The sequence below is a fragment of the Microcoleus sp. w2-18bC1 genome, from assembly GCF_036700365.1.
Taxonomy (GTDB): Bacteria; Cyanobacteriota; Cyanobacteriia; order Cyanobacteriales; family Microcoleaceae; genus Microcoleus.
The window spans coordinates 1-47,095 of sequence record NZ_JAUBOS010000013.1 but is presented as its reverse complement, the minus strand read 5'-3'; the positions used below and the strand labels follow the sequence as shown (position 1 = coordinate 47,095).

At 45.9% G+C, this 47,095-nt stretch carries 38 protein-coding genes; 24 read left to right on the top strand and 14 right to left on the bottom strand.

The window, feature by feature from the left end:
• The first annotated feature begins 141 nt into the window (after positions 1 to 141).
• A complete protein-coding gene (locus tag QT979_RS10535) occupies positions 142 to 1,032 on the top strand; it encodes an alpha/beta fold hydrolase (RefSeq protein ID WP_333309700.1) in 891 nt (296 codons plus the stop codon).
• Positions 1,033 to 1,591: 559 nt separating this feature from the next.
• Here the strand turns inward: QT979_RS10535 and QT979_RS10530 are convergent.
• Complete coding sequence (locus QT979_RS10530; protein ID WP_333295337.1) at positions 1,592 to 2,473, bottom strand: Cof-type HAD-IIB family hydrolase; 882 nt, start codon at positions 2,471 to 2,473, stop codon at positions 1,592 to 1,594.
• A gap of 366 nt (positions 2,474 to 2,839) precedes the next feature.
• Between QT979_RS10530 and QT979_RS10525 the strand changes: the two genes are divergently transcribed.
• The 8 genes from QT979_RS10525 to clpP all read left to right on the top strand — a co-directional run bounded on the left by QT979_RS10525 (position 2,840) and on the right by clpP (position 12,929).
• The gene (locus QT979_RS10525) at positions 2,840 to 8,368 is read left to right on the top strand and encodes an ATP-binding sensor histidine kinase (RefSeq protein ID WP_333309697.1); all 5,529 of its coding nucleotides are present in this window, start codon (positions 2,840 to 2,842) and stop codon (positions 8,366 to 8,368) included.
• A 48-nt stretch (positions 8,369 to 8,416) separates the two neighbouring features.
• Positions 8,417 to 9,829 (top strand): adenylate/guanylate cyclase domain-containing protein, encoded by a 1,413-nt coding sequence (locus QT979_RS10520; protein WP_333209818.1) that lies wholly within the window; start codon positions 8,417 to 8,419, stop codon positions 9,827 to 9,829.
• 149 nt (positions 9,830 to 9,978) lie between these two features.
• Entirely contained in the window at positions 9,979 to 11,199 is a 1,221-nt protein-coding gene (locus tag QT979_RS10515; RefSeq protein WP_333209816.1) for a heparan-alpha-glucosaminide N-acetyltransferase domain-containing protein, read from the top strand.
• A 106-nt stretch (positions 11,200 to 11,305) separates the two neighbouring features.
• On the top strand, positions 11,306 to 11,527 hold the full coding sequence (locus QT979_RS10510; RefSeq protein ID WP_190741010.1) for a hypothetical protein: 222 nt from the start codon (positions 11,306 to 11,308) through the stop codon (positions 11,525 to 11,527).
• Positions 11,527 to 11,886: a type II toxin-antitoxin system PemK/MazF family toxin gene (locus tag QT979_RS10505; RefSeq protein WP_333209812.1), complete on the top strand. Its 360-nt coding sequence runs from the start codon at positions 11,527 to 11,529 to the stop codon at positions 11,884 to 11,886. The genes QT979_RS10510 and QT979_RS10505 overlap by 1 nt, the downstream gene beginning before the upstream one ends.
• A 17-nt stretch (positions 11,887 to 11,903) precedes the next feature.
• Positions 11,904 to 12,119 carry a DUF433 domain-containing protein gene (locus tag QT979_RS10500; protein WP_333209810.1) on the top strand — a complete coding sequence of 72 codons (216 nt, stop codon included), beginning with the start codon at positions 11,904 to 11,906 and terminating at the stop codon, positions 12,117 to 12,119.
• Positions 12,119 to 12,259 carry a hypothetical protein gene (locus QT979_RS10495; RefSeq protein WP_333309693.1) on the top strand — a complete coding sequence of 47 codons (141 nt, stop codon included), beginning with the start codon at positions 12,119 to 12,121 and terminating at the stop codon, positions 12,257 to 12,259. The genes QT979_RS10500 and QT979_RS10495 overlap by 1 nt, the downstream gene beginning before the upstream one ends.
• Before the next feature lie 61 nt (positions 12,260 to 12,320).
• Entirely contained in the window at positions 12,321 to 12,929 is a 609-nt protein-coding gene (gene clpP, locus QT979_RS10490; protein WP_006635758.1) for an ATP-dependent Clp endopeptidase proteolytic subunit ClpP, read from the top strand.
• 311 nt (positions 12,930 to 13,240) lie between these two features.
• Here the strand turns inward: clpP and QT979_RS10485 are convergent, their stop codons facing one another.
• Positions 13,241 to 14,227 carry a hypothetical protein gene (locus QT979_RS10485; protein WP_333309691.1) on the bottom strand — a complete coding sequence of 329 codons (987 nt, stop codon included), beginning with the start codon at positions 14,225 to 14,227 and terminating at the stop codon, positions 13,241 to 13,243.
• Between the two features lie 876 nt (positions 14,228 to 15,103).
• On the opposite strand from QT979_RS10485, the gene QT979_RS10480 reads away from it, so the two are divergent.
• From QT979_RS10480 to QT979_RS10460, 5 genes are all read left to right on the top strand, one after another.
• A complete protein-coding gene (locus QT979_RS10480) occupies positions 15,104 to 17,470 on the top strand; it encodes a ribonuclease R family protein (protein ID WP_333309688.1) in 2,367 nt (788 codons plus the stop codon).
• A gap of 403 nt (positions 17,471 to 17,873) precedes the next feature.
• The gene (locus QT979_RS10475) at positions 17,874 to 18,497 is read left to right on the top strand and encodes a flavin prenyltransferase UbiX (protein ID WP_333209804.1); all 624 of its coding nucleotides are present in this window, start codon (positions 17,874 to 17,876) and stop codon (positions 18,495 to 18,497) included.
• A gap of 115 nt (positions 18,498 to 18,612) precedes the next feature.
• On the top strand, positions 18,613 to 19,494 hold the full coding sequence (locus QT979_RS10470; RefSeq protein WP_333309685.1) for a LapA family protein: 882 nt from the start codon (positions 18,613 to 18,615) through the stop codon (positions 19,492 to 19,494).
• A 22-nt stretch (positions 19,495 to 19,516) separates the two neighbouring features.
• A complete protein-coding gene (locus QT979_RS10465; protein ID WP_333209801.1) occupies positions 19,517 to 20,068 on the top strand; it encodes a shikimate kinase in 552 nt (183 codons plus the stop codon).
• A gap of 718 nt (positions 20,069 to 20,786) precedes the next feature.
• The gene (locus QT979_RS10460) at positions 20,787 to 20,915 is read left to right on the top strand and encodes a hypothetical protein (RefSeq protein WP_333209799.1); all 129 of its coding nucleotides are present in this window, start codon (positions 20,787 to 20,789) and stop codon (positions 20,913 to 20,915) included.
• Between the two features lie 105 nt (positions 20,916 to 21,020).
• Here QT979_RS10460 and QT979_RS10455 read toward each other — a convergent pair whose 3' ends face one another.
• On the bottom strand, positions 21,021 to 21,464 hold the full coding sequence (locus QT979_RS10455) for a hypothetical protein (protein ID WP_333209797.1): 444 nt from the start codon (positions 21,462 to 21,464) through the stop codon (positions 21,021 to 21,023).
• Between the two features lie 63 nt (positions 21,465 to 21,527).
• Positions 21,528 to 21,932, bottom strand: coding sequence for an NIL domain-containing protein (locus tag QT979_RS10450; protein WP_006635751.1), 405 nt, complete (start codon positions 21,930 to 21,932; stop codon positions 21,528 to 21,530).
• A 178-nt stretch (positions 21,933 to 22,110) separates the two neighbouring features.
• Here QT979_RS10450 and QT979_RS10445 point away from each other — a divergent pair, with 178 nt between their 5' ends.
• The 4 genes from QT979_RS10445 (at position 22,111) to QT979_RS10430 (ending at position 27,926) form a co-directional block, all read left to right on the top strand.
• Entirely contained in the window at positions 22,111 to 22,713 is a 603-nt protein-coding gene (locus QT979_RS10445) for a thioredoxin family protein (RefSeq protein WP_333309681.1), read from the top strand.
• 63 nt (positions 22,714 to 22,776) lie between these two features.
• Positions 22,777 to 22,989 (top strand): hypothetical protein, encoded by a 213-nt coding sequence (locus tag QT979_RS10440; RefSeq protein WP_333309679.1) that lies wholly within the window; start codon positions 22,777 to 22,779, stop codon positions 22,987 to 22,989.
• Positions 22,990 to 23,193: 204 nt separating this feature from the next.
• On the top strand, positions 23,194 to 26,421 hold the full coding sequence (locus QT979_RS10435; protein WP_333309676.1) for an efflux RND transporter permease subunit: 3,228 nt from the start codon (positions 23,194 to 23,196) through the stop codon (positions 26,419 to 26,421).
• Positions 26,422 to 26,828: 407 nt separating this feature from the next.
• A complete protein-coding gene (locus QT979_RS10430) occupies positions 26,829 to 27,926 on the top strand; it encodes an RtcB family protein (RefSeq protein WP_445301811.1) in 1,098 nt (365 codons plus the stop codon).
• Between the two features lie 401 nt (positions 27,927 to 28,327).
• Here the strand turns inward: QT979_RS10430 and QT979_RS10425 are convergent, their stop codons facing one another.
• A complete protein-coding gene (locus QT979_RS10425) occupies positions 28,328 to 28,693 on the bottom strand; it encodes a DUF4278 domain-containing protein (protein ID WP_333291909.1) in 366 nt (121 codons plus the stop codon).
• Positions 28,694 to 28,935: 242 nt separating this feature from the next.
• The gene (locus QT979_RS10420; RefSeq protein WP_333209786.1) at positions 28,936 to 29,280 is read right to left on the bottom strand and encodes a BON domain-containing protein; all 345 of its coding nucleotides are present in this window, start codon (positions 29,278 to 29,280) and stop codon (positions 28,936 to 28,938) included.
• A gap of 181 nt (positions 29,281 to 29,461) precedes the next feature.
• Between QT979_RS10420 and QT979_RS10415 the strand changes: the two genes are divergently transcribed.
• Positions 29,462 to 29,662, top strand: a complete 201-nt coding sequence (locus tag QT979_RS10415; protein ID WP_333209784.1) for a chemotaxis protein CheW — start codon at positions 29,462 to 29,464, stop codon at positions 29,660 to 29,662.
• Here the strand turns inward: QT979_RS10415 and QT979_RS10410 are convergent.
• The 8 genes from QT979_RS10410 to purC all read right to left on the bottom strand — a co-directional run bounded on the left by QT979_RS10410 (position 29,659) and on the right by purC (position 38,786).
• Entirely contained in the window at positions 29,659 to 30,921 is a 1,263-nt protein-coding gene (locus tag QT979_RS10410; RefSeq protein WP_333209782.1) for a DNA cytosine methyltransferase, read from the bottom strand. The two genes, QT979_RS10415 and QT979_RS10410, sit on opposite strands and share 4 nt — an antisense overlap.
• A gap of 136 nt (positions 30,922 to 31,057) precedes the next feature.
• Entirely contained in the window at positions 31,058 to 32,230 is a 1,173-nt protein-coding gene (gene lpxB / locus QT979_RS10405) for a lipid-A-disaccharide synthase (RefSeq protein ID WP_333209781.1), read from the bottom strand.
• 9 nt (positions 32,231 to 32,239) lie between these two features.
• Positions 32,240 to 32,842 carry a Uma2 family endonuclease gene (locus tag QT979_RS10400; RefSeq protein WP_333209780.1) on the bottom strand — a complete coding sequence of 201 codons (603 nt, stop codon included), beginning with the start codon at positions 32,840 to 32,842 and terminating at the stop codon, positions 32,240 to 32,242.
• A gap of 41 nt (positions 32,843 to 32,883) precedes the next feature.
• On the bottom strand, positions 32,884 to 33,678 hold the full coding sequence (gene lpxA, locus QT979_RS10395; protein WP_333229195.1) for an acyl-ACP--UDP-N-acetylglucosamine O-acyltransferase: 795 nt from the start codon (positions 33,676 to 33,678) through the stop codon (positions 32,884 to 32,886).
• A 128-nt stretch (positions 33,679 to 33,806) separates the two neighbouring features.
• Entirely contained in the window at positions 33,807 to 34,328 is a 522-nt protein-coding gene (gene fabZ / locus QT979_RS10390) for a 3-hydroxyacyl-ACP dehydratase FabZ (RefSeq protein ID WP_333163518.1), read from the bottom strand.
• Positions 34,329 to 34,414: 86 nt separating this feature from the next.
• Positions 34,415 to 35,272 (bottom strand): UDP-3-O-acyl-N-acetylglucosamine deacetylase, encoded by an 858-nt coding sequence (lpxC, locus tag QT979_RS10385; protein ID WP_333309670.1) that lies wholly within the window; start codon positions 35,270 to 35,272, stop codon positions 34,415 to 34,417.
• Between the two features lie 218 nt (positions 35,273 to 35,490).
• Positions 35,491 to 37,872 (bottom strand): BamA/TamA family outer membrane protein, encoded by a 2,382-nt coding sequence (locus QT979_RS10380; protein WP_333209774.1) that lies wholly within the window; start codon positions 37,870 to 37,872, stop codon positions 35,491 to 35,493.
• 185 nt (positions 37,873 to 38,057) lie between these two features.
• Complete coding sequence (gene purC, locus QT979_RS10375; RefSeq protein ID WP_333209772.1) at positions 38,058 to 38,786, bottom strand: phosphoribosylaminoimidazolesuccinocarboxamide synthase; 729 nt, start codon at positions 38,784 to 38,786, stop codon at positions 38,058 to 38,060.
• 393 nt (positions 38,787 to 39,179) lie between these two features.
• Here purC and QT979_RS10370 point away from each other — a divergent pair, with 393 nt between their 5' ends.
• The 5 genes from QT979_RS10370 to QT979_RS10350 all read left to right on the top strand — a co-directional run bounded on the left by QT979_RS10370 (position 39,180) and on the right by QT979_RS10350 (position 46,960).
• Positions 39,180 to 39,611 (top strand): response regulator, encoded by a 432-nt coding sequence (locus tag QT979_RS10370; protein WP_015177949.1) that lies wholly within the window; start codon positions 39,180 to 39,182, stop codon positions 39,609 to 39,611.
• Between the two features lie 118 nt (positions 39,612 to 39,729).
• Positions 39,730 to 43,146, top strand: coding sequence for a response regulator (locus tag QT979_RS10365; protein WP_333309667.1), 3,417 nt, complete (start codon positions 39,730 to 39,732; stop codon positions 43,144 to 43,146).
• 202 nt (positions 43,147 to 43,348) lie between these two features.
• On the top strand, positions 43,349 to 45,649 hold the full coding sequence (locus tag QT979_RS10360) for a DNA phosphorothioation-associated putative methyltransferase (protein ID WP_333309665.1): 2,301 nt from the start codon (positions 43,349 to 43,351) through the stop codon (positions 45,647 to 45,649).
• Between the two features lie 98 nt (positions 45,650 to 45,747).
• Positions 45,748 to 46,254, top strand: coding sequence for a GNAT family N-acetyltransferase (locus QT979_RS10355; RefSeq protein ID WP_333309661.1), 507 nt, complete (start codon positions 45,748 to 45,750; stop codon positions 46,252 to 46,254).
• A 289-nt stretch (positions 46,255 to 46,543) separates the two neighbouring features.
• Entirely contained in the window at positions 46,544 to 46,960 is a 417-nt protein-coding gene (locus QT979_RS10350) for a hypothetical protein (RefSeq protein ID WP_333209762.1), read from the top strand.
• Positions 46,961 to 47,095 lie beyond the last annotated feature (135 nt).

Genomic DNA, 47,095 nt, shown 5'->3' with positions numbered 1-47,095 from the left:
AATAACCAATAACCAATAACCAATAACCAATAACCAATAACCAATAACCAATAACCAATAACCAATAACCAATAACCAATAATTCATGACTACTGACTTCTGCTATGATGAAAGTAGTTAACGAAACTTTACATAATAGCCGTGACTGCACAACAATTAGTATCTGCAACCAGCTTTGAAAAATTAATTTGGACTTGGAAAGGTCACAAAATCCAATATACCGTCCAAGGAACCGGCCGCCCTCTGATCTTGATTCACGGATTTGGGGCTTCGATCGGACATTGGCGGCAAAATATCCCCGTACTCGCAGCCGGCGGCTATCGCGTATTTGCTTTGGACTTGCTGGGATTCGGTGCTTCCGCCAAACCAGCCCTAGATTACACTCTGGAATTGTGGGAAGAATTGCTGACTGATTTCTGGGCGGATCTGGTACTAGAACCGGCGGTATTTGTCGGGAATTCGATCGGCGCTTTGCTGAGTTTGATGGTAGTCGCCAACCATCCAGAAATATCAGCAGGCGGTGTCTTAATCAACTGTGCTGGCGGGCTCAACCATCGGCCCGACGAACTAAATTTCCCGCTGCGAGTAGTGATGGGGACTTTTACTAAATTAGTTCGATCGCCCCTGATCGGCCCCTTTGTCTTCAACAACATCCGCCAAAAACACCGTATCCGCAACACCCTGCGCCAAGTCTACGGGAACCGCGAAGCCATCACTGACGAACTCGTAGAACTCCTCCACGCCCCCTCCTGCGAGCCCGGAGCTCAACAAGTGTTTGCCTCGATTCTCACAGCCCCTCCAGGCCCTCAACCGTCAGAATTGCTGCCCAAAGTCGATCGTCCGTTATTGGTACTTTGGGGCGCAGACGACCCCTGGACGCCCATCGCCGGCAGCCAGATTTATCAACAATTGGCCGCCAACGATAAACCAGTGAAATTTGTTTCAATTCCCAACACAGGCCACTGTCCCCACGACGAGCGGCCGAGTGAAGTCAACGCTCTGATTTTGGACTGGCTGCTGGAATTGAAGTAAAATTTTTCCGATCGAGCCAACCCTTGGGCGATCGAGTCAAACCCTTGCATTGCAATAGTTTGGCCTCGCTCCACCGCACCGACACCCCCGCAGCAGCCGACTCAAAAAACAATTTTTGGAAAAAGTATTGACACAATTTAGTGAGTCAGCTATATTGATGGACGTGTGAGGAGCGAACCAGAAGAAGCACCGAGACGAAACACGGCCAGTCGTCGGTGCTTTTTCTGTTGCAAGGCATTTTTAAGAGTTTTAAATTATCTCTAATTCACATCCAGAAGATCGGTAAGCCCGCCCCGCTTTCTTCCATTCTTCATTCGCGTTCTTAGCGTCTTCGCGGTTCGTTAAATAAATATTCTGATCTTGCAAAAAAAGTAATTGACTCCACTCGATCGGGAAAAATCCGAAAATGTGGATCTTTTTAGATCATCAAAATTTGATTGCATAGAAGTCAAAACTAGACAGTTATATAATAATAAATTGTCGCTGGGTCGGGGCGGGTCGCTCTAGATTTTATCCAGATGTTGGCAAACCCGCCCCTGTGGTATTGGTGCTACAAATATCAACGATCGCCCAAAACAAATTGTTCGATCGCAGCCGCCACCCCATCTTCCTCCACATCCGGCGCCACCCAATTAGCAGCAGCCTTCACGCCATCAGGAGCATTGCCCATCGCCACGCCCACACCCGCGTAGGCAATCATTTCTACATCATTAAAATTGTCGCCGATCGCCATCACATTCGCCGCCTGCAAACCCAAAAGTTCCTCCGCTAAATACTGCACCGCATCTCCCTTATTCGCCACAGGATGCGTAGCCTCAAAAAAAGTAGCAACGGATCGAGTCAAATAAAGCTCTGCAGGCGTGTAGCGCAGTCGCATACTGCTGAGCAAGCCGTCGAGTACCCCCGGATTCTCGCACAAGGCCAAAACTTTCGTCGGTTCCCCCGGAAGATCTCGCCGCAAATCTTTAATCACCATTGGTTCAATGCCCGATCTTTCGGCATAAATTCGGGTAGCTGCGGTAATTTCCGGCACGTAAAGTTGGTCGTCAATGTAGAAATGGATCGAAAGCAGCGGTCGCAAATGCGGTTCTTCAAAATAATCTAACAGTTGCAGAGCAGTTTGTTTCGACAGCGGCAAGTGCCGCAGCCGCTTTTGAGTCGCGTGATCTTGAATCCACGCGCCTTGGTAGCAAATCAGTGGCAATGTTGAGCCGATGTCGCGGTGAAAACGCAAAGCTGATCGGTACATCCTGCCCGTAGCGACGGCCACTTTCACTCCCCGCGACTCGGCAGCTAAAATTGCCTGCTTGACTGGTTCTCGGATGGTATTTGACAAACCTGCGATCGTGCCGTCTATATCCACTACCAGCAATTGAATGTCTGCGGTGCCAAAAGCGCGATCGGTCGCATTAGCTGGATTTGAGGCAGTTATATTCTGCATGATTTTTTTAGATTTTAGCTGTTGATTTGCACGCACCCGTTTATTTTGCCACTGGCGGGATAGCAAAGTGCGACTTCTGATTTTTTGAAGACTAAAATATAGATAACTAAATAAAGGAGAAAAAAAGTATCTAGGACGACTCTTTAGGGAGGGATTTAGCTAAGCTATATCATAGTAGCCAGTTTACTGCCGTAAAAACCGCACTCGACCGACGCTGTGTATTTTCACTTACTTAATAATACTTGTGACCAAAAAGAATGCAACTATAATCCCGCGCTCCAAACCATTATATTATTAATCATTCCCAATCTAAAATCTAAAATCTAAAATTGTCTAACCGCATCTTTGAAATTACCCCCAACCATCATGATTTCTATTCCGGGATACCGCATTGACGGAGAACTTTATACAAACCCTCACACAGTTATTTATCGAGGGATGCAGCTTGAGGAACAAAAACCCGTTATCCTCAAAACTCTCACGCCGCCATATCCTAGCCCAGCGCAAATATCTCAACTGCTGCACGAATCAGAAATTCTTAAAAATTTGAATTTACCGGGAATAGTCAAGCTTTACAAAATAGAAACCTACAATCACTTTCCGGTTTTAGTTTTAGAAGATTTTGGTGGGATTTCCCTAAAAGACTTTCTCAGCAACAACCAGCTAGAGTTACAACAATTTCTGCATATTGCCATCAAACTAGCAGAAACTATTGGGCAACTTCACGAACACCACATCATCCATAAGGATATTAAACCCAGCAATATTATTGTCAATATCGAGACAGGAGATGTCAAGATAGCTGATTTTGCGATCGCCTCCCTGCTACCGGGCGAAAACACCGCCCCCAGCCATCCCCATTTACTCGAAGGTACTCTCGCCTATATGTCTCCTGAACAAACGGGACGCATGAATCGGGCGATCGACTACCGTACCGATTTTTATTCTTTAGGCGTCACCTTTTATGAAATGCTTTGTGGCGAATTGCCTTTTCAGGCGATCGATCCTATGGAATTAGTACACTCCCATATTGCCAAAACGCCCGTTTCTCCTTGTGAAAACAGAAAGCAAAAAGTACAAAGCAGAAGCATCGAAGGCAGAATCAATCAAGTAAAAACCAAGGAGATTCCTCAAGTCGTTTCCGATATCGTCATAAAACTCTTAGCAAAAACCGCCGAAGACAGATATCAAAGTGCTTTTGGACTTTTGTACGACTTGGAAAATTGTCTCGATCAACTGCAAACTACAGGCGAAATTTCCCACATAACCCTCGGCGAGCAAGATCAGTCAAGTCACCTGCAAATTTCCCAAAAATTTTACGGGCGAGAAGCAGAAGTTAATATGCTTCTCAGTATCTTCCAGCGGATGAGGCGAGGCAATACAGAAATTGTGCTGATTGCTGGTTCTGCAGGTGTGGGCAAATCGTCGTTAGTATATGAAGTTTACAAGCCGATTCGGCCGGAAAACGGGTATTTTATTGACAGCAAATTTGAGCAATTTAAGCGCGATATTCCCTACGCTTTTTTGCTCCAAGCTTTTCAAGATTTGTTGCGACAAATTTTCACCGAAAATACCGCAGAAATCCATGTTTGGAAAGAAAAAATTTTAAAAGCACTCGGCGGTAACTGCCAAGTAATTATTGAAGCTATTCCCGAATTAGAACTAATTGTTGGGCCGCAGCCCCCCGTCCCAGATTTAGGAGCAAATGAATCTCAAAATCGCTTTAATTTAGTATTTCAAAACTTCATCCGCGTCTTTGCTCAAAAAGAACACCCCCTAGTAATTTTTCTGGACGACTTGCAGTGGGTCGATTCAGCATCTCTCAAGTTAATAGAACTGCTAGCAACTGACCTGGGAACTCAATATTTATTAATAATTGGAGCTTATAGAGAGCAAGAAGTAGATGCAAATCATCCCCTAACGCTGACCGCCGAAGCAATTAAAAAAGCAGGCGGGACTGTGAGGGCGATCGCCCTTTCGCCTTTAGATATAAGTAGCGTCAACCAATTTGTTGCCGATACTTTGAACTGCGGCCCAGAAAAATCCCTAAGTTTAGCAGAATTGCTTTGGCAAAAAACCGCTGGAAATCCCTTCTTTTTAACTCAATTAATAAAATTTATTTACTCAAAAGGTTTAATTCAATTTAAACTTTCATCCTCTGAGAATTTGGTCGAGTTAGCTGAACCTAAACTGTCGGGATTAGCGCAACCAATCTCAGAGCGAATTGTGAAAAAATGCCAAATTATCGGCGAGTGGCAGTGGGATATCGAACAAATACAAGAAATGGGAATAACTGACAATGTTGTAGAATTAATGATAGATAACATTCAGAAGCTTTCAGAGAATACCCAAGAACTGCTTAAATTAGCCGCTTGTATCGGGAACAAATTTGATTTAAAAATTCTCTCGACAATCGCCGATAAACCTCTGGCGTCCGCAGCAACAGACCTCGGGGAGGCACTTCAGTCCGGTCTGATTTTGCTCGTGAATAACGCCTACAAAATTTCGATAGCACTAGCAGCAAGCACAGAAGTAACAGACACAATATCTAGAGACTTTACAGATAAATTTTCCCTACCAGTGGCTGATATTCCTAGCGCCACTTACAATTTTTTGCATGAGCGAGTGCAGCAAGCAGCTTATGCTTTAATATCCGATTATGAAAAACAAAAAATCCATCTCAAAATAGGCAACTTTTTCCTGCATAATTCACCGCCAGAGCAATTAGAAGAGCATATTTTTGATACCGTAAACCAACTAAATTTAGCGAAAGAAATTATCAGCAGCCAATTAGAACAATTTCAATTATGCCAATTAAATTTAATTGCTGGCCGCAAAGCAAAAGCAAGTGCAGCTTACGAACTTGCCCTCAAATATTTAACTGCAGGTATTGAACTGCTTCCTCCCCAAAGTTGGCAAACTGACTACGACTTAACTCTGGCACTCTACGAGTCAGCAGCAGAAGCTGCTTACCTGAATACCGACTTTGAACCAATGGAAAAATGGGCGATAATTGTCCTGCAACACGCAACAAATGAACTAGACAAAATCAAAGTGTTTGAAATCAGAATCATAGCTTGTGCGATGCAAACCAAACTCCAAGAATCGGTAAAAATTGGTCGGGAAGCACTAAAAATGTTAGGAATCCAATTTCCCGAATCGCCGATTCCCCTCCACATTCAGCAAGCAATGGCTAAAACTGCAGCTTATTTAACAGAAAAAAAAATAGAAGATTTAATTGACTTGCCAATTATGACAAATCCGCACAAATTAGCAACTATGCGCGTGCTTTCCAGTATGTTGTCAGCTACATTTATAGTTGAACCTGTGCTTCTGCCACTGATTGTGTGCGAGCAAGTTAATTTATCTATTAATTACGGAAACTCTACTTTTTCTGCCTTCGGTTATGCTAATTACGGAGCAATTTTAAAAGGAATAGTTAGAGATATTGAATCGGGCGATCGCTTTGGTCAATTAGCTTTAAATTTGAGCGATAGATTAAATGCGTTAGAATTCAAAAGCAAAACGCTTAATTTAGTAGCATTTATTTTGATGAACGGCAAGCATCACGTTAAAGACTCATTGCCACTATTAGAGGAGGCTTATCAAAGCGCGCTAGAAAATGGGGATTTAGAATCTGTCGGATATTCAGCCGTAAATATTTGTCAGTCTTTGTATTTCATCGGTCAAGAATTGCCACAACTGGAACGGAGAATGGTAACTTACAACCATTTGCTGTTTCAACTCAAGCAAGACACTGTATTGACTTGGAATCAAATATATCGGCAAACTATTTTGCAATTGATGGGAAAATTGGAAAGCCCACACCTGGTATTAGGTGAAGTATACAGCGAAGAAAAATTGCTGTCGCTGCTGTTGGAAGCTAACGATCGGGTGGGACTACAGCACTTTTATTTGCAAAAATTAATACTAGCCTATTTATTTGGAGATACCGCTACAGCGCTAGAAAATTCAGCGCAAGCCGAAGTATATTTAGACGGAGTTGCAGGCTTTATTAATGTTTCTGAATACCAGTTTTACGATTCTCTAGCCCGCCTAGCTGCCTATCCATCGGCAACAGAAGAGGAACAAGAAGAGCATATTTTTTACGCTGTGAGTAACCGAAAAAAACTGCAACAAAAAGCGCTTTCTGCGCCGATGAATCTTCAGCCCAAATGCGACTTACTTACGGCAGAAAAAGCGCGTGTTTTGGGCAATGTTGAGAGAGCAATGGAATATTACGATCGCGCAATTGACGGAGCCGAAGAAAACGGATACATACAAGTACAAGCACTAGCAGCAGAATTGGCAGGAGCATTTTATCTATCCATAGGACGAGAAAAAAATGCTAAAACTTACTTGACAGAAGCGCGTTATTGCTATCAGCGCTGGGGAGCAACAGCCAAAGCAGCGCATTTAGAATCGAAATACTCGCACTTGCTAACTTCCGGCTCGATTTCAACTAATATTGAAACTCACCAATCTACCAGCAGCACTTCCACTACGAACGATAGTGCAGGCGTGCTAGACTTGACCACAGCAGTTAAAGCCTCGCAAACCTTAGCCGGCGAAATAGTTCTAGACAAACTGCTGGCAAAAATGATGAAAATTGTTATTGAAAATGCCGGGGGGCAACGAGGGTTTTTAATACTAGAAAAAGAGGGTCAATGGGTGATTGAAGCATCAAGATCTGTAGATGTCGATCGCGTTGCTGTCATGCAATCAATTCCGATAGATTTTGTAGCCGACGATCAACAAGTAACTTTGCTGGCAGTTGCCGTTGTGAATTACGTCGCCCGCACCCAGGAAAGTATAGTTTTAAACGATGCCACCCGCGAAGGACAATTTACTCGCACACCCTATATAAGGGCGGTTCAACCTAAATCAATTCTTTGCACTCCGTTAATTAATCAAGGTCAACTCACTGGGATTCTATATTTAGAAAACAATCTGACCACAGGCGCTTTTACCCAAGACAGGTTAGAAATATTAAAACTGCTGTCTTCTCAAATTTCTATCTCCATCGAAAATGCCCAACTTTACGCCAACTTGCACCAATTCAATCTGAATCTCGAAAATTTAGTACAGCAGCGTACCTCCGAACTTTCCCAAACTTTAGAAGACTTAAAATCCGCTCAAAATAAACTGGTAGAATCGGAAAAAATGGCTGCCCTCGGAGGGTTGGTTGCAGGTGTTGCCCACGAAATCAATACTCCCATCGGCATCGGCATCACCGCCGCCTCCCTGCTTGCTGAAAAAGCCACAAAGTTTTTTGAGGTTTACAGTAACGGCCAAATAAAACGTTCCGAGTTAGAAAAGTTTCTGGATACCGCCGTGCAAAGCAGTAATATGATTTTATCTAACCTCACGCGGGCAGCCGACTTGATTCACAGTTTTAAAGAAGTAGCTGTGGATCAGTCAAGCGAGTTAAAACGCACGTTTAATGTTAAAAACTATCTAGAGGAAATTTTGACATCCTTAAGTGCCAAACTCAAAAGAACTAAGCACAAAATAGAGATTAAGTGTGATGAAAATATTGTAGTGGACAGTTATCCCGGCGTAGTGTGTCAAATTGTGACAAATCTGGTGTTGAATTCGCTAATTCACGCCTACGATGTAGAAGACGAAGGAGTTCTGGCTTTTGATTTCAAACTAGAGGGCGATCGGCTAATATTTGAATATGCCGATAACGGCAAAGGAATTGACCCAGAAAATCTCAGTAAAATTTTTGAACCGTTTTTTACCACCAAAAGAGGTCAGGGAGGCACGGGATTGGGACTGCACATTATTTATAACCTTGTTACTCAAAAACTAAAAGGCACAATTAGCTGCACAAGTCAAGTAAATAAAGGCACAAGATTTATGATTGAATTTCCCGCTAAAATGAGCAGTTAGTTATTAGACCGCCAACATGGATATAAGTTTTATATAGGAGAACGATATATGTCAGAAGCTAGTAAAAACCTGTTGGCTGCAGGCGATGACGAATTAATCGCGGCGGGCGACGATGAATTAATATTTGCCGAGGAAGACGAGGCGGAACAACAACCGCTAGAAGAAAGTTGGAAAATATTAATTGTAGATGATGAAATAGAAATTCATAATATTACTAAACTAGCGTTAAACGATTTTAAGTTTGAAGGTAAAAGTATAACATTTATCAGCGCGTACTCAGGAAAAGAAGCCAAAGAAATAATCCAAAATAACTACGACATAGCATTAATTTTACTCGATGTAGTTATGGAAACAGAAGAAGCAGGCTTGGAAGTAGTTAAATACATTCGCGATATTTTAAATAATCAAATTGTGCGAATTATTTTACGCACTGGACAGCCCGGACAAGTACCAGAAGATGTAGTAATTGTCAGCTACGATATCAATGATTACAAAACAAAAACAGAACTTACTAATAAAAAATTATTTACCACAGTAGTCACCGCACTGAGAGCATTTAGATCACTCAATCAAATCGAGTCCAGCAAAAGCGAACTAGAAAAAATAGCTGCTGCTTCAGCCCGTTTTGTACCCCGTGAATTTTTGAAATTTCTCAAAAGAGAAAGCATCGTTGATGCCAGACTAGGAGACTCTGTACAAGCAGAAATGACGATTATGTTTGCCGACATTCGCTCATTTACAAGTCTGTCAGAAAGTATGTCTCCCCGAGAAAATTTTGAATTTCTTAACTCTTACTTAAGTCGAGTTGGCCCAGTTATCCGCGAGTATAACGGTTTTATAGATAAATACATTGGTGACGGGATTATGGCTTTGTTTCCTAACAGGGCTGAAGATGCTGTGCAAGCAGCAATTGAGATGCAGCATCAAGTGAAAATTTATAATAGACACAGGCAAAACAGTGGCTATCAACCTATTTCGATAGGGATTGGTTTGCATACGGGGACTTTAATGTTAGGTACGATTGGCGAAGCGGAACGAATGGAAAGTACGGTGATTTCTGATGCCGTTAATTTAGCTTCCCGCGTGGAAGGATTGACAAAGCTTTATGGAGTTGCTATTGTAGCTAGTGTCCAAACCCTTTGCCGAATAGACGATCCTCAACATTACAAGTGCCGGTTTCTCGATCGCGTTCAAGTCAAAGGAAAACAAACACCTGTTGCTGTATTTGAAATTTACGATGGCGACTCGCCGACAATGATCGAACTAAAAGCACAAACTCAAACTTATTTTGAACAGGGAATTTTTTTTCACTACCAGCAGCAATTCGCGCAAGCAAGGCAAATGTTTTTGCGCGTTTTGCAAATCAACAAATATGATAAGGCAGCATCTTTTTATGCAGAACGCTGCGATATGTTGATGAAGAATGCAGTCATTATGACTCTGGAAGGGATAGAGATATAGGGAATAGGGCATGGGGCATGGGGCATGGGGCATGGGGCATGGGGCCAAAAAGAATTAGGGAATGGGCATCAGCTAAGATACTGAACAGTGAACAGTGAACAGTGAACAGTGAACAGTGAACAGTGAACAGTGAACAAATAACTTAATTTATGCGCTTCACATCCCTTGATGTTTTTCGCGGAATTGCGATCGCCTCGATGATTCTAGTCAACAACCCCGGCAGTTGGAAACAGGTGTATCCACCGCTAGAGCACGCAGAATGGCACGGCTGCACCCCGACAGATTTAGTATTTCCGTTTTTCTTGTTCATCGTTGGCTGCGCGATGTCTTTCTCGCTGCCTAAATATCTTCAAAATTATCCAAAAACCGGAATAGAAACCTCAAAAATTACACAAACAAAGGAAAAATCAGAATCCGCCAAAAACCCTCTTCCTTCTTCCTTCTTCCTTCTTCCTTCTTCAAATATTTACTGGCGAATTGCGCGCAGGGCCGCGATTCTATTTCTATTAGGATTGCTGCTAAATACATCTTCGATCGCCCTTGACGTACTTCTCAACAGCGCCCCAGTGGAAAACTTCGGTAAAATCCGCATCATGGGAGTATTGCAGCGCATCGGCTTAGCTTATTTCATCAGTGCGATCGCTATTCTCAACCTTCCGCCCCGCAATCAAAAACTGCTCGCTGTGGCCGTGCTTTTGGGCTATTGGGGCGCACTAACCGTATTTGCTGTAGGGGGGTACACTGCAGGCGAACTCACGCCAGAAGGGAATCTAGGAGGATATGTCGATCGGCTAATTCTCGGTAGCCAACACCTGTACAAAGGCGGCCCCTTCGATCCAGAAGGATTGTTGAGCACTTTACCCGCAGTTGTCACAGTCCTCACAGGCTACTTTACCGGAGAATGGCTGCGAGTACAGCAAATCAAAACCCGCACCAGTATCAACTTAGCAATCTGCGGTCTCAGTTGCGTGGTAATCGGCCACTTGTGGGGATTTTTATTTCCGATAAACAAACAACTTTGGACAAGTTCTTATGTAGTTTTTACTGCTGGTTGGGCTTTACTATTGCTAGCATTTTGCTACGAAACAATTGAAGTGCAGGATTGGAAATGGGGGAAACCGTTTGAAATCATGGGATTGAATGCAATTTTTCTGTTTGTTGCTTCCGGTATTGTCGCCAGAATCCTGTTGAAAACTCATATCGGTACTGGTGAAAATGCTCCAACAACTTACAGTTGGATTTATGAAAACTGGTTTGTGCCGTGGGCGGGGCCGCTGAATGGTTCTCTAGCATTTGCGGTGACTGCGGTATTATTTTGGTGGTTAATTTTGTATGGAATGTACCGCCGTCGTTGGGCGATTAAAATTTGAGTAGTTTCGTCTGTAGTGGATATACCTCTTCTAATGATATGAGAAAAGGGATATCTTCCGATCGGGACGCCTGTTTAGGTTACAATTTAAGGCAGGAGGATTTTTTATGCCGACTACAGCTCAAGAAATCTATATTCAAGTTGTCCACACTTTGTCACCAACGGAACGGTTACGCTTGGCAACTCTGATCCTCAACGAGTTATCACAGCATAATGTCGCTGTCGTCGAACAAAGTGATACCTGGAGTGAGGAAGATTGTTTCGATGTAACAACCTTTTCTTTGCAATACGCAGCTACACTTTTCCCGGAGAGTGAGGAGATGGATTAGTGAAATTCAATCCTGGTGATGTAGTAACAGCAGATTTTCCTGGTGTCACAGGTGTTAAACGTCGCCCTGTTGTGGTTTTGTCCTCGACTACTTATCATAGAAACCGCCCTGATTTCATAGTTGGGTTAATCACTACCCAGACAACAAATCTTGGCTCTACTGACTATACTCTGCAAGATTGGGCATCCGTAGGTTTGAGAATTGTATCTGTTTTCCGCAGTTTCATTCTTACTTTACCGCCTTCTGCCAACCTGATTTTGATAGGGCATTTATCCGAACGTGATTGGAGTGCTGTTCGCGCCTGTGTAAAACTAACTTTAGTAGAATTGGACGATCGCCCACCGTCATCAGATTCATGACTCCCAAAAATTTTTATATGACATCCACACTACCTATCATTCATAGCGACCCCGATATTTTAGGGGGAAATCCAGTCTTAATCGCCACTCGCGTCCCGATCGAGACTCTACTTGATTATCTCGAAGCTGGTGATTCGGTCGATGAATTTTTAGACCATTTTCCTAGTGTCAGCGGCGATCGAGCGATTTCAGTTCTGGCAATGATACGATCGCCACATAACAACGTTTATTGATGTCCGCTTCCTCAACATCGATCGCCTGCAGGATCGGATTTCCGATCGCACCCCCGCCACAACTTCCACAAATTAACGCCCCAACCCCGCCCAGTTCAAGGATTTCGCCGATTTCTCGATCGCCCGCCACCGATCGCTAACTATAACTGAGCCCTAATCGCTAAAATTAAAAAAAGATACGTAATAGGCAGGCAGGCGTCAATGATCCCAACAGTTATAGAACAATCCGGTCGCGGCGAACGCGCCTTTGACATTTACTCGCGACTCCTGCGCGATCGCATCGTCTTCTTGGGCCAACAGGTTGACTCAGATTTGGCTAACCTGATTGTTGCCCAATTGCTATTTTTAGACGCCGAAGACCCGGAGAAAGATATTTACCTCTATATCAACTCCCCAGGGGGTTCGGTAACAGCAGGTATGGGCATTTTTGACACGATGAACCACATCCGCCCCGACATTTGCACTATTTGTCTCGGTTTGGCAGCCAGCATGGGCGCTTTTCTGTTGAGTGCCGGCGCTAAAGGCAAGCGGATGAGTTTGCCTCACTCCCGGATTATGATCCATCAACCTCTAGGCGGAGCTCAAGGACAAGCAACCGATATTGAAATTCAGGCCAAAGAGATTTTGTACCACAAACGTCGCCTGAACGAACATCTTGCCAACCATACCGGTCAGCCGCTTTCCCGCATTGAAGAAGATACCGAACGGGATTTCTTCATGTCCGCTGAAGAAGCAAAGGACTACGGATTAGTCGATCAAGTGATCGATCGCCGTCCTTCCGCCAGCCGCCCGATCGCCGCTGTCGTCTAAATAAAAAGTTAAAAATCAAAAATGAGGAAATATTCTTCATTTTTGATTTTTAATTTTTAACGGTCATATCAAATCCGTTAGCATCGGAATAGTAAATTCAAGTCCACTGTTGACAGTCAAGAGTCAACAGTCAACATCATTCCGGTGTAACCGGAAATGATATCATATAGCAGTTTTCAGTGGAGTGAATTACAGATGCTGGGGCCCATGATACGGCATCATAGTTAAATCCTTACTGTTTTTCATACAATTGAAAACTGCTATATGTAGCTATTTTTTTAAAAAATCACACCTAGAAACCTACAGAATTACTAAGGCAAAGATTCGAGATATTGCAGGAAGTCGAGCAATTCTACTTGATTTAAGAAATGGCGCGCTTCTTTGCCATAACCTTGTTTGAGATAATCTTTTCCTTGGTTGGGAGTCCAGTTCAACCGCTTGATTTCCTCAGTAGTTCTGCTGTAGATTTCCAGATATTCTAGGAAATCTACCAACTGTTCGGTAGAAAGCTCTCTCTGAGACGACTTGCCGTAATTGTGTTCGAGACAGTCGCTTTCCTGTTTTTTCTTCCATTGCAGGCGTTTGAGGATGGCATCTATTTGGGCGATCGTATCAGAATTATCCTCGATCGCATCGCTGGGGATTCCCACCGCGATCGGTTGCAATTCCCTGACTTCGGCCGCACCCTGTAGCAGTTCACTTTCGCTAGAAGTCGGTACATCCAGTTCCTGAAGGGGTTCGCCGTAGCTAGAAGAAAGCCAAGCGTCCGAGTCTAACTGCTTTGGTACAAATCCAGTAGCCTCGACGCGATCAACCGTTGGCGGCAGCGGTTCCGGTACAGGTGCGATCGGCTCTTCATTTAATTTCGCTTCAGTCTTGACAAAATTGCTTTGATGTGTATCAGGCACTTTGTCGGCAACAGGCATTTCTAGAACCGGAAGAGGAACACTTGTCGGCCCAACAGGAACCGGAACAGCAGGAGGAGGGGGAGGGGGAGGAGCAACTGGAGCAACTGGAGCAACGGAAGCAACCGGAGCAATCGGAGCAACTGGTGCAACCGGAGCCGGATCAACACTCGCGATCGCACGATCGGGCGCAGCAAATCCAAGGACAGCGATCGCTCGCAACCGGGCGCGGTCTTCAGCATCCTCAACAGACTCAGCAGCCGACATAGCCGTAGCCAGAGTTTTGCCGTCAACCTGAACCAGACAGCGAACAACAAACTTACCGTGATGAACAGTCAGCAACTCACAAATTAACTGTCCAGCGGGATAAAGGGCGCGAAATTCAGCAAACATAATTTTTTGACCCCGAAACCAGAGGGGGCTTATGACTTAAGTGTAGTACAGCCCTGAGAAAACAATTTTCTGAAAGCACCTATTCAACATACAATAAATTAAAGGTGAGTCATCCGCGCAACCTTAAACGCCACTAAACCCCATGCCACATCCAGCGGTTTAAGCTAACAAGCATCGGGCGTCATTTCTACCTATAGGAGATGACACAGCAACTAAGCAAAAGTAGTAAAAGTCTCCGGTTTGCGTACCTGCACTTTCTACAGCACAGATTGCTCCCGGCCCGCTCGTTGCACCTCCGTCCGCAAGGACAGATCGCGTGCAAAAAACAGGGGCATCGCAGCGGCGAGCTACTAGCAATTTTGCCTTGATCCGGTAAGTTCTTTGCTAAAGCAAGAGGCAAGAGGCACTTCAAAAGGAAGAAGGAACAACGCAGAAGGAAACAAGGCAGAAGCGAGAAATGCACATTTTCTCCCTCTCCATCCCTCCATCGGCTCATCCTCGACTCAAGCCGTTGCTTTCAGTATCGAGCCATCTTTTAAGAACCGACAGAGGCTTTCTAATTCGCGAAGTGCTCGGCGCTGCTGACCTAAAAGCAAACAAACCAACGCTAAAAAATTGTATTGGGGAATAGCGTGCGGGACAGTTTTCTGCACCGTCAGCAGTCAGTTCAATACAGACAGCAGACAATTAGCACGAAGCCGGTGTCGGGAGAGAATCTCAAAAAAAACTCGCGATGAAACAAGGTGGCTGTGCTCGCGTCTCCACCTATCAACCCGCGCATTTGTTGGGAAGCAGGCACTGCGAGGGCCCGAGGGGGTGCGGCTGATTTCGCCAAAATTTAGACTAATTGCTGGAAACAAGAGGATCGATCGCTACATGGAATTTTCTATCGCTGCACTGCTGGCAAATTTTACAGAAGACAAATTAGTGGCTCCAAAAGCATTGGAGAAAAAACTCGACTGCAACGACGCCACCAGTCAACTCAAACTTCAAATCGCATTAGAAGCTCTAGAGAAAATTGGCATATTAGTCAAAGACAAAGGCCGCTATCGCCGAGTAGCTGAAGACGACGTAGTAGAAGCAAAACTGCGCTGTTCGAGCAAAGGATTTTGCTTTGCAATTCAAGACGCCGAAGGCTCAGAAGACGTTTATGTGCGGGAAAGTCACCTCTCGACAGCTTGGAATGGCGATCGAGTCTTAGTCAAAATCATCAAAGAAGGTAGCCGCCGCCGATCGCCCGAAGGCGAAGTCATGCTCATCCTCGAACGCGCCAACCCCTCGGTACTGGCGCGAGTCAAGCAAACCGCCACCCCCACCGGCCGCGTCAGCTACAGAGCAATCCCCCTGGACGATCGCCTGTTGTTTGAACTAGACTTGCTCGCAAACGGCACAAATCTCCAAGAGGCGATCGACCATCTAGTACACGTCGAAGTCAAACGCTACCCCCTCGGCACCCATCGGCCAGTCGGCAAAGTAGTACAGGTACTCGGTTCCGACGCCGAAGCCGCTGACGACCTCGACATCGTATGCTGCAAACACGACTTGCCGCGATCGTTCCCCGCCGCCGTCATCAAAGCAGCGGAAAATTTGCCCAGCAAAGTCAAAAAAACCGACATCAAAAAACGCCTAGATTTGCGTAACATTCTGACTGTTAGCTTCAGCAAAAACGAACCGGCAACAACCAACAGCGAAAACAATGCTCCTCAAGCCCAGGAGGAAAATCTCTCCGAAGGAGGAGGCGAAAAGGAGTTTGACCCGACATCCTTCCTCTCCGATCCGCCAGTGGAACGCGCTTTGTCGATCGAAACCCTGAAGCCCGGCCGCTGGCAAATAGGAATCCACATCAGCGACGCCGCCGAGTACGTGCAGCCAGAAACCCCGATCGACCGCGAAGCCCGCAAGCGAGGCACCGCCGCCCATCTGGGAGAAAAAATCATCGCCGTACTGCCAGAAACCCTCAACGAGCGCTGCTCCCTGCTGCCAGACAGCGAACGGCTGGCCTTCAGCATACTACTCACCCTCGACCAATCAGGAGAACTCCTAGAATACGAAATTCAAACCAGCGTCATTCAAATTGACTACCACCTTACCTACGAGCAAGCTCAAGCAATTCTCGAACCAGGCGATGCCGAAGAGCACCCTTTATCCTCCGCCCTCCGTCCTTTCCTCGATCAACTCGGTGCCGCCTCACAGGCAGCCAGACAGACAAGGCTCAAACGGGGAGCTTTTGAACTAAATTTGCCTGATGCTAACTCTCACTTCGACGACGAAGGCGAATTAGGAGCTTTTGCAACAGCTCCCCCCGCTCAGTCGGCTGTGTCCGAGTTGGTCGTACTCGCCAACCAAGCTGTCGCCACTCACCTGCAAGCCTTGGGAGTCCCAGCAATTTACCGTGTCCAGCCGATGCCAGACCCGGCAGACATTCAAGAGTTCATCAAACTCTCCAACAACCTCGGAGGCGAACTGTATCTCGAAACCGAAGAAGAAGTTTTGCCTTTGGACTTTCAGCGATTTACCCAGCAGTTTGCCGGCCTGAAGTCCGAAAGAGTTCTCACCTACCTGCTTGAAGACACCATGAAGCCTGCTGTTTACAGCACAACTCCCAAGCCACACTTCGGTTTGGGGCTGTCAGAGGGTTACACGCGCTGCACTTCGCCGCTTTCGCGCTATGCCGATTTGCTGGTACTGCGGGTGTTGCAAGCGGTGTTCGAGCAAGGCCGCAGCAGCCGCACAACACGGGCTAAGGAAAAAGTTGACTTGCACCATTCCTCCTGTCACGGTCAAATTACTTGGAATGTTCTCCCCCCAGATTTGCACCACGAATTTGAGACAGAGTTTGCATCGGCCGTGGTACACCTGACGGAACGCGAAAGGGTTGCTGAGGATGCTGAAAGCGATTTGCAGGGATTGAAGAAAACGGGATTGATGAAAGAACGCACCGGCCAAACTTTCCAGGGTTTGATTACAGGTGTGCAGTCTTACGGTTTCTTTGTGGAAATTGAGGTACGGCCGCCGGAGAGCGATATTCTGCGAGTTGAAGGACTGGTACACGTTTCTTCGCTGAAGGATGACTGGTACGAATATCGATCGCGCCAGCAAACTCTGGTGGGCCGCAAAAACCGCAATCAGTACCGTTTGGGCGATCGGGTAGAAGTTCAAGTCAAGAGTGTTGACTACTACCGCCAGCAAATTGATTTAGTTGCAGTTGGTGGCGGCAGTCAAGCTTTTGATGATGATGAATAATCAGTTGACAGTTGACAGTTGACTGTTGACGGTTAACTGTTATTAATACTTAGTTGTCAGTGTCTAGCAACTAAGTATTAATGGACTACCAACTAGACTCAAAAATCATCAAAAAATAATTCATGACTAATATCAAATCCGGTAGCAGCGTCGGGCGTACAATCCCGTCAAAACTCGACACTCACGGACGGTGTAACCGGAATTTATATAACTTATCTGCGTTAATTTGTGTTAATCTGCCTATATCTGCGGTTTAAAAAAGAGAATTTCTTCACCGCAGATGACAAGGGATGGACGCTGATTTACGCAGATGAAGATAAGAGATTTATGAATAATTCCTATGCTAACAGATTTGATATAACAACTAATTACTAACAGTCAACAGTCAACTAAAAAATAACTAATGACGAATAACTACCCCCTCATTGTAGGAGTTACCGGTGCATCGGGACTGATTTATGCGGTGCGAACATTGAAATATTTGTTGGAAGCCGATCGCGCGATCGAACTGGTCGCTTCCAAGTCTACTTACATGGTTTGGCAAAGCGAACAGAACACGCGAATGCCCGCCGAACCGACGCTACAAGAGGAATTCTGGCGGGAACAAGCAGGAGTAGCCACAATGGGTAAACTTCGGTGTCATCCCTGGCAAGATGTCGGTGCTAATATTGCTAGTGGCTCCTTTCGCACTCAAGGGATGATGATTATTCCCTGTAGCATGAGTACGCTGGGCAAGTTGGCGGCTGGCTTGAGCTCGGATTTGCTCGAAAGAGCGGCCGACGTTCAGCTCAAGGAAGGGCGAAAATTGGTACTCGTGCCTCGCGAAACGCCTTTTAGCTTGATCCACCTGCGGAATTTGACTACCTTGGCGGAAGCTGGAGCTAGAATTGTACCAGCGATTCCTGCTTGGTATCACAATCCGCAAACTATTGAAGATTTGGTAGACTTTGTGGTGGCTCGCGCTTTAGACCAGTTGGGGATTGATTGCGTTCCTCTCAAACGCTGGAAAGAAGAAGAAGGGAGTTAGTTGACAGTTGACCGTTGACAGTTGACAGTTTGTTATTTGTTATTGATGATTTGTTAGTTTTAATTAGCAATTACCAATTAGCAATTACCAATTACCAATTACCAATATTTTTAATATGCGACCTGTATTTTTGCTAGTAATTGTGGTGGGGCTAACTATTTTTGCCCTGCAAAATGTGGAGCCGGCCTTATCGCTGGTGTTTTTGGGAGTTCGATCGCCTGCTGTGCCCTTATCTATCTGGATTTTGCTGAGCATGGCGGTGGGAGCTCTCACATCTTTATTGATTTCTGGTTTGCTGGCTTTTGCAAATTACCTATCTCTAACGGCAGACCGCGCCGGCCGATCCAGTCGCAGCCGTCCCGATACTTTCCCAGAGGACAGGAGAACGCCTTACACGCCGCCTCCCCCTCCTAGAAAGCTGGAAATTGACCCGGATCTGAATAGGGAAAATAGTCAAACTCAGGCTGCTGGTTCCTACCGAACTGAGTACGGCACGTCGGCTGGTTACAGTGCCGGGACTTTCCTGCAAGAAACTCCGAACCCGGATGGGGCGAAGAATTACGCTCAACCGGGGGCTTATGCAGCAGACGATGAGGACGATTGGGTCTCAGATGGCTCAAAATCCGGCTCTCAAGGGGGTGATGACGATTGGGGGGACGATCGCGATTTTCCCGATCGACCGCAGGTAAATGATGTTCCAGCGGCAAATCCGAGGGCTTACGAAGCTCAGCAGGAACCGAAAAGCAAGTCTTGGGCTGGCTCAGTATACTCTTACGGCTATCGAGATCCGAGCCAGTCTGGGGTGGGACAAACTGAGTCTGTATACGATGCCGAGTATCGAGTGATCGTTCCTCCGGGAGGGGAGAGTCCTAAACCCGCTGATGAACCACCTATAAATCCTCTTGCAGAAGCAGAGGATGATTGGGGATTGGATGAGGGTGATGAGTTTGATGACGATGATGGCCCCAGTGGCAGATCAATTAACCTGAAAAAATAGAAAAATATCGGAGGATTTGGCAGTGGATGGGTTGAGGGGAGTAAATATCTATCTTGTCGGGATGATGGGTGCGGGGAAAACAACGGTAGGGCGGATTTTGGCAAAAAAATTAAAATACCGTTTTTTTGATACTGATGAACTAATTGTTCGAGTTGCTAATCAGTCAATTGCTGAGATTTTCGATCGAGAAGGGGAAGAGGCTTTTCGGGAACTAGAAACTAAAGTGCTCGGCGAATTGTCTGCGTATCAAAATTCGGTCGTGGCTACGGGCGGCGGTATTGTGACGCGATCGATGAATTGGGGTTACTTGCACTACGGTGTCGTGGTTTGGCTGGATGTGCCTGTAGATCAATTGTACGATCGACTGCGTTCAGACACCGCTCGACCCCTACTGCAGGAGGGCGAGATCAAATCTAAGCTGCAAAGCCTTTTGAAAGAGCGAGAGCGTTTCTACACTCAAGCAGATGTCCGAGTCTATGCTGGTGTGGGGGAAAGGCCTGAAGCAGTGGCGACTAGGGCGATCGAGGAAATCCAAAAAGTTATCAAATCAGAAACCGGGCCTGATCTCAATTGATACATTCAGAAACCGGGTTTGTGGGAAAATAACAGCTTTTTAAAGACTGTTGATATTAGTTCCCAAAAATAATGCAACCCTAAGCAAGCTCCAAACCACCAGCTTCATCAGTTATTCCCCAAATCTAAAATCTAAAATCTAAAATCTAAAATTGTATGACTTCGGTAAAAATACTGATTTTTGTCTGAGTGTGTCCGTTTAACTACCCCATATTTTGAAATCCACCGGGTTTGAGTGGATGTAATGCGTAAGTTTTATAGGTATGAGGATGTGGCGATGCGGAGATTTTATACAAGAACTAATGCCAGAATCATCTGATTAGTTAAAGCCGGCTATTGAGTTATCCCTAAAAATAAAATGGCCCCACCGCTGAAGGGCTGTAGGGCGCAAGGACAGTTAAACGCTAACTTGATTGTCGGGAAATTTAGCATCAATGATACCCTGCTATGTGACGATTTTACGATCGTCCATTCACTCATCAACTCTCCCGTATCAAAAAATGTAACCCAGCACCGATCTAATTCAACCTGTCCTATTCTAAAAACAATACCTCATGCATTCTGACTAGCAGCTCCCTAAAGCTGCTTTTTTATTGCGATAAGTTTTTGGCTGCGGGACTTGCGGGCTCTTGGCAATAACATTTTGAGCAACAGTCGCTACAGTTCAATACTGCCCTAGGGGTTTTCAGTTCCACTCCCGGTTTGTCGGTAATTAGTAATTGGTAATTAGTAATTGGGAATTAGTAACGCCCAACGGGGAATCGGCAATTGAGATGCTGTACCTCACCAGGCTTGAAAACTGCTATGATTACGGCGCGGAACGGGGAATTAATCCGGTGAGGGATTGAAAAAAAATAAGCTGTATTTATTGAATTGATGGGCGATCTGATAGTTTTTGGCTAAATATCAGTTGCGAGTTATAGAATTTGGTTGGATGAATTTCCCGTTCCTCATTAAGAGAATACGAGCCTGCCTGTTTTTAACCAAAACTCCAGAGTTCCGCCCAGCCCCACACCTGTTAAAGCAATGGTAGCTAATACCGCAAAAGCCCGCCAATTCTTCCAACCAGACATTTGAATATCGAGTCTTGCCAAAGCTCCGGCTGAAATCAAAAGTAAACAAGTAGCAAAAAGGTGCATCCAAGCAAAAACTACCACTGCCACAAAAGCTCCTACAATAATAGAAAGAAAAGCACCAATATCACTCGAAAACCACCGAAAAATTAAGGCTTTTATGTCTCTCAGCGGGAACGACAAGGCGGCCGCCAACACTAGAATTGAAGCTATGGCTAGAAACCAAGTCAGGTGCGGGGGAACATCAAACTCCGATAATTTCCAGCCAAAAGTGAAATAAGTAACAAAAAGTAGAGTTAGGGAAACCCAAGAGTTTTTTTTCATCCAATGGCACAATTAGGAGAACCAGGGAAAAAAGATGATGCTTCCGATGAGTGTGTACAGTTTCTAGAGGTTAGTAGAAATAGCTTGCACCGGACAAGTAGGGATGCACTGCTCGCAAACGATACACCGCGATCGAGCAAAACTTAGTTTAAAGCTTTCTGGGTCAAGGGTCAAGGCTTCCGTCGGGCAAACTCCCGTACACAAACCGCAGTGAACGCAGATATCTTCGTCTATGAGTATTTCCCGACTGGCTAGGGAAACGCCGATATTTTGCGATCGCATCCAGTCGATCGCCGCTTCTAGTTGGTCGATGTCCCCTGATAACTCTAGCACCAGTTTGCCCACTTGATTAGGAGCTACCTGAGCACGGATAATGTTGGCTGCAACATTAAAATCCTTTGCCAGTCGATAGGTGACAGGCATTTGGATCGATCGTTGGGGAAACGTCAGTGTTACCCGTTTTTTCACCCTGCAAGTCCTCGGTAATTTACAAACAATCTTTGTTATCTTCTGTTTTAGCGCACTTAATCTAATTACTGCCTTTAGCACAAATTTTTATGAGATGGGTCTGATTATCTCAAAGTGTGCTATAATCTGAATCTATTATTTAAAATAAAAACATAGAAATCAAAGCGCAATTTATTTTATGACCCAGAATTCGCCCAAGTCAACTGTCGCCCCCGTCGCCAAAAATCCCGAAACAAAAGTCGCCACGCGCATCAGAAACTTATTGATCGTGTTAACAGCGATCGCCCTTTCAATATCCATCTTCTTCGGGCTGCAAACCCAAACACCGTCAAGCAGTCTCACCGACATGGCAAAAGCTTCAACGCCATTAGAAACAGCTTTGGTAAATGGGAAACCGACACTCATGGAATTTTATGCTAATTGGTGCGCTAGCTGTCAGGCAATGGCTAACGATTTGAGCGAAATTAAACAGAAATATGCCGAACCGCTAAATTTTGTGATGCTGAATGTAGACAATGACAAATGGCTGCCAGAAATCACCAAATATCGAGTAGACGGCATTCCGCACTTTGTCTACTTGAACGATAAAGGCAGCGCCGTTGCTGAAACGATGGGCGAAATGCCGCGCAGTATTATGGAAGCTAACTTAGAAGCTTTAATTGCAGGAAAACCTCTGCCACACGCCCAAGCTGGCGGTCAAGTTTCTAATTTTACTCCCCCCACAGGGCCTGTGAAAACAAGTAGCTCCGACCCCCGCGTCCACGGCTCTCAAGTACAGTAAAAGAAGGAAGTTCGGCAACGGATTCGCTCCACGAATGTAACGGATGTAACGGATGTCAGTTCGATGGAAGTCGGAAGTCGGAAGAAGAAGAAGAAGAAGAAGGAAGAGAGAAAAGGGAAGAAAACTTTAGGAACAGGCAAGATGCCTGTTCCACCAAAAAGTTTATTTGTTGTGGAACAGGCATCTTGCCTGTTCCTGATGGCGATAACTTATAGAGATTCAAAATCCCCTCGCAATTTCTGCCAATCTGCATTTTGGGCGATCAACTACCTCTAAAGGAATATTCAAAAAAACATTTTTGACAATTTATTAAAATTTATTATACTACTTGTCAGGTGCAGAGCGTAAATATTCTCTCACTGCCTATACAAAATAAAGCCTGAGCGAAAACAATTTGGTCGCCAGCCCCGCGATTCATTCCTTTGCAGGCTGGCTGACTGGGTAAACTTTTCAATTCAAAAATCTAAAATCTAAAATCAAATGACCCCCGACAAACCCGGATTCAGCATTAGCGCGACCGCCATCCGTCGCCATATTGGCACCCTCATGCTGACACTTGCTATTATAATCGTGGGCTTTTTCTACATCACCCAACTGCCCGTTGACTTGCTACCATCCATTACCTATCCCCGCATCGGCGTTCGCTTAAACGCCCCAGGCGTCTCCCCAGAAGTAGCAATAGACGAAGTTACCCGCCCACTTGAACAAGGACTTTCCGCCACTGAAGGCGTCATGCAAGTTTTCTCGCGGACTCGCGAAGGACAAGTCAGCGTCGATTTATTTTTCAAACCCGGGGGCAACATCGACCAGGCCCTCAACGACGCCACCGCCGCGGTCAACCGCATCCGCAACCGACTTCCCGATACAGTTGAATCGCCCACTCTCTTCAAAGTTGACCCTTCCCAGCAGCCGATTTACGAATTTGCCCTCACTTCCAACTCATTGCAAGGAGTTGATTTGCGCGTATTTGCCGACGAAGAATTATCCAGAGAATTAAACGTAATTCCAGGAATCGCAGCAATTGACGTTGCCGGCGGCGTGCAAGAAGAAATTCAAGTAAATATTGACTTAAATCGCTTGCAATCTTTAGGGGTCAGTATTTCCGACGTTTTATCAGCCCTCGAATCCCGCAACCTCGACACTTCCGGCGGGCGCCTGCGGCAAGAAGCAGCGGAACCTTTAACCCGTACCGTCGGGCGATTTAAGAACGCCAAAGAAATTCAGGCAATTTCCTTTCAAGCATCGGGTTCTAATCCACCCAAACGAGTGTTTTTGCGCGATTTTGCTCAGGTAATTGACGGTACAGAAGAAGAGCGAGTTAAAGTATTTCTCAATCAGAAAGCAGCCGTAAAAATTAGCATTCAAAAGCAGCCGGACGCGAATACAATCTCAGTTGTAGACGGCATCAAAAAGCGGCTAGAAGAATTAAAAGAATCCGGGGTAATTCCCGAAGGCACGACTATCGTCAATACCTTCGACGAGTCTAAGTTTATCCGCGATTCTATTAGCAATGTCCTATTTTCTGGTTTAACCGGGGCTGTTTTAGCGGGGGCATCTGTATTGCTTTTTCTCGCTTCCCTTCGCCAAACTTTGATTATTGTCCTAGCAATTCCCCTCGCAACTTTAATGGCGATTATTCTGATGGGAGTTTTTGGCCTATCTCTGAACGTTTTCAGTTTGGGCGGTTTGGCGCTGGGTGTGGGAATTGTGGTCGATAACTCGATCGTGATGCTGGAGAATATTGTCGAAGGAACCAGCAATAAAAACAGTGCCAATGGCAAGCAGCGCTTAAGTAACAAGCAGTTGATGCAGCAAGCAGAAAAAAGCAGCCAAGAATTAGAATCAGCTTTATTTGCTTCCACCATCACTAACTTAGTTGCTGTACTGCCATTTTTGCTAATAGGCGGCTTAGTTTCCTTACTTTTCAACGAATTAATTCTTACCATCAGCTTTTCCGTCGCCGCCTCTCTGATTGTCGGATTGACAGTTGTACCGATGATGGCTTCTCGACTGCTAGCGCTGCGGGTATCCAGCGGTTTGAGCAACTTTTGGCCGCTGCGGGCATTCGATCGAGCTTTTACCAATGCTACCGCCGGTTACGGTAAATTTTTATCGGGCATAGTGCGGTGGCGGTTGATTATCATTGCAGTAGCGATTATTGGATTGGGCGGTGGCAGTTGGCTGATGGCTGGTCAAATCCCCCAAGAAATATTGCCCAGAATTAATACCGGTCAAGCGAGATTGTTTGCTTTGTTTCCTGCCGGCACAAATTTGGCAACCAACCAAAGAATCATGGCAGAAGCGGATAAAATTATCCTCAGCCAACCAGAAACTCAATACACTTTGACGACGGTGGGCGGGCTGTTGTTCGGCAACAATACGGTTGAGAATGTGCTGCGCGGCGGCTGCAACATTACGCTGAAACCTGGCACCAATACATTGGATTTTGTGCAGCGAGTTACGAAAGAATTGAATAAAAAAATTGATTTGCCCAAAAATACTCGTTTGCGTCTGAATCCAGAAAATGTGCGGGGTTTGGTTTTAACTAATTCGCCAGTACGGGGCGCGGAAGTTGATGTCCTACTTCAGGGCGAAAACGAACAAATATTGCAGCAAACTGGCCGCGAGATATTGGCAACTTTGGATCAGAAGGTAACTTTAGCTACTTTTCGCCCGGATGGAGACCCGCAGCAGACGGAAGTGCAGATTCGCCCCAACTGGGAACAAGCGGAAATCTACGGGTTGAATGCGAGGCAAATTGGAGAGGCGATTCAGACAGCAATTCAAGGTTCTGTTCCTACCCAATTGCAGCGGGGAAACCGTTTGGTTGATGTGCGGGTACAGTTCGATCGGGCTGCTGTTCAATCGATTTCTGCACTAAAATTTATCCCTTTAACTGCTAGGGATAACAGCATTATCCGCTTGAGCGATGTGGCGAATATTGAACTGGGAAAGGCGCCTGGGGAAATTCAAAGGCTTAACCAGCGCCAAGTTTTCCTGATTGCTGGGAATGTTAATAAGGGCGCGAGTTTGGGCGAGGCTTTGAAACAAGTGGATGAAGTTTTGTCGGAAATCAAATTGCCACCAGGAGTGCGAGTTATACCGAGTTCGGCGGCGGAAACTAACCGGGAATTGCAAAGTTCGCTGATTGTTTTGGGATCTTTGGCGGCGTTTTTGGTATTTGTGGTGATGGCGGTGCAGTACAATTCGCTTGTCGATCCGCTGGTGATTATGTTAACGGTGCCGCTGGCTTTGGCTGGGGGGATTTTCGGGTTGTATGCGACTAAAACTGCGATCGGCGCAACGGTGATTGTGGGGGCGATTTTGCTGGTGGGAATTGTGGTAAATAATGCGATTATTATGGTGGAGTTGGCGAACCAAATTCTGGAAGATGAAAAGGTTGATCGCGCCACAGCAATTCTTAAAGCTGCACCTCAGCGCTTGCGTCCGATTTTGATGACAACTATTACCACAGTTTTGGGTTTATTTCCCCTAGCTTTGGGCATTGGAGACGGTTCGGAATTCTTGCAACCGCTGGGTGTGGTGGTGTTTTCCGGTTTGTCGCTGGCGACGCTGCTGACCCTGTTTATTATTCCGTGTTTTTACATTTTGCTGCACGATTTCTTCGGGATATTTGCAGGGAATAAGAAACCGCAGGTGGTCGCTATTCCTGTGCAGAAGGCGGGGAGAAAGAATGCGAATTTGTAAAATGTAGCGTCAGCAAATACGCACTTTCCCGCAATCCGGCAGGGGTTTAAACCCCTGCCTCATAGCGAAAGTCGGTTAAAAACCGACTGCTGATTGTGAGGGAAAGCCTTATCAATTTCAGTCCTCTTTTAGAGGACTTTTGCTATGAGACAGGGAATGAATTCCCTGTCGGGCTGTCGGATTTACCAACAATACTGGTACTGCATTTGATGTTAAGCTGACGCGCCCTAATAAAATCACCCAGTAAGGTGAATTTGACATCATAAATCATTTATGCTACAATATATACTACATAACAATAAGCAAAACAAACTTAAACAAAAATGCCCTACGAAAAATTAGACATATCAGCCCCAAAACCAGTATTATCTTGGGCAAATCACGCCCTAGGCGAAAAAGAAACCAAGATGACCGCAAACGTAGCATCTTTGCCCTTTGTATTCAAACACGTCGCACTAATGCCCGACGTACATTTAGGAAAAGGTGCTTTAGTCGGTTCAGTAATTGCCACAAAAGAAGCGATTATTCCGGCTGCTGTGGGCGTTGATATTGGTTGCGGGATTGCTGCCATTAAAATGCCATTCAAGGCTCACAAATTAGAAGGCAAACTCAAACAAATTCGCCTCGATATCGAAGCCGCAATTCCTGTCGGATTTTCCGAAAACAAAGAAGTAGAAACAACAGTCACCAACTGGCAAGGATGGGGCGAGTTTAAGGAACTTCATCAAGGTGTGCAGCACCAAAACAATAAAGCCTTAAAACAAATGGGTTCCCTCGGCGGCGGCAATCATTTTATTGAGGTTTGCGTTGATACTGAAAACTTTGTTTGGCTGATGCTGCATTCCGGTTCTCGCGGCATTGGAAATTTGCTCGCACAGCAGCACATCGAGACTGCTAAAGATTTAGCTAAACTGGCAGAAATTAATCTTGCTGACAAAGATTTGGCTTATTTTGTAGCGGGTACGCGGGAGTTTGCCGCTTACTGGCACGATTTGCAGTGGGCGCAAGATTATGCTCGTTTTAATCGCGATGTAATGATGAATCGGTTTAAGCGAATTGTGGAAAAGCACGTCGCGGGCGGCAAATCTGTTAAGCCGTTATTAGAGGTGAATTGCCACCACAATTACGCGGAAAAAGAGGTGCATTTTGGGGAAGATGTGTATGTGACTCGCAAGGGTGCCGTGCGCGCGGATGTTGAGGATTACGGGATTATTCCGGGCTCGATGGGGGCGAAATCTTTCATTGTTAAAGGGAAGGGTAATGCTGAAAGTTACTGTAGTTGCAGTCACGGTGCGGGGCGCTTGATGTCTCGCAATCAAGCGAAAAATGTATTTACTCTCGATGATTTTGTGCGCCAGACTGAGGGGGTTGAGTGCCGGAAAGATGAGCAATTTTTAGATGAAATTCCGGGGGCTTATAAGCCGATTGATGAGGTGATGAGTCAGCAGTCAGATTTGGTGGAAGTTGTGGCGACTTTGAAGCAGGTGGTTTGTGTCAAGGGTTGACAGAAACTGGTTTATTCTTTTATATGTTGCACCATTCTCAATTAGCCTTTTATGAACAGGCAAGATGCCTGTTCCACAAAGAGTAGATTTTCTTGTGGGGAGTAGGGGTTGGGCTTCTAGCCCGCCCAAAAAAGGATTATTGAGAATGGTGCAATATCTCAGTTTATTTGTACTTCACTTAGGAATGAGAATTAAATAACTTCCACTCTTGAAAGTGGGATGGGCGTCCCGCCCGTCCTTTTTGGACGGGCGGGACGCCCATCCCACAATAACAATTAAAATTGTAAGTTATTTAATTCGCGATCCTTAGCTAAAAATTGCTTTATGGGAAGAAGGGGGAAATTGAGCTTAACTCGATTTCCCCCCTCTTGACAAACGCTTTGTTTTCTGAAGCTTTTTCTCTAACAGACCATCTGTCTCGACTCAATTTCTAGCAAGCGCAGCAGTGTTTCATCGCCCTTGGCTTTGGCTGCTTCCTTTCTACGATCGAGAATATTGCAAATATTCGCCTGATGGACTTGCGCCACTTCCACAACTGTTGGGTAATAATCCACCGCCCCTGAGGCGCGAGCTGCTGCGACATCGCCAGCTTGAGCATCTCGCTTTTTGGTATGGTTTGGGCCGCCGTATTTTCTGGGGTTGGGAATGTGTCTCGGATACCGATAGTTCCAGTTTTGACCCCGATATTTGCCTGCGACTTCCCCTTCGATCATATCGACTGTCGGAATGTCGTACTCGTAGTTTGAACCGCGATAAGTGAGTTTCATATTTTTTGATCCTTATATTTATCGAGATAAAAAGGGCAATCAGGTCAGCTTTGGTTTTTTTCGCTAAAACATTTTTAGTTTCTGTATTCAATTATACTGTTTTTTTAGATAAATCGCTTTTTTTTACAAAAATTAATATTTTGAGGGAGAGACGGCAAGAAAAAACCCGCCGCAGCGGGTTTAATCGAGTTTTTGACTAATTCGAGCAGCACCCGGAGCGAAACTGCTGCGGTTCCGAAGAACTAGCCGACTGTCACCTGATCGGTTTGCACGTTTGTGGCACCTTCTTCAGCAGAGGCGATCGCCACCAACTTGTCGAGAATTGCCTGACTAGGAACTTGACCTTTGAGAACAACGGTGCTGCTGAGCTGAGCTACATAAACAGTCTCGATATCAGCAACTTCTGCATCGGCGTCAAAAGCTAAAGCAACCCGCTTCGCTAAGCCGCTTTCGTCAAAATTTCCGTCTGGGCCGACTTTAGCAGGAGCGATGGATTGCGCTTGTGCTGCTTGCTGTACTACTTGTGCCATCGGTTCAGCCTGGGGTGCAGGCTTTTCGAGTCCGAACAGTCTTTTAAACCAACCCATAGTAGTTGAGTCTCCTGAAAATACACTTTTTACACAATAGCTCTAGAAGTCCAAAAGACTTGTAATTGTTGCAAAACTCAGTGAAATTTCTCACAATGTTTTCCGGCAGACTTTCACAATCTCAAATCTCCTCTGATATCCAGATGTTGATTTTGCTATTTTATGTATAGGACGCTACGCCTTGGATTGCAGCCCAGTAGTCGAAATAGTTCCCACTTTTACCTTGAAAAAACTTCACAGCGCCCCGGAATACATTCCCGGTTTGTTGAACTACCGGGGACATCTCGTGCGGGTAATCGAACTGTGTTCACTGATACAGGGGACGCTAAACCCGCGCTTAATGGGGGTAGCCCTGGATATACGCTGTCAATCTAATTCTTAACTTTTTAGATAATATTGTTCTGCTTCCGACCAATTGAGTTTAAGCAACGAATCATCTCCCCATGTCAGTTTGAGACTGGGCTTAAAGGCTGTCACCCCTAAAGCGCTAATAATTTGCGCTGCGACAGCTTTCGCCAATAGCGGTGGTACAGAATTTCCGACTTGGCGAAAACCGTGCCATTTGGTGACGTGAAATCTAAACCAGTCAGGATAGGAATGCAGTCGCGCAGCTTCTCTGACTGTAATGCACCGAGGGGCGATCGGGTGAATCGGTCTCGGCGAAGTATAAGCCCCCCTCGCCCTGTCGGTTCCGGCCCTGAGTGTGTTGCAAACTCCGTCAGGGTGAAGCTTGTAAAAACGGCTGATCGGCTCTTTTTCGCCGTGTTTGGCCGCCTGAAACCTTTCTATACATTCCTGAGAATGTTTAGTTCGCAAACTACCAGAGAGGATTTGTCGATCGTATTCGCGATCGTAGGAATAATCATCATCCAAACCCTCAATTCCGCGCATTATACTCCCATAAGTGCTGCACTTTCCATACTCCGCCATCACCCAATCTCGATGCAGCAACTCGCTGTACTTTTCCACTTCCGGCAAATCTCCAATCGCATCCCAAACTGTCGGGACAGTAGGTAAATTAATTTTTTTATAGCGTTTAGGAATTTTAATTTTTGGCAGTATCGTAGTTTGCTGAGGGTATTTTGGTAGCTCATAACCTTCTTTGCACCCAATCAAAAACAATCGTTTGCGAGCTTGCGGCACTCCATAGTTAACAGCGTTGAGAACTTGATAATTTTCTTCTACTTTATAGCCACGTTTCATAAAAGAGCTAATTAAAACATTCAGGAGTTCTTTGTGTTCTCCTGATGCAATTCCCGGCACATTTTCCATTACAAAAAACTTGGGTTTTAGCTCCAAAACTAAACGCTGAAAGTGAAAAATTAAAGAATTTCGTGGGTCGTCCACATCACGCTTGCCCATCATGGAGAATCCTTGACAGGGCGAACCGCTGATTACTACGTCTATCTCGCGCCGCCCGATCGCCGATTTTTTCCGAATTTCTGAGCCCGTAAGCTGTGTGACATCTTTGCACAGAATAGAACACAGCGGGAAATTAAACTCGTGTGTGGCGCAGTGAATAGGGTCAATTTCGACTGAGGCAAGTACATCAAATCCTGCTTGTTCAAAGCCCAGGGTCATGCCACCCGCGCCTGCAAATAAATCAACAGCGATCGGTCGCTTTTTCCGATTGCTTGGCATAACATTTCAATAAAAAAGTTGCTTTAATAGAAATTAAGGAAATCAACCGCGTTTTTGGTAATAAATCGTGGGTTTGTCCACGAGCCAGCCACAAAGGAACCAGGTTTATACATAACCTTTCAATACCAAAATTGCTTTAAGAAGCTGTATTTAATTTGACATTTTTCATTATTTCCGCAGCAGCCCGATCGCACACACCCACATCTCCGAGATTTTCGCGCATTTCCCGATAACCCGCCAAAGTTTGCTGGCGTCGATCGGCATTTTGCAGCAATTCCAGTGCATGGTTCACTATATTTTCCGCAGTCGCCTCGTCTTGCAGCAACTCCGGGACGATCGGCTTCATTTGCACCAAATTGGGCGGAGACATAAAAGGAATCGAAAATTTCAGGACGTGGCGAGCAATAATCGCCGTAATCGGACTGACGCGGTAGGCGACAACTTGCGGAACGTCGAGCAAAGCTAGCTCCAGATTAACAGTACCAGATTTAGCGATCGCCAGATCGGCAGCAGCCAAGATTTCCAGAGTTTGATTTTCTAACAAAGTAGCCCGCAAACCGTAATTCTCGATCGCCTGTTCAATTTTGCTGCGGAAAGCTTTGTTAGCAAGCGGAATCCAAAAATGAACTTCCGGCAATTTAGCTTGAATAATTTGAGCTGCCTCAAATATAACCGGCATCAGGTACTTGAGTTCTTGGTGTCTGGAAGCGGGAATTAGGGCGATCGACACCTGTTCCGGCAAAATTCCCAAAGTTTTGCGGGCAACTTCCCGGCTGGGCGCAGATTGCATTCTATCCACCAAAGGATGACCGACCCAACTCACTTGGGCTCCTTTTTTTTGATAATAACTAGCTTCCTCTGGGAAAATTGCCAAAAGTTGGTCGCAAATACTGACAATCAGATCAGTATTGCGAGGAGAAATCGACCAAACCCATTCTTGAGGTGCGATGTACCAAACCACGGGCAAATCAGGCAAACAGCGACGGATATAGCTGCCAATACCGAGATTAGGAGTCAAATAATCAATCAATACAACAGCATCCGGGCGGAAGTTTTTGAGATATTGTTTAGCTTTTTGCTGAACTTTGATTGTGGGCCAAATGTACGGCACTGATTCTATAAGGCCCATAGAACCAATGCCCAAAGTATCGCCTAAAATAGTAGCACCCGCTTCCGCCATACGAGGGCCGCCCAATCCGGTTATTTCTAACTCCAAACCAGCGGCGACAGCGTAGCGTTTTAAGGCTGCAACTAACAAAGCTCCTTGCAAATCGCCCGAAACCTCACCAGTGCTGATAAAAATTTTCATATTTTGAATTTATACAGGTGAGATGTTTGCTAATAACTCGGTAACAGCATCATATTGATCGGGCATATTAGCACAGCGTAGCAGTAATTCTAAGTCCAGATCGGGAATGAATGTACTCCGGGCCATCTCCTGATAATTTTCACCTGTTAAGTAATAGATAGATAACTGACTATTTTGCCAAAACCAGACTTCCCGAACGCCCAACCTTTTGTAGAACTCTAGAGTATTTATCCCACCACTGGTAATTACCACTTCAATAGCAATATCTGGGACTATTTTTTGCGTTCCTACATCATAGGAATCATCCGGCTCTTTTCTACCGCCTAATTCTCTGTTACCCAGAGTCGGGGCGCCCTTGCCGTAAAATCGAATCCCATTTGCTCTCATATATGCCTCTAGCAGCATACAGAGAGTTTTCTTGATGATTTCGTGTTCGGGCGAGACAGTCATAATTTGCAGTAGTCGATCGAGATAGAAAAATTTCACACCTCTGAAATCTTTAAAAGCTGCTTCTATCGCTTCAAATTGCTCCCAACTAACATCTGAGAACCTGATGCAGCCATCTGGTTCTGTTTCAGGGGATGTAGATTTGACTGAAGTATATACATTCATAGGGCAACAGTCGCTTAGTTCATAGGTTTATTCTACCTGATTCACTTTTTGCCAGGAATCAAACCTCGCCGCCCTTTGGTTATAGACTGCTGCACAAATCTCTGCAGGTGCTGCAAGTGGGGGTTTTCTGGCAACAAATTCAACTGTTCCAAAGCTTGATTCAGAGTGTAGCCAGAATGGTAGAGAATACGAAAAGTTTTCTTCAAAACTAGCAAATCTTCTGGGGTAAAACCGGCGCGTTCGAGGCCTATTTTGTTGATTGCTCGCACTCTCGAAGGATTTCCCTCGACTAGCATATAAGGAGGTACATCTCGATCGATCCTGCTCAAGCCGCCCACCATAGACAAGCGGCCGATTTGGACAAACTGGTGAACCCCCAAAACACCGCTCAAGCGGGCTTGAGACTCGATTTTAACGTGTCCGGCTAAGGCTACAGCATTGGCGATAATTACTCGATCGGCGATCGCGCAATTGTGTCCCACATGAACATAAGCCATCAATAGATTATGATTGCCAATAGTCGTGCTTTCTCCGGCTCCAGTAGCGCGGTTAATTGTCACGTATTCCCGAATGAGATTGTTGTCGCCAATTTTCACCCTAGTCAGAGAACCCTCGTATTTCAAATCTTGAGGTTCCAAACCAATCGCCGCACCGGGGAAAATTTGATTGCGAGCGCCTATTTCTGTTAGCCCGTCGATAATTGCATGAGCGCCAATCTTAGTCTCCGGCCCGATTTTCACTCTTTCCCCAATTACAGCATAAGCTCCCACTTCTACAGTCGGGTGAAGTTCAGCGCGGGGATGAATCACAGCAGTTGGGTGAATCAAAGTAAGCATTTTTCAGTTGTCAGTTGTCAGTTGGCTGTTGTCCGTTGTCTGTTGACTGTTGGCTGTTGTCTGTTGGCTGTTGTCTGTTGGCTGTTCTTAGTTATAAATTACCAATTACCCGTTACCAATTCCCCAATTTAATCTACCATCGAAAACGTCAATTCCCCTTCACAAACTTTTTGTCCGTCTACTTCAGCCAGAGCCTGCATTTTTGCAAAGCGGCGGCGTTTTACCCACAGCAATTCTACAGTCATCAGCAACTGATCGCCCGGTACAACCTGACGACGGAACTTGACTTGATCAATTCCGGTAAACATCCACAATCCTTGCTTGATGTCAGGCAACTGAGCCAGAACAATACCGCCAACTTGAGCCATCGCTTCGACAATTAATACTCCAGGCATAATCGGCCGTCCGGGGAAATGCCCTTGAAAATGCGGTTCGTTAAAAGTCACATTTTTAATTCCTACAGCCTTCTCGGACGGCACGTAATCAACAATCTTGTCAACCAGTGCAAAAGGATAGCGATGAGGCAATAATTTCTGAACTTCTTCGAGAGTAAAAGTAGATTTAACCGCTGGAGAATCTTCACCGTTTTTGGTGGAGACGGATTCAGAATTAGCAGTATTGAGGGTGTTAACTTCAGTCAGCGTAGACATTTCTTGAAGAATTTTGAGTGTGGTATTGCAGAAGGCAGAAGTCAGAAGGAAGATGCAATCTTAACAGAATATCACCTTGTTTTTTCCTAACTTTTATCTAGGGTAGCTAGAGCTTCCGATTTCAGGGCTTGGGCGAGTTGGACGTGCAGGTTGTGACTGGCTTTGTAAGCCAAGTAGTGAGCTTTTGGCCAAGTTCCGAGCAGACTGAGGTCGCCTACTAAGTCTAGGATTTTATGGCGCACTGGTTCGTTGGCAAATCTCAAAGGCGGGTTGAGCCAGCCGGATCGATCGCAAACTAGGGCGTTCTCTAGGGTACCACCTTTGATCAAACCTGCTTGTCGCAATTGGTCAACTTGGCGAGCAAGTCCAAAAGTGCGGGCTGGGGCGATCGCGCTAGCAAAACTTTCTGCTTCTGGCGACCAACTGTACCATTGATTGCCGATCGCCTGTTCCTCAAAATCAATTCCGTAACTAAATCGAGTTTCGGCTGAGGGTAAAGCCGCTGCAAAAGCATCCCCGTGGCGCACCCAAATTGGCTGTTCTAGGACGCAGGAGGGAGTGGGGGCTTGCTTCGATTCTTGAGGAACTAAGCCGGTATGGGTGATCGCCTCTACCCAAACCAGAGCCGAACCGTCCAGCAGCGGCACTTCCGGCCCATCAACCTCAATTCGAGCATTATCCGCTCCCATCCCCGCCAAAGCCGCTAATAAATGCTCTACAGTGCGAATTTGAGCATCGATACCTGCCAGTTCAGTTGAAAGTGCAGTCTGAGAAACCGCCTCAATTTTTGCAGGAATTATCGGAGCACCAGGCAAGTCAACTCTGACAAAATAGCGGCCTTCCCCAACCTCCGCAGGCAAAACTCGGACGCGAGTTTGTGTGCCGCTATGCAAACCGATTCCCGACAGTTCAAATTCAGATTTTAAGGTACGTTCAATAGTCATTAGTCATTAGTTAGTAGTCAGTAGTTAGTAGTCAACTGTCAACTGTCAACTGTCATTAGTCAGTAGTTAGTAGTCAACTGCCAACTGCCAACTGCCAACTGCCAACTGCCAACTGTCAACTGTCAACTGTCAACTGTCAACTGTCAACTGCCAACTGCCAACTGTCAACTGTCAACTGTCAACTGCCAACTGCCAACTGTCAACTGTCAACTGCCAACTTAGAATCGTTCACCAATTCCAAAGTGAATTTGATTGTCGCCAGTGTCGTTGATACCGTAATCGATCCGGATCGGCCCTAAAGGAGATTGAATCCGCACGCCGAGGCCGTAACCGTAACCGCTACCGGGCTTTTCGCGGATACCTGCCGGGTCGCCTGGGACATCTTTGCCCGTACCCAAGTCAGTGCCAGCATCCAAAAATAGCGCTCCGCCGAGAAACGAAATAATCGGGAAACGGTACTCAACGCTGGCTTCTAGGAAGCTGCGGCCGGCTCCCATGTCGCCTTCGTCGTATCCGCGCACCGAGTTGGCGCCGCCCAAGGCAAAGGCTTCGTAGGGAGGCAAATCTCCGAATACGGTGCCGCCCCTAAAACTGAATGCCAGGGTTTGAGGGCCGGGGGTAAAGTTAGTGTACTTGACTGGTAGGTACAAGCTGTAGCTGGCCCGCAGGCGGTTTAACAGGATGCTGCCGGAACCTACAGGAATCGATTGTTCCATCCCAAACCTGAGCAGCGAACCGCTAGTGGGGCGGAGGGGGTCGTTGCGCCGATCGCGCACAACACCTGCTTGCAAAGTTGTCAAGTCATCCGAGCCCGAATCGCTAAAACTCAACAGGTTGCCGAGTTCGTCCTCGGACTCGCGCCTGCCTTTGCGATCGGTAATTGAGACTCGCTGGTACTGCAAGCCGACTGAAGCAGTCCACTCAGAATCGGCAAAAGGATTGCGCGACAGGGGACGGGTGAAATTGATGCCGGCCCCGGTGCGATTGATGCGGGGTCGATCGTCGTTGGGCAATCTAACTTCCCGTTCGCCGCCGTCAAAAATCACGCTGATTGATCGTCTTCTAAACGCATTAATCGTATAAGAAGTCCGGTAGGGATCGCCCGCAATCCAGGGATCTGTAAAACTCAAGTCAAACAGATTTTGGCGTTCCCCTATTTGCACCTCCGCGCCCAACTTTTGGTTCCTACCTCTGAAGTTTTGCTGCTGGTAACTCAGCGTACCGAACAAACCCGTCGCAGAACTCAAACCCGCACCCGCCGCCAGAGAACCGGTATTTTTCTCAATGACGTTGACAATTACCCTTGCCTTGCGGGGGTCAGTCGTTCCCGGTTCCAAGGCAAGTCGCACGTCTTCAAAAATTCCCAAACCAAACACCCGTCTCAAATCCCTTTCCGCCTTGGTGCGGTTAAAGATGTCTCCGGGCTTGAGTTCTACTTCGCGGGTAATGACAAACTGACGGGTGTTGCCTCCGATGGGCTGACCCGTGGGATCTGTTGCCTCTCCCTCCTTGTTCAGGAAGCGGACATCAACGGATTCGATCTGGCCTTCTGCCACTACCAGGGTGACAGTGCCGTCGTCTGCTACTTGCGGGGCATCAGTAATTTGGCCCAAAACATAGCCGTTCTCTTGATACCACGCATTAATTTTTTTCACTCCCTCCTCAAAGCGGCGGAGGTTGAGAATTTTGCCGTATTGATCGCGGAAGCTTTCGTCAATTACGCTTTGGGGCAGGACTTGCTGGCCGGTGATTGTCACTCCCTGCAGCACTGGATTTGGCTGGACAATAAAAGTCACCCGGACGCCCAACGGGGTGTCTTCCGGTACTGCCCGCACGTTTCTGAAAAAGCCTGTGGCAAAAATGGCGTTGATGTCTTGTTGCAGTTGGCTGCGGTTGGTCGTGCGTCCTGGTTGGGTGCTGATGACTCGGTAAATTTCGGTTTCCAAGTCTTCCGTCGCCCCGGTGACTGTCACTTCTGCAACTAGCACTTGCGGTTCTGCCGCCCCGGCGGGTGCAGGGGCTTGTCTCGGCTGCGGTGCTGGGCCAGGGGGCAAAGAGGGAACGGTGTTAGCGGGTAGTCCCGTCGGGGCCGGTCTGGGCGTAACTTGGGCGTTTTGAGCGATCGCCCCGGATTCATCTGGTTTCCCTAGCTCTGCTGCGATCCAGGCGGGCATTACCGCCGCTTCCGATGGGGGGAGCGAGCTTTCCTGTTGCGCCTCTGGCAGGGCGTTTTGGCTGCTAGAGGCGGGGGAAGGGTTGGATGCTAGCTCGGGTTTGAGTTCAAGGATCGGAGGTGAAACCGGGGAGGGCGGGTCTGTGACTTGGTTTGGGGGTTCCCGGTCGTTCCCTCCTCTGGCAGGGGCCTCCGCTATTTTTAGGGCTTCCCCTTTGCTGGTTTTAGCGGCTTTGCGGTTTTGAGGAGGGTTTGGGGTTAATTCTGGAAGGGGGCGATCGGGTAATTCGATCGGCGGGGCGGGCCGGGCTGCAGCCAAAGCTTCCTCTGCTGATTCAGAGTAGGATGTTTGGCCGGAAGCAGAATTTGATAACCCGAATGTTGCTGAGGCAGTAAAAACTGCCACCAATACAGCAGATAAACGCATTTTTGTTCACTTTTTTGGGCAATCCACACACCACATTAGTCATTAGTCATTAGTCATTAGTCATTAGTTATATAAGTCGGTGGAATTTCGCGCTGACCGCTAATTGATGACTGTTGACCGCTGATTGCTGACATTGAAAGCAGAAGGGTGACAAACTGTGCAATTCTAGCGCATTACCAAGGCCTCTAGACTTTCTGAGCGAGAACGCGTTGGAGAACTTGCTGGTAAGCGGTTTCTACCGATCCTAAGTCGCGGCGGAATCGGTCTTTGTCCATAACACGGGCGTCGGGGTCGGCTTCTGCGTTGTCCCAGAGGCGGCAGGTGTCGGGACTGATTTCGTCGGCGAGGATCAGATTTTGATGTTGGTCGATACCGAATTCTAGTTTGAAGTCTACCAGGGTGATGCCACACTGGCTGAAAAATTCTTTGAGTATTTCGTTAATTTCGCGGGCGGCGATTTCTAGTTGGTCTACTTGTTCGGGGGTGGCTAGCTGCATTAGCAGCAGCCTGTCGCGGGTCAGCAGCGGATCTCCCAAATCGTCGTTTTTGTAATAAAACTCGACCAGCGGCGGATTGACTATTGTGCCCAGGGCGAGTCCGGTTTGCTTGCACAGACTGCCGGCGGCAATGTTTCTGACTACGACTTCCAATGGCAAGATTTGGACGCGACAGACTCGCATTTCGTTGGGGGCCGGTGTGTCGATGAAGTGGGTGGGAATGCCTTTGGCTTCTAGCATCCGAAACAGGTGGGCGGATACGGCGCAGTTGATTTCGCCTTTGCCGACGATGCTGCCGCGTTTCTGAGCGTTAAAGGCTGTGGCGTCGTCTTTGAAGTGGGTCAGCAAAATTTCGCTGTCTTCGGTGGAGTAGAGGATTTTGGCTTTGCCTTCGTAGAGTTTGCGATCGGCTGACATGGCGATTAATAATAAGGTAGATGAGTTTTAGATTTTACCGTAGCTCGATCGGGTGTTATTGGCGAGTTTTTGGATCTCCGCTGCACCGCTCATGCTCTGACCAAGAATTTCGTGATGGTACAAGCTCCCGGATTTATCCGTGGAATCAATCCCAAATCTCAAATCTAAAATCCTCAAGCCCCCGCATTTATCCGTCGGGTCAATCCAAAATCTCAAATCTCAAATCGAATGACGGGCAAGTACGCCTGCAGGTAGATACTGTCATCGACCCCGGCATAAATGATTCTTGACAAAGGACAATAGATATTAAACCTGCTGGGTTCGCGATCCGTGCTGACAAAACCTCGCAAACGAGACGGGCGCTTAAAAAAACATCTAGAAAATGGCTGATTTATGCAAGACAAAAAAATTCATATTCTCTTGGTAGAAGATGATGAGGTTGATGTGATGAACGTCCGGCGAGCTTTCAAAAAAAATAACATCGTCAACCCCCTCTACATTGCTGCCAATGGATTAGAAGCTCTAGCTATATTACGTGGGGAAGGAAAAATAGATCCTCCCATGCCTAAAGCGCGCCGGTTGATTTTGCTGGACTTGAATATGCCAAGAATGAGCGGGATCGAGTTTTTGCAAGAATTGCGACTAGATGAATGTTTGAGGTCGATTCCGGTAATCGTCCTCACAACTTCTAATGAAGATAGAGATAAAGTAAAAGCTTATAATTTGAATGTAGCGGGCTATATTCTTAAACCTGTTACTTTTTCTAACTTTGTGGAAGTGATGGCTACCCTAAACAAATACTGGATGCTGAGCGAAATTCCCTAAAATAGGGAAATTTGAATATTTTTTTTCAAAGAAGATTTATAATTTTTCAGCGATGCAGTTGTTTGAATTCCTTTTTCTCGACAGCAGCTTTTTCGGAGTAATCCACAATTCGGTTTTTATGGACAAAATTCTCACAATTCTGATAGTTGATGACGATGCAGTAGATCGAATGGCGATCAAACGCTCGCTCAAGTCCGCTGGTGTTTCGGCAGAAGTTACTGAGGCAGAAGACTGCGCGGATGCCCTGGTCCAACTCTCGGTCAGCAAAAATTCTACGCAGGCTACCGCGAAACTCTCCCAACAAAATAAATCTCAACCTTTAAGCGAGCTTGAGGAGACAGAACAGGGGCTGCTATTAAATCAAATATTTGAGTGCAAATTTGACTGCGTATTCCTCGACTACGGATTGCCGGACGGAGACGGACTGAGTTTGGTAAAACATCTACGAGAAGCTGGACTGAAAGTTCCCTTAATTGTACTCACAGGTCAAGGCGACGAACAAATTGCTGTGGAATTGATGAAGGCAGGAGCTTCTGATTATATCGCTAAAAATAAGCTTTCTCCCGAAAGTTTGTCTCGCAGTTTGTCCAATGCGATGCGGGTTTACCGCGCCGAATTTCAGGCGTTTCATACCAGTCAAAAGCTTAAGGAAAGCGAAGAACGGTACAGGTTAGTTTTAGAGGGAGTGAACGACGGAATTTGGGATTGGGATTTAAGTAAAAATGAGGTTTATTGGAACGATCGCCTTTTGGAAATTATCGGTTTGTCGCGCAAGCAATTTGGCAGGACTATGGAAGCTCTATATAACCGCCTGCACCCCGATGACAAGGAGGGAATTGTCGCGGCGATCGCAGCTCACTTGGAACAAGAAATAGATTACAATGTAGAATTTCGGCTGCTGCACTCAAACGGTGTTTACCGCTACTGCACTTCTCAGGGAAAAGCTCAGCGCAATTCCCAAGGAAAACCGCTGCGAATGGCCGGTATGATTAGCGATATTACTGAGCGGAAACAGGCGGAAGATGCTCTGGAAAGGGAACGGCAGCAACTGAGACAAATTATTACTTGCGTGCCTGTAGCAATGGCGATGTTAGATACACAAATGCGCTATATGGCTAACTCTAAAAAATGGGTTAGTCAATTTAATTTGGGCTTGCCGTCCCTAAATAATCTCAGCCATTACGAATTGTTTCCAGATACGCCGAATCGCTGGAAAGTAATGTACCAAGAAGTGCTCCAAGGCAAGGTAGTTTCTGTGAGCGAAGATGCTTGGGAACGAGCAGACGGCTCTGTTATCTATCTGCGCTGGGCCGCTCACCCTTGGTACAATCCAGACGGTAAAGTAGGGGGAATTGTGATGGTTGCCGACAAGATTAATGAGTTGGTGGAAGCGCGCGAAACTGCCTTAGAAGCTAGCCGGGTGAAGTCGCAATTCTTGGCGAACATGAGTCACGAAATTCGCACTCCGATGAATGGGGTTTTGGCAATGGCTCAATTGCTGCTGCGCGCTCCTCTGGAACAGAAACAGCGGGACTGTGCTCAGACGATTTACCGCAGTGCTGAACATTTGCTAAATGTTATTAATGATATTCTCGATTTCTCTAAGATTGAAGCTGGAGAGATGCGGCTGGAAAAGGCTAATTTTGATTTGGATACTTGCGTTGAGTCGGTGATAGAAATTATAGCGCATTTGGCAGAAGAAAAAGGTATTGAATTGAATATTTTAGTTGACAGCTCAGTGCCGAAAAAGTTGGTGGGCGACTCGGGAAGATTAAAGCAAGTTTTGCTGAATTTAACGGGTAATGCCATAAAGTTTACGGATCGCGGTCAAGTTTTAGTTCACGTAACGGTGAAACAAGGCAACCGAATGGCAGAGGGTAGACAAGGGGCAAGATTGCTATTTTCCGTCCGAGATACTGGCATTGGAATTTCGGCCCAGGGGCAAACAAAGTTGTTCCAATCTTTTTCTCAGGTAGACGATTCTCCTACTAGGCCTTACGGCGGGACGGGTTTAGGTTTGGCTATTTGCAAGCAGTTAGTGGAGATGATGGGAGGGGAGATTGGAGTCCGCAGTTTGCTAGGCAGCGGTGCTACTTTTTGGTTTACTGTACCTTTGGAAAAACAGTTGCCAGTTGAGCCTCATGATCCCGAACTAGCGGGCAAGAAGTTATTAGTAATCTCTGGAAGCGCTTTGAGGAGGGCAGCGGTGCGCTCGCTCGCTCAAAGTTGGGGTGCCCGCTGCGACGAGGCAGAAACTGCTGCTGAGGCTTGGAGTTGGTTGAAAAATACCCAGGGTGGGATTTCTCAGAATTCGGGAGAGGGGGGAAAAAGCTGGGATGTGGTGCTGGTGGACTTGCAAATGCCGGAGTTGGATGCGGAGGAATTTGCTAGGAAAGTGCGATCGACCTCGACAGTTGGCTCGTTAATCGCCATGACTGCTTTGCGGGAACAGCCGAAGGCTGAATCGCTTTGCAGTCGAGGTTTTAACGGATATTTGATCGAGCCGGTGCGACCAAGCCGCCTGCTTGAGGCAATGCTTGCGCCGGTGAAGGGAACGGGAGATTTTGGGAGAGTGGAGGCTGCTAATACTTACAAGTTGCCACCAGTTAATACTCAATATGTTACTCCCAATTTGCTGTCATCGCTAAGGATTTTGGTGGCGGAAGACCACCCAATCAATCAACAAGTTCTTGTCGAACAGTTGGCAGTTTTAGGCTATCAAGCTGACTGCGTGGTCAACGGTCAAGAAGCGCTGGATTTGCTGGCAAAAAAAAGCTATGATTTAGTGCTGATGGACTGTCAAATGCCGATACTTGATGGTTACAAAACGGCGCAAAAGTTGAGGCAAATTGAAGGAAGAGATCGGCATACTTTTGTAATGGCTTTAACGGCTCATGCTATGCCGGGTGAACGAGAAAAGTGTCTGGCAGCGGGGATGGATGATTATCTCAGTAAACCTGTAGATTTAGATGCTTTGGCGGCGGCTCTGAAAAAGTATGAAGCCCTAAATGTTCAGGGTGACAATAAGTATGGAGTTAAAAGTATAAATTCGGCAAATAAATCTCAATTAGCAACAAATTATACAGAAGTTATGGAAAAAGCGCAGGTTGTGGCTGGGCCGACACCAAGGGCGATCGCACCTCAAACTTGGGAACATATAGACTACGACGGACTGTTCGACAAGAGCAGATTGGAGCAACTCGGACGAGTTAATATTAAATTGCCAGAGCGACTTTTGCAAGCTTTTGTGGCAGGCGCGCAAGCTGATGTAGCTGCTGCCAAAATAGCCGTAGAAGCTAAAGATTGGCAAGCTGTGGAATATCAAGCCCACCGTCTCAAAGGAACTTCTGCTAATGTAGGAGTTGCTCTGATGTCGGATTTGGCCGCACAATTGGAGCATCAAGCGCGAAGCTTTCAATCTGAATCACCAGATGTGGAATTGTTAAATATTGAGAGGGTTGAGAACATATTAGTAAGTTTGTTCAGTCATCTAGCTAGGGTTCAAAAATTTGTGGAAACACGAATATTTGGTTAATATCTTACTCGATCATAGTTGCTCGTAGTCGGCAATTAAAATCGCCATTACAAAAACGAAGTTTCTCTCTAAGAAACTAAGAAATAGAGCGGTAAGGTACGGAGTGTCCATCCTAAATAGAAAAAATCTAGGAAAATCTTCTTTCTTTCTTTCGTCACTCCGTGTTCTCTGCGGTTAATTAAAAATAATAATTAATTTAGCTATGAATTACGATACCAGTACAAACACTATTTTAGATAGCAATTTATTAAAAAACGATGAAAAAATGCTAACGCCTTTGAGGGTTTTTGCTCGGGAAGTTTTATTGTATGAAAACGAGGCTATCTCTGAGCAATATTCTGTAAATGTTGTGCCGTACCCGCAAGATGAAAACAATAATTTATGTGTTGACAATCTCCTAGCAAAAGTGGCTCGCTGCTGTCGCGAAAGCAAGGTGGGCAAAAAATTACCGACGGCTTTTTACGTTCACGTTTCGGCTTTACAGACACTCCACCCTGTCCTCGGTATCTACGAAAATTGTGCCAGACACACTCTCGAAAATATTGATAAAGCAACTTTAGTGAAATTTTTGCTCCATCAACCTAAAATATCTTATCTTTTTTACCCTGATTTCGATACTGACGCTCATCCTGCTTTGCAAACCAGCATCCAAATTAATCTAGCAACAGGGGAAGTTAAATATTTCGATTACAGCAACAGCGAAAATCCTCCTGTTTTGCACCGTAAGGAAACTTTTGTAGCTGCCAATTATCCCAATTACGAAAAGTTTGCAAGGCTGACTCGCTGCGAGGAAAAGTGGGGGCTGCTTGATAACACTAGCGTGATCGGCACTCGCGAGGGTTGGCTCAAATATTTGGGATATTGCGGTGTAGACATCCAAGATCATACTGTTGTCGAGCGTTTGAAACAGGAGAATAGTGAGCTATCAATTCCTAAGATCGAGCGACACAAAGCTGCAATGGTACGCAACTCGCTTTCTAAACCTCTGCGTCTGGTTTTAGAAGCTGATTTAGTGAGGGACGGGGCGACTTTTTTTGATTACGGTTGCGGTTACGGTGGGGATGTTAAATATATTGCACAAGAGGGTTATGCTATTTCTGGTTGGGACCCATACTATCAGCCGGATACTCCGCGAATTTGTGCTGATATTGTGAATATTGGTTATGTGATTAATGTGATTGAATCTTTGGCGGAACGCCGAGAAGCGTTGCTGAATGCTTGGGAATTAACTAAGAATTTATTAGTTGTGGCGGCTCAGGTTTTGATTGATGATAGCGATCGAGGTCAAATTGCTTATGGGGATGGGGTGATTACTTCTCGGAATACTTTTCAGAAGTATTACGAACAAGAAGAGTTGAAGGTTTATATTGACCAAGTTTTGAATGTTGATGCGATTCCCGTGGCTTTGGGGATTTATTTTGTGTTTCGGGATGCTGCGGAGGGTGAAGGTTTTCGCGCTTCTCGGTTTCGATCGCACTTATCGACTCCCAGGGTGCGATCGCAAGTTAAGCGTTTTGAAGATTATGCGGAAATGTTGGCTCCTTTGATGGCTTTTGTGAGCGATCGAGGCCGGCTTCCGGTTAAAGGCGAACTAGCGGAAGAATCGGCGATTAAGGGGGAATTTCACAGTTTTAATCGCGCTTGGAGGGTGATTTTGCAAGCAACGGATGCGGATGATTGGGAGAGAATCGCCGACAAGCGCCGCCAGGATTTGCTAGTATATCTCGCTCTCAATGGTTTGGGAGAGCGGCCTTCAATGCGCCGACTCCCGGCTCAAATCCGCAACGACATCAAAGGTTTGTTTGACAATTATCAAAAAGCTTGCACTTTGGCAGATTTAATGTTATACAGTTTGGGCAAACCTGATATTGTTGCCGATTGCTGTGAAGATAGTGCGATCGGCTACAAACAGCATGGTTCCCTGTCAGTTCACGTCTCTGCATTAGAAGAACTCGACCCTTTGCTCAGGCTCTACGAAGGCTGCGCCAACCGCACAATCGGCAGGCTTGACGGCGCGACAATAATCAAATTTTACGCTCGCAAACCTCAAATTTCCTATTTATTTTATCCAGATTTTGACACTAACCCGCATCCAGCCCTTCACACTTCGATGCACATCGATTTGCGCGACCTTTCTGTGAGCTATCAAGACTATTCTGATGTGTATAATCCGCCAATTTTAGTTAGAAAAGAAGCTTTTGTTACTGCTAGTTATCCCCATTACGACAAGTTTGCGAAACTCACCCGCCAAGAAGAAAAGTTAGGGATTCTAGATCGTGGCGTAGTTAAAAAGCATCGGGAATGGGTGAAGTGTTTGGAGGAAAATTGCGTTAAAATTAAGGATCATAAGTTGTTTTGGCGATCGAATGCTGACCCAGAAAAATTGAAAATGCTGCAAAAAGCTGCGTCGGAACGTCACCAGAAAAAGATTGAGTTTAATGCAGGAAAGATTGAACAAACCGCAGAGAGCGCAGAGGATGGAAAAGAAGAGGGAGAGGAATAGGAATATTTATGGAAGCGAAGTATGATTTTAGTTAGGGTACGCCCGAGGCGATCTATCTAACATTACCTCGGAAAACTCGGATCTCAGCTATTACAAGTGTGACGTTCAAACGTGAAGTTATGATTAATCTACGCTCCGCGACTTCCGCTGATTTGGATCTGTTACGACACTGGGATGAGCAACCTCACGTAATTTCGTCAGATCCTAACGATGACTGGGCTTGGGAGGTGGAACTTGAGCGCGCGCCCGATTGGAGAGAACAATTGATTGCTGAAATTGATGGTCGTCCCATCGGATTTATCCAAATCATCGATCCGGCACGCGAGGAGACCAACTATTGGGGTGATGTGGCGGCGGATCTTCGTGCTATTGACATTTGGATTGGGCAAGAAGCTGATTTAGGCAAAGGCTATGGAACACAAATGATGCAGCTTGCAATTGTCAGATGTTTCGCAGATCCGGCGGTGAAGGCTGTCCTCGTCGATCCGCTTGCCAATAATACTCGGGCCCACAACTTCTATGAACGTCTTGGCTTTCAATTTATCGAGTACCGAAAGTTCGGTGATGATGATTGCTTCGTTTATCGCCTGAACCGAGTAGATTGACACTATGAATTGATCTCGCATTGCTCTAGCAGCAGTCCGTGAGCGATCGCACAAATCTACAAGTTATTTTTTGAGCCGTGATTTGAAAATATTAGATGATCCTTACAGTACCTTTCGATTTATTTCGGGCAGTGTGTGGAGTAGAGATCGCCTAAAATCCATAAACCGCCGAAAATTTAAACCCCCTTCCTAGACTGAGAATCGTTTTTTGCAAAAAGCTTTAACAAATATATGTAAAACTTTAGCCCCAAAATTGGTATCATCTAAAGTTTGAGAAATGGATATTTTTATGAGCTACAATGAATCGAAAAAGATTTACGCTGCATACGAAGCATTTATACGTTCACTAAGTGAGAAGTCTAATATTTTTTGTTCAGAGATATGGGCTGGTCTCGGTTTAGCTATTTTATCCCGTGTGATTGGAGTTGTTGGGATAATTATTAGTTTGTTATTGCTGGCTTTTACACTATTAGCAATAGTTCCATTAATTGTTCCATTGAGCGTGTTTTTAATATGTGCAATGATTGCGTTTTTTATTGAATGGATGGCAGAGTTCACAACGAAAAATCAGAAGCCAAATGTGATTAATGTAGCAATATGTTCTAAAGAACAAGTCATTTATCAATCTCGGAGTTACCGTCAAGATGTCTATTATCTCCATGTGTATATTAAGAGTGGCTATAGAGTTGACTGTAGTTTAGACTAACCAAAGATGAGAACGGTGGCTTTCAGAAGAACTAGAGCCACCGCGCTAGGAGAGAATAAGGGTGAAAAATAAAACCTATCCACTCCTTAAATGAACAGTGAACGATTAAAGGACTTTCGTCAAGCAGCATACGAG

Excerpts from the sequence above, each read along its gene's own strand:
- QT979_RS10530 (WP_333295337.1), bottom strand. The coding sequence starts at position 2,473 with ATGCAGAATATAACTGCCTCAAATCCAGCTAATGCGACCGATCGCGCT.
- QT979_RS10525 (WP_333309697.1), top strand. The coding sequence starts at position 2,840 with ATGATTTCTATTCCGGGATACCGCATTGACGGAGAACTTTATACAAAC.
- QT979_RS10520 (WP_333209818.1), top strand. The coding sequence starts at position 8,417 with ATGTCAGAAGCTAGTAAAAACCTGTTGGCTGCAGGCGATGACGAATTA.
- QT979_RS10515 (WP_333209816.1), top strand. The coding sequence starts at position 9,979 with ATGCGCTTCACATCCCTTGATGTTTTTCGCGGAATTGCGATCGCCTCG.
- QT979_RS10510 (WP_190741010.1), top strand. The coding sequence starts at position 11,306 with ATGCCGACTACAGCTCAAGAAATCTATATTCAAGTTGTCCACACTTTG.
- QT979_RS10500 (WP_333209810.1), top strand. The coding sequence starts at position 11,904 with ATGACATCCACACTACCTATCATTCATAGCGACCCCGATATTTTAGGG.
- QT979_RS10495 (WP_333309693.1), top strand. The coding sequence starts at position 12,119 with ATGTCCGCTTCCTCAACATCGATCGCCTGCAGGATCGGATTTCCGATC.
- clpP (WP_006635758.1), top strand. The coding sequence starts at position 12,321 with ATGATCCCAACAGTTATAGAACAATCCGGTCGCGGCGAACGCGCCTTT.
- QT979_RS10485 (WP_333309691.1), bottom strand. The coding sequence starts at position 14,227 with ATGTTTGCTGAATTTCGCGCCCTTTATCCCGCTGGACAGTTAATTTGT.
- QT979_RS10480 (WP_333309688.1), top strand. The coding sequence starts at position 15,104 with ATGGAATTTTCTATCGCTGCACTGCTGGCAAATTTTACAGAAGACAAA.
- QT979_RS10475 (WP_333209804.1), top strand. The coding sequence starts at position 17,874 with ATGACGAATAACTACCCCCTCATTGTAGGAGTTACCGGTGCATCGGGA.
- QT979_RS10470 (WP_333309685.1), top strand. The coding sequence starts at position 18,613 with ATGCGACCTGTATTTTTGCTAGTAATTGTGGTGGGGCTAACTATTTTT.
- QT979_RS10455 (WP_333209797.1), bottom strand. The coding sequence starts at position 21,464 with ATGAAAAAAAACTCTTGGGTTTCCCTAACTCTACTTTTTGTTACTTAT.
- QT979_RS10445 (WP_333309681.1), top strand. The coding sequence starts at position 22,111 with ATGACCCAGAATTCGCCCAAGTCAACTGTCGCCCCCGTCGCCAAAAAT.
- QT979_RS10440 (WP_333309679.1), top strand. The coding sequence starts at position 22,777 with ATGGAAGTCGGAAGTCGGAAGAAGAAGAAGAAGAAGAAGGAAGAGAGA.
- QT979_RS10435 (WP_333309676.1), top strand. The coding sequence starts at position 23,194 with ATGACCCCCGACAAACCCGGATTCAGCATTAGCGCGACCGCCATCCGT.
- QT979_RS10430 (WP_445301811.1), top strand. The coding sequence starts at position 26,829 with ATGACCGCAAACGTAGCATCTTTGCCCTTTGTATTCAAACACGTCGCA.
- QT979_RS10425 (WP_333291909.1), bottom strand. The coding sequence starts at position 28,693 with ATGAAACTCACTTATCGCGGTTCAAACTACGAGTACGACATTCCGACA.
- QT979_RS10420 (WP_333209786.1), bottom strand. The coding sequence starts at position 29,280 with ATGGGTTGGTTTAAAAGACTGTTCGGACTCGAAAAGCCTGCACCCCAG.
- QT979_RS10410 (WP_333209782.1), bottom strand. The coding sequence starts at position 30,921 with ATGCCAAGCAATCGGAAAAAGCGACCGATCGCTGTTGATTTATTTGCA.
- lpxB (WP_333209781.1), bottom strand. The coding sequence starts at position 32,230 with ATGAAAATTTTTATCAGCACTGGTGAGGTTTCGGGCGATTTGCAAGGA.
- QT979_RS10400 (WP_333209780.1), bottom strand. The coding sequence starts at position 32,842 with ATGAATGTATATACTTCAGTCAAATCTACATCCCCTGAAACAGAACCA.
- lpxA (WP_333229195.1), bottom strand. The coding sequence starts at position 33,678 with ATGCTTACTTTGATTCACCCAACTGCTGTGATTCATCCCCGCGCTGAA.
- fabZ (WP_333163518.1), bottom strand. The coding sequence starts at position 34,328 with ATGTCTACGCTGACTGAAGTTAACACCCTCAATACTGCTAATTCTGAA.
- lpxC (WP_333309670.1), bottom strand. The coding sequence starts at position 35,272 with ATGACTATTGAACGTACCTTAAAATCTGAATTTGAACTGTCGGGAATC.
- QT979_RS10380 (WP_333209774.1), bottom strand. The coding sequence starts at position 37,872 with ATGCGTTTATCTGCTGTATTGGTGGCAGTTTTTACTGCCTCAGCAACA.
- purC (WP_333209772.1), bottom strand. The coding sequence starts at position 38,786 with ATGTCAGCCGATCGCAAACTCTACGAAGGCAAAGCCAAAATCCTCTAC.
- QT979_RS10370 (WP_015177949.1), top strand. The coding sequence starts at position 39,180 with ATGCAAGACAAAAAAATTCATATTCTCTTGGTAGAAGATGATGAGGTT.
- QT979_RS10365 (WP_333309667.1), top strand. The coding sequence starts at position 39,730 with ATGGACAAAATTCTCACAATTCTGATAGTTGATGACGATGCAGTAGAT.
- QT979_RS10360 (WP_333309665.1), top strand. The coding sequence starts at position 43,349 with ATGAATTACGATACCAGTACAAACACTATTTTAGATAGCAATTTATTA.
- QT979_RS10350 (WP_333209762.1), top strand. The coding sequence starts at position 46,544 with ATGAGCTACAATGAATCGAAAAAGATTTACGCTGCATACGAAGCATTT.